Annotated in this window: 58 protein-coding genes (1 of these 58 running past the window's edge); 23 read left to right on the forward strand and 35 right to left on the reverse strand. The window is 47.7% G+C overall.

Annotated elements, in window-relative coordinates; translation table 11 throughout:
• Positions 1-299 precede the first annotated feature (299 nt).
• From FYJ39_RS11305 to FYJ39_RS11320, 4 genes are all read right to left on the reverse strand, one after another.
• Positions 300-1118 (reverse strand): hypothetical protein, encoded by an 819-nt coding sequence (locus FYJ39_RS11305; RefSeq protein ID WP_154472576.1) that lies wholly within the window; start codon positions 1116-1118, stop codon positions 300-302.
• Between the two features lie 261 nt (positions 1119-1379).
• Complete coding sequence (locus FYJ39_RS11310; protein WP_154472577.1) at positions 1380-2387, reverse strand: hypothetical protein; 1008 nt, start codon at positions 2385-2387, stop codon at positions 1380-1382.
• A gap of 291 nt (positions 2388-2678) precedes the next feature.
• Positions 2679-4013 (reverse strand): polysaccharide deacetylase family protein, encoded by a 1335-nt coding sequence (locus tag FYJ39_RS11315; protein ID WP_154472578.1) that lies wholly within the window; start codon positions 4011-4013, stop codon positions 2679-2681.
• A gap of 1 nt (position 4014) precedes the next feature.
• Positions 4015-4602, reverse strand: a complete 588-nt coding sequence (locus FYJ39_RS11320) for an HD domain-containing protein (RefSeq protein ID WP_353847232.1) — start codon at positions 4600-4602, stop codon at positions 4015-4017.
• Between the two features lie 245 nt (positions 4603-4847).
• On the opposite strand from FYJ39_RS11320, the gene FYJ39_RS11325 reads away from it, so the two are divergent.
• Positions 4848-6038, forward strand: a complete 1191-nt coding sequence (locus FYJ39_RS11325) for a hypothetical protein (protein WP_154472579.1) — start codon at positions 4848-4850, stop codon at positions 6036-6038.
• Positions 6039-6154: 116 nt separating this feature from the next.
• On the opposite strand, the gene glgB is transcribed toward FYJ39_RS11325, so the two are convergent.
• The 5 genes from glgB to FYJ39_RS11350 all read right to left on the reverse strand — a co-directional run bounded on the left by glgB (position 6155) and on the right by FYJ39_RS11350 (position 14849).
• A complete protein-coding gene (gene glgB, locus FYJ39_RS11330; RefSeq protein ID WP_353847233.1) occupies positions 6155-8518 on the reverse strand; it encodes a 1,4-alpha-glucan branching protein GlgB in 2364 nt (787 codons plus the stop codon).
• A gap of 54 nt (positions 8519-8572) precedes the next feature.
• On the reverse strand, positions 8573-9037 hold the full coding sequence (locus FYJ39_RS11335; protein WP_154472580.1) for a methylglyoxal synthase: 465 nt from the start codon (positions 9035-9037) through the stop codon (positions 8573-8575).
• A gap of 66 nt (positions 9038-9103) precedes the next feature.
• Complete coding sequence (locus FYJ39_RS11340) at positions 9104-10000, reverse strand: fumarylacetoacetate hydrolase family protein (RefSeq protein ID WP_154472581.1); 897 nt, start codon at positions 9998-10000, stop codon at positions 9104-9106.
• Positions 10001-10149: 149 nt separating this feature from the next.
• Positions 10150-12825 carry a cation-translocating P-type ATPase gene (locus tag FYJ39_RS11345; protein ID WP_154472582.1) on the reverse strand — a complete coding sequence of 892 codons (2676 nt, stop codon included), beginning with the start codon at positions 12823-12825 and terminating at the stop codon, positions 10150-10152.
• 122 nt (positions 12826-12947) lie between these two features.
• Positions 12948-14849, reverse strand: coding sequence for an alpha-amylase (locus FYJ39_RS11350; protein ID WP_154472583.1), 1902 nt, complete (start codon positions 14847-14849; stop codon positions 12948-12950).
• 262 nt (positions 14850-15111) lie between these two features.
• Here FYJ39_RS11350 and FYJ39_RS21215 point away from each other — a divergent pair, with 262 nt between their 5' ends.
• A complete protein-coding gene (locus FYJ39_RS21215) occupies positions 15112-15528 on the forward strand; it encodes an IS110 family transposase (RefSeq protein ID WP_195840420.1) in 417 nt (138 codons plus the stop codon).
• A gap of 186 nt (positions 15529-15714) precedes the next feature.
• Here the strand turns inward: FYJ39_RS21215 and FYJ39_RS11360 are convergent, their stop codons facing one another.
• From FYJ39_RS11360 to FYJ39_RS11390, 7 genes are all read right to left on the reverse strand, one after another.
• Entirely contained in the window at positions 15715-16470 is a 756-nt protein-coding gene (locus tag FYJ39_RS11360; protein WP_154472584.1) for an exodeoxyribonuclease III, read from the reverse strand.
• A 28-nt stretch (positions 16471-16498) separates the two neighbouring features.
• Positions 16499-16990: an S-ribosylhomocysteine lyase gene (locus FYJ39_RS11365; protein ID WP_154472585.1), complete on the reverse strand. Its 492-nt coding sequence runs from the start codon at positions 16988-16990 to the stop codon at positions 16499-16501.
• Positions 16991-17057: 67 nt separating this feature from the next.
• Entirely contained in the window at positions 17058-18695 is a 1638-nt protein-coding gene (locus FYJ39_RS11370) for an ABC-F family ATP-binding cassette domain-containing protein (protein WP_154472698.1), read from the reverse strand.
• Positions 18696-18920: 225 nt separating this feature from the next.
• Positions 18921-19079, reverse strand: coding sequence for a hypothetical protein (locus FYJ39_RS11375; RefSeq protein WP_154472586.1), 159 nt, complete (start codon positions 19077-19079; stop codon positions 18921-18923).
• Between the two features lie 39 nt (positions 19080-19118).
• Positions 19119-19379, reverse strand: coding sequence for a hypothetical protein (locus FYJ39_RS11380; RefSeq protein WP_154472587.1), 261 nt, complete (start codon positions 19377-19379; stop codon positions 19119-19121).
• Between the two features lie 102 nt (positions 19380-19481).
• Positions 19482-20315: a prenyltransferase/squalene oxidase repeat-containing protein gene (locus FYJ39_RS11385; protein ID WP_154472588.1), complete on the reverse strand. Its 834-nt coding sequence runs from the start codon at positions 20313-20315 to the stop codon at positions 19482-19484.
• A gap of 76 nt (positions 20316-20391) precedes the next feature.
• The gene (locus FYJ39_RS11390) at positions 20392-21027 is read right to left on the reverse strand and encodes a hypothetical protein (protein ID WP_154472589.1); all 636 of its coding nucleotides are present in this window, start codon (positions 21025-21027) and stop codon (positions 20392-20394) included.
• 442 nt (positions 21028-21469) lie between these two features.
• Between FYJ39_RS11390 and FYJ39_RS11395 the strand changes: the two genes are divergently transcribed.
• The 4 genes from FYJ39_RS11395 to FYJ39_RS11415 all read left to right on the forward strand — a co-directional run bounded on the left by FYJ39_RS11395 (position 21470) and on the right by FYJ39_RS11415 (position 24901).
• Complete coding sequence (locus tag FYJ39_RS11395; RefSeq protein WP_316330346.1) at positions 21470-22750, forward strand: IS110 family RNA-guided transposase; 1281 nt, start codon at positions 21470-21472, stop codon at positions 22748-22750.
• A 400-nt stretch (positions 22751-23150) separates the two neighbouring features.
• Positions 23151-23483, forward strand: coding sequence for a YmaF family protein (locus FYJ39_RS11400; protein WP_154472590.1), 333 nt, complete (start codon positions 23151-23153; stop codon positions 23481-23483).
• 491 nt (positions 23484-23974) lie between these two features.
• On the forward strand, positions 23975-24265 hold the full coding sequence (locus FYJ39_RS11410; RefSeq protein ID WP_154472592.1) for a hypothetical protein: 291 nt from the start codon (positions 23975-23977) through the stop codon (positions 24263-24265).
• 141 nt (positions 24266-24406) lie between these two features.
• Complete coding sequence (locus tag FYJ39_RS11415) at positions 24407-24901, forward strand: hypothetical protein (RefSeq protein ID WP_154472593.1); 495 nt, start codon at positions 24407-24409, stop codon at positions 24899-24901.
• A 225-nt stretch (positions 24902-25126) separates the two neighbouring features.
• On the opposite strand, the gene FYJ39_RS11420 is transcribed toward FYJ39_RS11415, so the two are convergent.
• The 12 genes from FYJ39_RS11420 to FYJ39_RS11475 all read right to left on the reverse strand — a co-directional run bounded on the left by FYJ39_RS11420 (position 25127) and on the right by FYJ39_RS11475 (position 37280).
• Positions 25127-25891, reverse strand: coding sequence for an amino acid ABC transporter ATP-binding protein (locus tag FYJ39_RS11420; RefSeq protein ID WP_154472594.1), 765 nt, complete (start codon positions 25889-25891; stop codon positions 25127-25129).
• A 20-nt stretch (positions 25892-25911) separates the two neighbouring features.
• Positions 25912-26562 carry an amino acid ABC transporter permease gene (locus FYJ39_RS11425; RefSeq protein WP_407923840.1) on the reverse strand — a complete coding sequence of 217 codons (651 nt, stop codon included), beginning with the start codon at positions 26560-26562 and terminating at the stop codon, positions 25912-25914.
• A 167-nt stretch (positions 26563-26729) separates the two neighbouring features.
• Positions 26730-27605, reverse strand: coding sequence for an amino acid ABC transporter substrate-binding protein (locus FYJ39_RS11430; protein ID WP_154472596.1), 876 nt, complete (start codon positions 27603-27605; stop codon positions 26730-26732).
• A gap of 153 nt (positions 27606-27758) precedes the next feature.
• The gene (locus FYJ39_RS11435; protein WP_154472699.1) at positions 27759-29063 is read right to left on the reverse strand and encodes a dihydroorotase; all 1305 of its coding nucleotides are present in this window, start codon (positions 29061-29063) and stop codon (positions 27759-27761) included.
• Positions 29064-29089: 26 nt separating this feature from the next.
• A complete protein-coding gene (locus tag FYJ39_RS11440; RefSeq protein ID WP_154472597.1) occupies positions 29090-29800 on the reverse strand; it encodes an MBL fold metallo-hydrolase in 711 nt (236 codons plus the stop codon).
• 213 nt (positions 29801-30013) lie between these two features.
• The gene (locus FYJ39_RS11445) at positions 30014-31561 is read right to left on the reverse strand and encodes an AAA family ATPase (RefSeq protein ID WP_154472598.1); all 1548 of its coding nucleotides are present in this window, start codon (positions 31559-31561) and stop codon (positions 30014-30016) included.
• Positions 31558-32973, reverse strand: a complete 1416-nt coding sequence (locus tag FYJ39_RS11450) for a vWA domain-containing protein (RefSeq protein WP_154472599.1) — start codon at positions 32971-32973, stop codon at positions 31558-31560. The genes FYJ39_RS11445 and FYJ39_RS11450 overlap by 4 nt, the downstream gene beginning before the upstream one ends.
• The gene (locus tag FYJ39_RS11455; protein WP_154472600.1) at positions 32970-33434 is read right to left on the reverse strand and encodes a DUF3783 domain-containing protein; all 465 of its coding nucleotides are present in this window, start codon (positions 33432-33434) and stop codon (positions 32970-32972) included. The genes FYJ39_RS11450 and FYJ39_RS11455 overlap by 4 nt, the downstream gene beginning before the upstream one ends.
• Positions 33435-33461: 27 nt before the next feature.
• Entirely contained in the window at positions 33462-33914 is a 453-nt protein-coding gene (gene dtd, locus FYJ39_RS11460; protein ID WP_154472601.1) for a D-aminoacyl-tRNA deacylase, read from the reverse strand.
• Between the two features lie 23 nt (positions 33915-33937).
• The gene (locus FYJ39_RS11465; protein ID WP_287848347.1) at positions 33938-35740 is read right to left on the reverse strand and encodes a glycerophosphodiester phosphodiesterase; all 1803 of its coding nucleotides are present in this window, start codon (positions 35738-35740) and stop codon (positions 33938-33940) included.
• A gap of 85 nt (positions 35741-35825) precedes the next feature.
• The gene (locus FYJ39_RS11470; RefSeq protein WP_154472602.1) at positions 35826-36488 is read right to left on the reverse strand and encodes a GTP pyrophosphokinase; all 663 of its coding nucleotides are present in this window, start codon (positions 36486-36488) and stop codon (positions 35826-35828) included.
• A 24-nt stretch (positions 36489-36512) separates the two neighbouring features.
• The gene (locus tag FYJ39_RS11475; RefSeq protein ID WP_235919813.1) at positions 36513-37280 is read right to left on the reverse strand and encodes a S1 RNA-binding domain-containing protein; all 768 of its coding nucleotides are present in this window, start codon (positions 37278-37280) and stop codon (positions 36513-36515) included.
• Between the two features lie 231 nt (positions 37281-37511).
• On the opposite strand from FYJ39_RS11475, the gene FYJ39_RS11480 reads away from it, so the two are divergent.
• The 6 genes from FYJ39_RS11480 to rbr all read left to right on the forward strand — a co-directional run bounded on the left by FYJ39_RS11480 (position 37512) and on the right by rbr (position 42095).
• Positions 37512-38306, forward strand: a complete 795-nt coding sequence (locus FYJ39_RS11480) for a phosphatase (RefSeq protein WP_154472603.1) — start codon at positions 37512-37514, stop codon at positions 38304-38306.
• Entirely contained in the window at positions 38303-39283 is a 981-nt protein-coding gene (locus FYJ39_RS11485; RefSeq protein WP_154472604.1) for a LysR family transcriptional regulator, read from the forward strand. The genes FYJ39_RS11480 and FYJ39_RS11485 overlap by 4 nt, the downstream gene beginning before the upstream one ends.
• A gap of 168 nt (positions 39284-39451) precedes the next feature.
• Positions 39452-39868 carry a Fur family transcriptional regulator gene (locus FYJ39_RS11490; protein ID WP_154472605.1) on the forward strand — a complete coding sequence of 139 codons (417 nt, stop codon included), beginning with the start codon at positions 39452-39454 and terminating at the stop codon, positions 39866-39868.
• A 105-nt stretch (positions 39869-39973) separates the two neighbouring features.
• The gene (locus FYJ39_RS11495; RefSeq protein WP_154472606.1) at positions 39974-40519 is read left to right on the forward strand and encodes an NADH peroxidase; all 546 of its coding nucleotides are present in this window, start codon (positions 39974-39976) and stop codon (positions 40517-40519) included.
• A gap of 382 nt (positions 40520-40901) precedes the next feature.
• Complete coding sequence (locus FYJ39_RS11500) at positions 40902-41447, forward strand: NADH peroxidase (protein WP_154472607.1); 546 nt, start codon at positions 40902-40904, stop codon at positions 41445-41447.
• A gap of 108 nt (positions 41448-41555) precedes the next feature.
• On the forward strand, positions 41556-42095 hold the full coding sequence (rbr, locus tag FYJ39_RS11505) for a rubrerythrin (RefSeq protein ID WP_154472608.1): 540 nt from the start codon (positions 41556-41558) through the stop codon (positions 42093-42095).
• A 187-nt stretch (positions 42096-42282) separates the two neighbouring features.
• Here the strand turns inward: rbr and rpiB are convergent, their stop codons facing one another.
• The 3 genes from rpiB to FYJ39_RS11520 all read right to left on the reverse strand — a co-directional run bounded on the left by rpiB (position 42283) and on the right by FYJ39_RS11520 (position 45125).
• The gene (rpiB, locus tag FYJ39_RS11510; RefSeq protein ID WP_154472609.1) at positions 42283-42735 is read right to left on the reverse strand and encodes a ribose 5-phosphate isomerase B; all 453 of its coding nucleotides are present in this window, start codon (positions 42733-42735) and stop codon (positions 42283-42285) included.
• 136 nt (positions 42736-42871) lie between these two features.
• Positions 42872-44002, reverse strand: coding sequence for a chorismate synthase (gene aroC, locus FYJ39_RS11515; protein WP_154472702.1), 1131 nt, complete (start codon positions 44000-44002; stop codon positions 42872-42874).
• A 64-nt stretch (positions 44003-44066) separates the two neighbouring features.
• Positions 44067-45125, reverse strand: a complete 1059-nt coding sequence (locus tag FYJ39_RS11520; RefSeq protein ID WP_154472610.1) for a lactonase family protein — start codon at positions 45123-45125, stop codon at positions 44067-44069.
• Positions 45126-45352: 227 nt separating this feature from the next.
• Here FYJ39_RS11520 and FYJ39_RS11525 point away from each other — a divergent pair, with 227 nt between their 5' ends.
• The 6 genes from FYJ39_RS11525 (at position 45353) to FYJ39_RS11550 (ending at position 51206) form a co-directional block, all read left to right on the forward strand.
• A complete protein-coding gene (locus FYJ39_RS11525; protein WP_154472611.1) occupies positions 45353-45886 on the forward strand; it encodes a helix-turn-helix domain-containing protein in 534 nt (177 codons plus the stop codon).
• A 31-nt stretch (positions 45887-45917) separates the two neighbouring features.
• Positions 45918-46994, forward strand: a complete 1077-nt coding sequence (locus tag FYJ39_RS11530) for an ABC transporter ATP-binding protein (RefSeq protein WP_154472612.1) — start codon at positions 45918-45920, stop codon at positions 46992-46994.
• A 7-nt stretch (positions 46995-47001) separates the two neighbouring features.
• Complete coding sequence (locus FYJ39_RS11535; RefSeq protein WP_154472703.1) at positions 47002-47850, forward strand: ABC transporter permease; 849 nt, start codon at positions 47002-47004, stop codon at positions 47848-47850.
• On the forward strand, positions 47850-48647 hold the full coding sequence (locus FYJ39_RS11540; RefSeq protein WP_154472613.1) for an ABC transporter permease: 798 nt from the start codon (positions 47850-47852) through the stop codon (positions 48645-48647). Before FYJ39_RS11535 ends, FYJ39_RS11540 begins: the two co-directional genes overlap by 1 nt.
• 24 nt (positions 48648-48671) lie before the next feature.
• Positions 48672-49787 carry an ABC transporter substrate-binding protein gene (locus tag FYJ39_RS11545; RefSeq protein WP_154472614.1) on the forward strand — a complete coding sequence of 372 codons (1116 nt, stop codon included), beginning with the start codon at positions 48672-48674 and terminating at the stop codon, positions 49785-49787.
• Between the two features lie 84 nt (positions 49788-49871).
• A complete protein-coding gene (locus FYJ39_RS11550; protein WP_154472615.1) occupies positions 49872-51206 on the forward strand; it encodes a methyl-accepting chemotaxis protein in 1335 nt (444 codons plus the stop codon).
• Between the two features lie 75 nt (positions 51207-51281).
• Here FYJ39_RS11550 and FYJ39_RS11555 read toward each other — a convergent pair whose 3' ends face one another.
• Positions 51282-51452: a FeoB-associated Cys-rich membrane protein gene (locus FYJ39_RS11555; protein ID WP_154472616.1), complete on the reverse strand. Its 171-nt coding sequence runs from the start codon at positions 51450-51452 to the stop codon at positions 51282-51284.
• Between the two features lie 190 nt (positions 51453-51642).
• Between FYJ39_RS11555 and FYJ39_RS11560 the strand changes: the two genes are divergently transcribed.
• A complete protein-coding gene (locus FYJ39_RS11560; protein WP_154472617.1) occupies positions 51643-52038 on the forward strand; it encodes a metal-dependent transcriptional regulator in 396 nt (131 codons plus the stop codon).
• A 171-nt stretch (positions 52039-52209) separates the two neighbouring features.
• On the opposite strand, the gene FYJ39_RS11565 is transcribed toward FYJ39_RS11560, so the two are convergent.
• The 3 genes from FYJ39_RS11565 to FYJ39_RS11575 form a co-directional block, all read right to left on the reverse strand.
• Positions 52210-54111, reverse strand: a complete 1902-nt coding sequence (locus tag FYJ39_RS11565) for a heavy metal translocating P-type ATPase (protein WP_154472618.1) — start codon at positions 54109-54111, stop codon at positions 52210-52212.
• 74 nt (positions 54112-54185) lie between these two features.
• Positions 54186-54404 (reverse strand): cation transporter, encoded by a 219-nt coding sequence (locus FYJ39_RS11570; protein WP_154472619.1) that lies wholly within the window; start codon positions 54402-54404, stop codon positions 54186-54188.
• A gap of 43 nt (positions 54405-54447) precedes the next feature.
• A complete protein-coding gene (locus FYJ39_RS11575) occupies positions 54448-54807 on the reverse strand; it encodes an ArsR/SmtB family transcription factor (RefSeq protein ID WP_154472620.1) in 360 nt (119 codons plus the stop codon).
• A gap of 602 nt (positions 54808-55409) precedes the next feature.
• Here FYJ39_RS11575 and FYJ39_RS11580 point away from each other — a divergent pair.
• The 4 genes in view from FYJ39_RS11580 to FYJ39_RS11595 are tightly spaced (each overlapping or abutting the next) and all read left to right on the forward strand, a layout consistent with a single transcriptional unit that may run on beyond the window.
• Entirely contained in the window at positions 55410-55631 is a 222-nt protein-coding gene (locus FYJ39_RS11580) for a helix-turn-helix domain-containing protein (protein WP_154472621.1), read from the forward strand.
• Complete coding sequence (locus FYJ39_RS11585) at positions 55628-56650, forward strand: DNA cytosine methyltransferase (protein WP_235919814.1); 1023 nt, start codon at positions 55628-55630, stop codon at positions 56648-56650. The genes FYJ39_RS11580 and FYJ39_RS11585 overlap by 4 nt, the downstream gene beginning before the upstream one ends.
• Positions 56598-57473: an NgoMIV family type II restriction endonuclease gene (locus FYJ39_RS11590; protein ID WP_154472622.1), complete on the forward strand. Its 876-nt coding sequence runs from the start codon at positions 56598-56600 to the stop codon at positions 57471-57473. The genes FYJ39_RS11585 and FYJ39_RS11590 overlap by 53 nt, the downstream gene beginning before the upstream one ends.
• Positions 57473-57671, forward strand: partial view of a very short patch repair endonuclease gene (locus FYJ39_RS11595; protein WP_154472623.1) — the beginning only. The gene runs 212 nt beyond the window's last position; 199 of the gene's 411 nt are visible here — the first part of the coding sequence; it begins with the start codon at positions 57473-57475; its stop codon lies off the right edge, out of view. The genes FYJ39_RS11590 and FYJ39_RS11595 overlap by 1 nt, the downstream gene beginning before the upstream one ends.

The following is a 57671-nucleotide window of genomic DNA, read 5'->3' on the forward strand; positions in this document are numbered from 1 at the left end:
GTTTTTTACTGTAAGCTGAAGCAATACTAACTCACCTGCATAGCAGGTGGTTTATTCGTTTTCCAAAGTTCCGTTTTTCGGATCAGCGAAAAACTCCACATTGGTAAACAGGGCTTTGCCCTAACAATAAAACACGGCTCCAAATCCCTTAAAAAGACATTTGGAGCCGTGTTTTCAGTTTTAAAGAGGCTACTTTCGCTTCCATCTGCTATCGCCTTTGTATTTTGCTGCACCCTCCAATTCTCATTGCCTAAATTTACGTTTACCGGACTTTGAGGGAGGGTGATCCAATTACTCAGTTATTTTACCCCAATAGCCATGATCGTTCTATCCGTAAGAGTTCCCTCATAGATAACGGTTACGGTATCTCCCACAGCCAGGCCCTCGAACATTCCGCTTCCTGAGAAGGTGAACAGGGTATTGTCAGGATCCTTAGTATCTATGACCACGAAATCAGCATTTACCTCTGCAACCTTTCCTGTCAATGTATATTCCTTAGCTTCTGCAGAATCAGCTGCGTCCTCAGTTACAATTCTGGTTGCTACCGGCTTATCCTCCTGATCCTCCAGGTCACCATAATAAGTCACCTCTGCCTTAACCCCTGCCTTGATGCCATTCTTTGTCACTCTTTGAGCAATTTTTCCATTGAACGTATATGTTCCGTCCTCTGTTTTTAAAGTGATCGTATCATCATCTGCAGCTTCAATGGTGCCGCTTATTGCCTGATCCTGTTCTTCGGCTGCTTTCTCCTCTGCTTCCGCAGCTGCTGATGTGATGATTTCCACAGACTTAGCCTCGGTCGTGTCACTCGATATATCACCTAAAAATAAGATCTCAATCTCATCACCGACTCCAATTTCCTCTGCGCCGGAAACCTCTGCCTTAGAAACATCAAACTTGGCTGTGGTTCCATTATCGGAAGTAATAGTAACCGTATCGCCTGTAACGCTGTCCACATATCCGTAAAAATACTTCTCTTCCAGCTCCTCTTCTGCAGGGGCACTCTCTGCTGTAGTGGTAGCTGTAGCAGGAGCTACAGTTTCTGCTGGTTTCGATGAACATGCGGTTATACCCAGCGCTACCGCTAATCCAGTAATTGCCAAATATTGTTTTTTCATAATTCAATCTCCTCTTTTTTGCGTCTGTTGCTCATTACCATGAATCGGAACACAGCAGCTACCCTTCTCTCTGCTGTATTCATGATACATCTTACTACGAAACCAATGTTTTTACTATGTCTTTTTCTTTAATTTTTCCTAAAATTTATAAAGAGAATATGCAAAAGCTTCTGTAGGCTCTCTGTAATTCGTCCATTCTTCATATACAGGATCTATTATTGTTTCCATCCCTTTCGTTTACCACATATTTATTTGCTTGCCTTAGCCTTTTATCCGCGGCAGGTACCTGCCGCGCTTTCTTTCTCTTCTTTGTCTTTCACATAGTATGAGTAGCAGCACAATTCCCACAAGGATTCCCATAAGGCTGGCGGCAACGGTAATGATAAAGCCGCTGCGTATCCAAAGGAGACCCTTCTCTGTCTCTCCCACAGGTGTGGGAGCCGGCTTGGAAACCGGCAGTGCCTCTTCAGACTCTACCATACCCTTGTGCTGTACCACTGGCCGGTAAACCATTTCCATCTCATAAGAGACTGGCTTCATCCAGCTTATCTCTCCCTCATAGGTAATCTCATAGTCCCTTAAAAGCTTGTCTCCTTTTGCCATAGCCTGACGGCATACCTGTCCGGAAGCGTCCATATAAGGCTCCCCAGACCATTCGATTGAATGGATTCTGTAGTCCCTGGGCGAAAGGCTCATCATAGAAAGCAGCTCCCCTGCAAGTTCATCCGTATTGGTAAGAACATTTTCACCGGATATGGTCAAACTTCCCGCTTCATATTCATCAGCCCCATAGGAATGAAAGGTAACTGGGACTGAAAAGCCCTCCTGCCATTGCTCCCTAAGCACTCTGGTATCCCGGACAGAAAGCTCTCCCTTTGCAGGAACGCCGGTTTCTTCCTCTGTAATGGTTATAGACTCCGGCAATCCTTCTGCTCCCTCTACGCCAGCATAGATAACCCGCTTTTCCATTTTCCTGTTAAGCCTGCAGCCTGGAATTTTCTTTATCTTCCAATGGCTCAGCTCATACTCTCTGCCATCCTGCCCCCAATAGGACATTGGAGGCCCCTCTAGTGTCTCCAGCTCTTCCATTTCTAGCGTTCTGGTTCTATGCAGGCTCCCTTTGACTGCCTGTGCGCTTTCCTCTGACAGCGTTTCCTCGCTCTGATGCAAGGCTGCCGTATTCCCCCGGCAGGTTCCTGCAATAGCAGCTATACACAAAAGCGTTGTCAGGACAGTATACACAGTATATTTCATTCCATAAGCATTCATCGCATTCCCTCCTTCAAACGAACAGGAATATACATGCATAGCAAACCCTGTAATATTGTCAAGGTACAAGAGGCATCTTCTATTTCACCTACTCTGGGAATCCTGCGGACTTCAGAAAGAAACCCACACCTGCGCCGCTGCACAGAAGGACATCAGAATCAGCTGTCCTATAGTCATATTATACCTCAGCTAGGGGGATTAATCAAGCTAAAACTAAAGATTCTCGAAAAAGACGCCTGCCCTTTATCTGAAAGAGCGGCGTCTTTTAATTAATTATAAAATGATTTCGGACTAACGAAACTGGCTGTATTTATGGCCTGCAGCAGCGCCGCCTCTATAGGCAGCCAGCTCGCTGACCGTTACGAGCTGGTAGCCTCTGGCTGTCAGCTCAGGTATCAGCACAACAGCTGCGTCTGCAGAAGTGCTGTAAATATCATGCATCAGAATAATATCCCCGTCTCTTACCTGGCTTAAAACCGTATCAATGGTTTTCTGTGCATTTCTATGCTGCCAATCTCTGGTATCGATAGACCACATAATGGCCGGCATGCCCAGGCTTTTCACCACTGACAGAGAATGGGCGTTAATGTATCCTCCTGGGGGACGCATGAGAACCGGTGATACACCGCAGGCAGCCTCTATCTTTTGGTTAGTTAAGGCAAGCTGGCTTACAATTTCCCCATCACTAATTTTAGTAATATACTTATGATCATGAGTGTGATTCGCCACCTCGCAACCCTGCTCTGCCATCCGCTTAACCACACCCCTATTGTTGTTTACATTAGCTCCAACTATAAAGAAGGTAGCCTTACCTCCGTTGGCCTGCAGGCTGTCCAGAATACGGCTGGTTACAGATGTCCTGGGGCCGTCATCAAAGGTAAGAGCAATCATGGGCCTTGAAGGATCAATGGCTGGCAGGACAGGCGCCGGCTCTGGGGGAGCTCCCGCTCCTTTCGGGGTGATAGAGGCACGGAACCCGTCTATCCTAAGACCTGCTCCTTCCACTCCTGCAACAGAGCCATTGGCAGCCCAATCTGTCCATGCACCGTTCTGAAGCACACGGTAATACAGATCGTACTGCACCGCGCCGCTTCCTGTCAGCTCCATCCGTATAGCCTCCAAAGGCATAATGCCCGCTGTATTGCCAGTCTCCTCTCCGTCCTCTGCCCAGTCCAACCAACCAGAACCACTTAAATTCACCTGATAACGGATTCCCACCTGAACAGCCTGGGGAATTTGAATCAAATTTGCTCGCATCGCAGTGATCCAGACTCCATCACCGCCCACACAGCTCCCATTATCCGCCGTCACTGCAGTCCAGCCCTGAGCAGCAGCAAACCCGCTGTAATTTACCTCCAGAGGTGTTTCCAGCTGTGCCGGCTGCTGCCCCTGACTCTGGTCCGCCAGCTCCTGGGGCTGCCGTACTTGGCTCTGGCCTGCCTGCTCCTTAGGCTGCTGACCTGCCTGCTCCTCTTGCCACTTCACTGCTCCCGGTCCTCCATGTGTCCCTGAAAAGCTGCCCACACCAGTCGTACCGGCATAAACGGTTATCCCATGTATACCAAAAAGGATTCCGGCAGTTAATGCGGCTGCCAAAACCCTTAGCCTTCTTTTTTTCCCTTTCATTTTATCTGCTCCTTTCAGCTTTCACTTCATCATCTTTACGAGGCTGCCACTCGCCAAATACAGACTTACAAAGCAGAACATATTCTTTATAATAAACATGGTTCTCCAGCTCCTTTAAGGCGAAAGCAATCTGCCAGTAATACCATGCCTGTTTCTCCTTATTCTTCTCGTTAAATCTCTGCCAGACAGCGTCCCCAAAAGCCAAATAATCCCGTGCGGTACAGCGCATATTGCTCAGTTTGTCTCCCAGGGCAATCATCTTAACCTCCATAGAAGCTGTACACAGATGACGGACCGTCCAGCATTTGCGCTCCTGCCAGGTTTTGGTTTTATCTTCGCTTTCCAACATAACCAATTCCATAATGCGCCGGCCAAAAGCTGTTTCAAGCTCTTCACCCGTTATTCCCGAATCCTCCACCACATCGTGAAGCAAAGCTGCCGCGATTATCTCCGGGTCATCGGTAAAGGCCGACACAATGACTGCCGTCTCCATAGGATGGGTGATATAGGGAATGTTGGTTCCCTTTCTGAACGCGCCTCTGTGTGCCTTCTCTGCAAATGCAGCTGCCCTCTCGATCATCGCTGTCATAAGGTTTACTCCTTCTTGTGATGATATATTTCTACCTATTATTTTATCTTGTGATATTGGGAATCACACTTATCATACCATAATCGGCAGATAATTTGAATAGCAATCTAAAATCTTTAGGAATTATTTAACACCATTAACATTTTCCTCTTTAATATGTAAGAAAAGATAGCTTGTAGGTAAGGGAAATTTCTGCTATGATATAAAAGTATTTTTATGTGCTTATATAACTAAGGAGGATATTCATGAATCGTCACTCATCCTACTCTGCCCCCAGAGGAGAACGTTCCTTAAGCTCCCACAACAGCCAACGCGGCCGAAGCAGCAAACGCAACGCCTACACCAAACGCTCCTGGAAGGATAATAAGCCCCTGTTTACTCTGGTCTGCTACATACTTCCTTTTATTCTTATAAACCTGTTTATCCTGTTTTTGGCTATTTCTACTCCTAAGGTGGAGTATACAGTTTCCGATACCAGGGATTACAAAACTGTAGACTTGTCTATTAAGGTTCGTTCGCTTCTCCCAGTGAAAGCTATGACCGTTACTCTGGAATCAAAGCCCATTGAACTGAAAAAAGAAAAGGGAGTCTACAGCACCACCCTTACAACCAATGGAACCCTGGAAATATATGTGGTAGGCTGGAACGGCATGTCTGATCGGGAATACGACCATATCGCCACACTGGACGATGGTTCTCCTTCTATTGATCAGGAAAACTATGTAATGGAAAATGGGCAGCTTAGCTTTACTGTAGAAGACAGCTTATCAGGAATCAACTTTGATTCCATCTATGCAATAGATGAAAATGAGCAGACTTTAAAGCCATCCAGCTATAATAAGGAAACCGGCGAAGTGACTTTTCCGATGGAAACCTCCCTTCTGAATGTCTTTGTCTCAGATTATGTTGGCAACATAAGCAGCGCTTCTTTTAGCAGAATCGTAGAAGGAATTGATACCAGCAGCAGAGGCGGGGATTTTCCTTCCGACGGCACTAACGGAACGAACGGCAGCAGTTCCTCAAAGGAAACAGAATCAAAACAAACTACAAAGGACAGAGAATCAACTAAGGCCAAGGAATCCACCAAGGCCAAGGAATCCACCAAAGCCAAGGAATCCACCAAAGCCAAGGAATCCACCAAGGCCAAGGAATCCACCAAGGCCAAGGAATCCACCAAGGCCGAGGAATCCACCAAGGCCAAGGAATCCACCAAGGCCAAGGAATCCTCTAAGGCAGAGGAAACTTCCAAAGCTTCTGAAACCACCGCCGCTCCTACCACCGCCCCATCCGCTGTACCCCCCGGCACTACGGCCGCTCCCACTGCCTCACCAGGCGCAGGAGAGCCGGGCGCTCCTGCCAACTCCCCAACCGGAGCCTCCCAGCCTTCAAGCCCCGGAGGTGCTTCCACAGGTGAGCTTATTATTCCCCTATCCTGAATCAGACCCGTTACTATTAAGAAGCAATAATTATCATAAAACACGGTCCCTACTGCCGAAGTGCTTGGAACCGTGTTTCCTTGTTTCAGAAAGGCAGGGCAGCTTTATTTCCAATCTCAGCTTTCTCCTGGACTCCCTTTTCGACCTCCCCCCTTTTTTACAGCCGGCTGCGTTGCAGCTCTCCTGGGGCCTGCCTGCTTAGAAAGCTCTGGCCTAGGCTGTGCTCCTTTTCTCTGTGCCTTTGGTATCCCAGCCTCCGGGATACACGTATAGATGCTGACGCTCATAGGAGGAATATAGATCTCGATAGAGTACTCCCTCTCATCCCACTCCATCCTTTTCGTAGTCTTAACCCTCCCATTCACACGGCCTGTACCGCCAAACGTTCTGGCATTGCTGTTTAATATTTCCTTATACCTTCCTGCAAACGGCACCCCCAGGCGAAATTTTTCATGCTCCATATTATCAAAATTACAGACAAAGAGCAGGGTTTCCTCTCTCTTTTGCGTCTTACGGATGAACATTACCATGCTTTCCTTCTGATAGCTGCAGTTGATCCATTCAAAACCCTCCGGCTCATAATCCAGCTTATACAGTGCGGGCTGCTCCAGATAAAGCTTATTGAGCGCCTTCACATAATTCTGCATTTCACTATGAAGCGGATACTCCAAAAGCTTCCATTCCAAAGAAGCGCCTTCATTCCACTCAGATACCTGGCCAAACTCCTGCCCCATAAACAGCAGTTTCTTGCCAGGATGTCCCAGCATAAAGCCGTAAGCAGTCCTCAAGTTTTGCGCCTTCTCCTCCAAGGTCCTTCCAGGCATCTTGCCTATCATAGAGCCCTTACCATGAACCACCTCGTCGTGAGAGAATACCAGCAAAAAGTTCTCACTGTAGGCATAGAGAAGGGAGAAGGTCAGTTCCCCATAATTATACTTCCTGAAATAGGGGTCACAGCGCATGAATTTAGTAAAATCATTCATCCAGCCCATATTCCACTTTAAATCAAAGCCAAGTCCGCCATCCTCAGGGGTGCCTGTAACCTTCGGCCATGCAGTGGATTCCTCCGCAATCAGAACGCTTCCGTCTCCCCGGCCTTTAAATACTGTATTCAGATGCTTTAAGAATTCCACAGCCTCCAGGTTTTCATTACCTCCGTATATATTCGGTATCCACTCGCCATCCTTTTTCCCATAGTCCAGATAGAGCATAGAAGCTACCGCATCCATACGGATACCGTCAGCATGATACTCTTTGGCCCAAAACAAAGCATTTGCAATAAGAAAGTTAGATACACCGGGCCGTCCGTAATTATAAATCAGAGTGCCCCAATGAGGGTGGGAGCCCTTTCTGGGGTCCAGATGCTCATAGACACAAGTTCCGTCAAAGGAAGCCATCCCATAGGCGTCTCTAGGAAAATGCGCCGGCACCCAGTCTAAAATTACACCGATCCCATGGCTGTGCATATGATCCATAAAATACTTAAAATCATCCGGCGTTCCGTAACGGCTGGTAGGCGCATAATATCCAGTAACTTGGTATCCCCAGGATTCGTCCAAAGGATGCTCCATGACCGGCATCAGCTCCACATGGGTGTACCCCATGGCCTTTACATATTCAGCAAGCCTTACTGCTATCTCCCTGTAATTGTAAAATTCCGATCCATTCTCACCCGGAATCCCTTCTCTGCGCATCCAGGAACCAAGATGTACCTCATAGATATTGCAGGGCGTGTCCAGAGCTGAAGCCTTAGCCCGCTGCTCCATCCATTCCTTATCCTTCCACTGGTATTTATAGATATCCCATACCACAGAGGCATTGTTGGGCCGCAGTTCAGCATAGTTGGCATAGGGGTCTCCCTTCAGCGCCGTCACCCCGGCCCTAGTCTTAATCTCGTACTTATAGATTTCCCCTTCTGCCAGGCCAGGAATAAACAGTTCAAAAACACTTCCCTCCCCCTCTCCCAGACGGCGCATCTGATGGCGTCTGCCGTCCCAGAGATTAAAGTTTCCCACAACGCTAACGCGCATAGCGCATGGCGCCCACACAGAGAAATACACGCCCTTCACACCGTCAATGGTCATTGGATGAGCGCCCATTTTCTCATAGATCCCGTAGTGGATACCTGCCTCAAACTTTTTTAACTCCTCCAGACTGTACTGGGGAGCAAATGAATAGGGGTCATAAAGCTCCTCCTCAAGGCCATTGTCATAGGTGACCATCAGGGTATAGGGCGTAACGCTCTTACGGGGAATCAGCACAGCAAAAAATCCCGCCTCATCTGCCAGCTCCATTGGATACCTTCTTCCAGTAAGCGCAAGCTTCACCTCTACCCTGGCAGCCGTTGGAATCAAGGCCTGGATTAAAAGCCCCTTATCTGTCACATGGGCTCCCAGCATATCCTGGGGAGCTGCCGACTCCGAATATACCAGTTCCTCTATCCCAGCCCAGTCCATTAAATCATATAACGTTTTTTCCATAAACCAGATGCCCCCTTATCCACTTAATTATATTCCCGAACATACACCTTTGCATTACAGCGTTCTGGCCCGTTCGGAGATATTCTGCCTAAAATTTATAATATCATGCTCATATTCCTCATCCATAAAGGGAGAAGTAATGATAAAATCTGCGCTTGCCTTATTATTTGCTATTGGGATATCGTAAACCTGGGCGATCCGCAGCAATGCCTTTACATCCGGATCATGAGGCTGAGCAGTCAGAGGATCGGAAAAAAAGATAATCAGATCAATCTTTCCCTCCACAATTTTGGCTCCAATCTGCTGATCACCTCCCAGAGGGCCGCTGTTATAGCCCTTTACAGGAAGACCTGTATAGTCTGTTATCATTCTGGCCGTAGTGCCTGTCCCACAAAGGAAATGCCTCATAAGGATATCCTTGTGGGAATCACACCACTGAATCAGCTCCTGCTTTTTTTGATCATGGGCAATGAGAGCGATATTTTTTTGTTTACCTATGGTCATAGGAATATATTCCATTTTTAATTATTCCTCCTGTCGATTTATACTCCTGTATTTGGCAATCCGTTTGGCTTATCATCAAGCTTATTCAACCACTCTGTTGGCGATTGTTCCGATTCCTTCAATGGTACATTCCACCAAATCTCCGGGCTTCAAAAACCTGGGCGGCACAAAGCCCATTCCCACGCCTGCCGGAGTTCCCATAGCTATGATCGTACCCGGCTTAAGGGTCATACCCTGGGACAGCTCGCTGACCACATGTCCCACGCCAAATATCATCAGAGCCGTATTTGCGTCCTGGCGCAGCTCTCCGTTGACTCTTGACTGTATGGAAAGCCTGGGTGGATAGGGCAGGTCGTCCACCGTCGTGATACAAGGCCCCATTGGAAGGAAGCCATCCATACTTTTTCCAAAATACCACTGCTTGTGCCGGTTCTGTATGGTTCTTGCAGTTACGTCATTAATAATCGTATATCCGAAAATATAATCCTTAACCTTATCTTCAGGCACATGGCTTGCCTCCCTGCCTATGATCACAGCCAGCTCCGCTTCATAATCCAAGTCCTCTACCATATCTCTGTGGCTGGGAATAACGCCCTGAGGCCCTGTAGCCTGACTCACCCGTTTGGAAAAGTATACGGCAAAGGGCCTTTCTCCTTTGAAGGCCTCCGCCTTAAACCGGGCGGCTTCCTCTGCATGGGCCATATAATTGATACCCAGACATATGACATCCTGCTTTGGATTAGGAATGGGAGCCTGGAGCCTGACCTCCTGTATGGGAGCGGCTCCTTTTATTTTATAGGGATCTTGGCCTACCGCTATTTCTAACAGCTGCTTCTCTGAATCGCTGACATTTTCAATCAGCTCCTGCATGGTTTTGTAATCCATATCCAGGGAGGACAAAGGAAATACCCAGCTGCCATCCTTGCTGATCACTCCCAGCCCGGATTTATGTTCGATTTCAAATGTGACAAGTCTCATCAATTACCCTCCTGCTGTTAAATGTATCTTATAAATACCATATCACATTTTTCCGAATTTTTCTACGATTTTGGTATTATTTCAGAAATCGACAAAGATAGATTCATGTCCTCCTTCCAACTCATTGTAAAGGCAGCCTGTGGTATAGGTCAGTGAATGGATTCTTTTAGTATTTTATGAATCTGTATAATCAGGGTAGGAAAAAAAGCTGCCGATATGATGGTTGTCAGCTGGCTCAGGGACAGATCAGCCGCTGCAAACATAATCTGAAGACCCGGAACAAAGAGAACCGCCGCCAGGAGTACTACGCCCAGCTGAAATGCCATCACACTATAAAGATTGCTGCCCAGTCCCAGGCGAAAAATGGATTGGCTGCTTCTGCAGTTAAAGCCATGGAACAGGCGGGCCAGAGTAAGAGTGGAAAAAGCCATGGTGCAGGCTCTCCCAGGCCCGCCCTCATGAAGGCCGATGGTGTATGCCCACATAGTGGCAGCGGCAATGAGTCCTCCCTGTACCAGAAGATCCCGTATAAAGGAGGCAGTCAGGATTCCCTCCTTGGGATTTCTGGGCGGCTGTTTTAGCAAAACCTCTTCCGGCGGCTCCATACCGATGGCAACGGCCGGAAGAGAGTCTGTCAGAAGATTAATAAACAAAAGGTGAACCGGAGCAAAGGGCAGAGGCAGGGCAAGGAGGGAGGTATAAAGAACGCAGAGGATACCTGCCATATTACCGGAAAGTAGGAACTGAATGGCATTTTTTATATTTCTGTATACGTTTCTGCCGTTAGCAACCGCCTTGATGATAGTGGCAAAATTATCATCTGCCAAAATCATGGAAGCAGCGTCCTTGGATACCTCCGTTCCTGTGATGCCCATAGCCACACCGATATCTGCTTTTTTAAGAGCAGGGGCGTCGTTCACTCCGTCTCCAGTCATAGCCACTATGTGGCCCCGGTTCTGCCAGGCCTTTACTATACGGATTTTATGTTCCGGGGATACGCGGGCATAGACGGAGATATGCTCCAGCTTTCCAGACAGCGCTTCTTCCCCCATATTATCCAGCTCCCCTCCCGTAACTGCCACATCTCCGGGTGTAAAAATGCCAATTCGCTCTGCGATAGCCATGGCAGTTACCTTGTGGTCTCCAGTAATCATTACTGGACGGATACCTGCCTGACGGGCGCTGGCAACCGCTGACCTGGACTCAGGCCTGGGTGGATCCAGCATGGCGGTAAGTCCCAGAAAAATCAGACCTCCGTCTTCTTCCTCATTTCCCGGACGGCAAGCCAATGCCAGTACACGCAGGCCTTTAGAGGACCATCGCTCATTCTGGTTTAATATTTTCTGGCGGTCTGAGGCTGAGAGAAGCCGGGCTGGCACCATAGACGTGCCGCCAGATTGCCCGCAGGGGCTATCCCCTCTTCTGTCTGACATGCCGGACGGATTGCCTCCTGCCGGATTCGCCACATGGGAGCATTCCTTCAGCAGCACGTCTACGGCTCCTTTTACAAAGACCAGCCTCTGCCTTTCTACCTGATTTACTGTAGTCATCAGCTTTCTTGCCGAATGAAAGGGAATCTCTCCAAGCCTTGGACACTGAACGCGGAGCTGCATGGGCTGGATTCCGGCCTCCATAGCCATATGCAAAAGAGCCGTCTCCATAGGATCCCCCTCGTCTCCTGTGTCCCTGGAAATTGCATTGTTATTCAAAACTGCTCCATAGAGAAACATTTTTACGTCAGTTCTGTTTCTGTGAAGCTGGAGCCAGGACACATCCTGCTCTGTATTATTTACATAAACCTTTTCCACACTCATCCGATTCTGGGTCAAGGTTCCCGTCTTATCTGAGCAAATGACAGACACACAGCCCAGGCTTTCCACTGCCTTCAAATCCTTGATAATGGCCTGTTCCTTAGCCATTTTCTGAGTTCCCATGGCCTGAACAATGGTGACAATGGAGCTCAAAGCCTCCGGTATGGCTGCCACCGCCAATGCCACAGCAAACATCAGCGCATCCAGCACCGGTTCTCTGCGGTACAGGCTTAAAAGAAACACCAGTCCGCAGATAGATATAATGGCTATGGCAAGCCTTCCCGAAAAGCGATCCAGGCTTACCTGAAGGGGAGTCCTCTTCTCCTTGGTGTCATTCATAAGAGAGGCGATCTTCCCTATCTCCGTGTTCATTCCAGTAGCCGTTACGACTGCCACTGCCCGTCCTGATGTTACAAGGGAGCCTGAGAATACCATATTGGTTCTATCAGCCAGAGCCACAGCCCCTTCCTGAATGCGAAGACCTTTTGTATGCTTTTCCACACTGAGGGATTCTCCTGTAAGAGAGCTTTCATTGACCGCAAGTCTGTTAACCTCTAAAAGCCGCCCGTCGGCAGCTACCAGATCTCCTGTCTCCAGTACCAAAATATCTCCTGGAACAACCAGGGCAGATGGCAGGGAAAGGCTTTCCCCCGCCCGTATGACCCTGGCTTCTGGGGAGGACAGCTCCTTTAAGCTGTCCAGAGACTTTTCCGCCTTAAGGTGCTGTACAGTACCCAGAGCCGCATTCAAAAGCAACACTGCGAAAATAACCATAGCGCTTTCCGGATCTCCTGTAAGCATGGATACAGCGGCAGCTGCAATCAAGATGATTACAAGTAAATCCTTAAACTGGCTCAAAAATACCTGCCACCACTGCAGCCGCCCCTGCTCTGTAAGCACATTTTCCCCATATTCAGTAAGCCTTTTTTTTGCTTCCTTATCGCTGATACCCTGCTTGCAAGATCCAAGTTTCTTTAGCACATCTGTCTCCGACAATTCAAACCAGTCTGCCATCCCTGCTCCCCTCTTTAAAGTAAATCTGTCTGATAGATACAAAAATGCCCCCGGAAATGTTCTACATCTTCGGGAGCACTCCATAAGAGTACCCATTCTAATCTATGAAGGGCTTTTTATCATTATGCTGAACCTGGCTTTATGGCCTTAATATATCGTTCTTTCCTTTCTTCCGCTTCCTTCCCTATTAACACCACAATGGATCTTCCCATAACTGCCACCTGTCTCTGATGCTCCAGACGCTTTTCACTGCCAGCTGGATAGATTCCGTTTATCGCATCCTCATCTGTGTTAAACGCCATATGCCAGCTCAGCTTTTTAGGCAGATTGGGAAGCGCAAACTCATGTGGTTCCCAGTGCATATTATAAGCTACATAAAAATAATTATCTTCGCTGCCATCCGCTTTTCTTCCATACCTTCCGCAGTAAAGAATCCCCAGCTGCCGGCTGGACTTCTCAAACTGGGGATACCAGGCCTTTTCACCATGGTAGGATACATCCGGCAGTCCCACTGACCTGTAGTCCAGCAAGGACGGCTCCCTATCCATATGAAAAACCGGATGCTCCCTTCGAAATCCAATTACATATTTCACAAACTCAAACAGATCCGAATTTGTACTCCTAAGACCCCAGTTTATCCAGGAAATCTCATTATCCTGACAATAGGAATTATTGTTTCCCTTTTTTGTCCGTCCAAACTCGTCTCCTGCCATGAGCAGGGGCGTACCCTGGCTTAAAAACAGCAGCAGCACAGCATTCCGAAGCTGCTTCCTCCGAAGCTGAAGAACTTTTTTCCCTCTGCTTGGCCCCTCTGTGCCGCAGTTCCAGGACTGATTATAATCTGTCCCATCTCTGTTTCCCTCGCCGTTGTCCTCATTGTGCTTCGAATCAAAAGAAACCATGTCCATCATCGTAAAGCCGTTGGTATTGGCCATGAAATTTACCACGCCTATATTGGCGGGATTTCTGCGGCTGTGAAATGCCACATGATCCAACTGTCCTTCGTCTCCTTTGAGGAAGCGGCGCATATCCGTAAGAAAGCCTTCATTGTATTCTGCCAAATGCCTGCATGTCCCCGGATTCACACCCTCCCAGCTTCTCGCAAAAAGCTTTAAGCGGCTAAGATAAGGGTCCTCACCCAAAAGCTTTAAGGGAGCGTAGCCTACCAGCCTTACCCCGTCTACATGGTACTCCTGTGCCCAAAAGCGCACCGCATCCAACACATAGGCGGGCGCTTCCCTTCCATCAAAATACAGCTCAATTACCAGCTCCAGCCCTTCCTTGTGGAGGCATTTTACCAGATGTTTAAATTCTCTCACCGGCTCCTTTGCCTCTCCAGAGCAATAAGATGCCTTAGGCGCAAAGGAGTATCCTCTTGTATAGCCCCAGTAATTCAGCTTTCCTGGAGACCGCTCCGGCGTGAACGAGCTTTCGTCTCTTTGGGATGGTGTCATAAGCTCCTCAAATTCCACGGGAGGCATCATTTCCAGAGTCGTTATCCCCAGTTCTTTGAGGTAAGGAATTTTATCCCCAATCCCTGCAAAGGTTCCCCTCCGCCTCCGCTCTACACCGGAGGAAGCATGTTTTGTAAAGCCTCTGGGGTGAATGTGATAAATTACACATGCCTCATAGGGGATCTGAGGCAGCTTATCGTCCTCCCAGTCGAAAGGCTCTTCCTCCTCTATAACTGGAGTGCGGATCTGCCGCTCCAGCTGTTCCAGGCTGCCCCAACGCTCCCTTCCTGTAAACTGACGCCCATAGAGATCCGGAATTTCCCGTCCGTCCACAGCATACGCATATTCCAGCCCCTGAAAGTTTCCCAGCACCGTCATACGCCACACATTACCGATTCTTCCCCTTTCAGGAAAAGGGATTTTCGCTTCTAACGCTCCATTTTTATACAACAAAAGCTCCGCCGTTTCTCCCTCGGAAGCAAACGAAAAGTGCACCCCTCCAGCAACAGAGGTTGTTCCCATCCCATAGATGCTCTCGTCAGCTTCCTCTATCTGATAGCTCCCTTTCATTATTTATATTCATTCCTCGTATTATAAAGTAGTAGTGTTTATAGACCCTCTCCAAGGTCTGTATGATATACAGTTGGAGATACTGCGGATTGTTTAATCATTCTTACCACCTGGTGGTTTGCGAAAGGCTATGCCCACAGTCTCTTTGTATATTTGTTAATCAGTTAGATACCACATGACAGTTTATTTAGAACAAGGTTGGAAGCGCAAAGAGCACCAGCGGTTCTAAACAGTATCAATATCTATTCAAAGGAGCATTTTTTTGATCTACGTCGGAATTGATGTTGCCAAAGACAAGCACGACCGCTTTATCCCAAACTCAAATGGAGAAGCATTATTCAAATCTTTTACCATTTCTAACAATCACGAGGGGGGGCGATTCCCTGTTTCAAAGAATCAAATCCGATCAGATGATTTAACTAAAGTAAAAGTAGGACTAGAAGCCACCGGACACTACAGCTACAATCTCCTGGGTTTCCTTCATAATTTCAGTCGTTTTGATTCGCCAGATAACATACTAGCCTATGCCGGAAGGTCTCCTTCCACGTATCAATCTGGACAAGTAAATAGCTGTTATTCCCATATCTGTTTTAATTCTGTGTCACCTGCCCAAAGATATACGCAGAATCTGGGGAAGGTACCGGATATAAAAGCTCCTGCTCCTCACTACCGTTTCTGAATCCGGCTTCTCCAGTCCTGACACAATCTTAAGCAGGGTGGATTTCCCTGTACGGCCAATGCCGATTCAGCCTACCCCCCCCCCCCCATTGATAGAAAATGCAGCATCGTTAAAGTTCAGCCGCTCTGTATAAGATTTTGTCAAAGGCCCGATTGTTACCAGATTCATCCCTTGCCGTCCGTTCTTTTACTTAAGCACCAGCTCCACAGGGCAGTGGTCGGAGCCCATTACCTCTGTGTGGATGGACGCGCTTACCAGCCGATCCGTAAGGCTCTCAGACACGCAGAAATAGTCGATACGCCACCCTGCATTCTTGGCTCTTGCGCTGAAGCGGTAGGACCACCAGGAGTAAATCCCCTCCTGGTCAGGATAGAAATACCGGAAGGTATCCACAAAACCGGCAGACAGCAGAGCAGTAAACTTCCCTCGCTCCTCATCTGTAAATCCAGCATTTTTCCGGTTGGACTTAGGATTCTTCAAATCGATTTCCTTGTGAGCCACATTCAAATCCCCGCAGAAAACAACGGGCTTTTTCTTTTCCAGCTCCTTCAGATACGCCAAAAACACGTCCTCCCACTCCATCCGGTAATCCAACCTTGCCAGGCCGTCCTGGGAATTGGGCGTATAGCAGGTAACCACGTAATAATCCCCAAATTCGGCCGTAATCACCCGGCCCTCTGTATCATGGGCCTCATGCCCTATGCCGCAGGTCACAGACAGTGGCTCCTCCTTCGTAAACAGCGCGGTTCCTGAGTACCCCTTCTTCTGTGCATAGTTCCAATATTGATAATAGCCAGGTAGATCCAGATCGATCTGTCCCTCCTGAAGCTTGCTCTCCTGTATACAGAATACATCTGCGTCTATCTGGCGGAAGAAATCCAGAAAGCCCTTCCCCACACAGGCCCTAAGCCCGTTCACATTCCATGAAATCAATTTTGTCATGCTGCTTCCTTTCCTGCTGCAAAGCGTATTACTCCGGATACACCATGCGGGACTCCGGGAACTGGTCAATGTGATACAGCACATCCAGATATTTTCTGGCAAAAAAGGCTGCCATGTTGGGATTCTGATCCAAATAATTTCCACATTCCTTTGGATGAGCCGCAGGCACCTCGCCCTTAAAATCCCGGATAAACTCGCACATCTCAATTATCAGGTTTAGTATATCCTTTGGCTCATAGTCTCCAATCATCAGCAGGTAACAGCCTGTCCTGCAGCCCATAGGACCAAAGTAAAGAATCCTGTCCCCAAACTCCTTGTGGCTTCTCAAAAAGGTAGCCCCCAGATGCTCAAAGGTATGAATCTCCGCAGTGCTCATAACTGGCTCCCTGTTGGGGGCAGTGATGCGCAGATCAAAGGTAGTTACAATCTCTCCGCCCACCGGATCTTTCCTGGACACATAGATGCCTGGCATCAAATCCAGGTGATTAATCGTAAAACTGGCAATCTTTTTTAACTCCATTTTCCCTTACCTCCTAAAAACAATTACATCGAATGACCGTTCCTGTGCAAGGAGCAAGCAGGCGCTCCTAATCGTCTGCTTCATCACTCTCTGCAACTGTAAAAGTAAATCTCTTGCGGGCCATCTCATCACTTGCGAGATACTCGTCATAGGTAGTAATCTTATCGATCAGCTTACCATTAATAATTTCCATAATGCGGTTGGCAGTGGTTTCCACAATCTGGTGGTCACGGGAGGAAAAAATAATCACTCCCGGAAACTTAATCAGTCCCCTGTTCAGGGCGTCAATCGACTCCATATCAAGATGATCCGTAGGCTCGTCAAACAACAGCACATTAGCGCCGGAGATCATCATTTTTGACAGCATGCAGCGTACCTTCTCGCCTCCGGAGAGAACCTTCACCTTTTTAACTCCATCCTCCCCCCCAAACAGCATGCGGCCCAGAAACCCCCGCACATAGGTTACATCCTTCTCAGGAGAATACTGGGTCAGCCAGTCCACAATGGTATCATCATTGTTGAACTCTGAGCTGTTATCCTTGGGGAAATAAGCCTGGCTGGTAGTCAATCCCCATTTGTAGGTACCCTCATCCGGCTCCATCTCCCCTGCCAGTATTTTAAAGAGCACCGTCTTAGCCCTCTCATTCGGCCCTACCAGAGCCACCTTGTCCTCCCGCCCCAGGATAAAGGAAATATCATCCAGCACCTTTTCACCGTCAATGGTCTTGCTCAGATGCTCAACGGTAAGCACCTCATTTCCGATTTCACGGAAGGGGCGGAAGTCAATGTAGGGATACTTACGGCTGGAGGGACGGATATCGTCCAGCTCGATTTTCTCCAGCGCGCGCTTACGGGAGGTGGCCTGTTTGGACTTGGAGGCATTGGCGGAGAATCTCTGGATAAACTCCTGAAGCTCCTTGATCTTCTCCTCCTTCTTCCGGTTGGCTTCCTTCATCTGCTTTATAATCAGCTGGCTGGACTCTACCCAGAAGTCATAATTCCCTGCATAGAGCTGTATCTTTCCATAGTCAATATCAGCGATCTGGGTGCAGACCTTGTTCAGAAAATAGCGGTCATGGGACACTACAATAACCGTATTCTCAAAATTAATCAAAAATTCCTCAAGCCAGGCAATGGCATCCAGATCTAAATGGTTGGTAGGCTCGTCCAAAAGCAGGATATCGGGATTGCCAAACAACGCCTGGGCCAGCAGAACCTTCACCTTCTGGGCTCCTAGCAGGGTATTCATCTGGGCATAGTGAAGTTCTGTCTCTATGCCCAGCCCGTTCAGAAGGCTCTCCGCATCGGATTCCGCCTCCCAGCCGTTCATCGATGCGAACTCACCCTCCAGCTCTGCTGCCTTGACGCCGTCCTCCTCTGTGAAGTCTTCCTTCATGTAGATGGCATCCTTTTCCTTCATTATCTCATACAGCCTTGCGTTACCCATAATCACTGTATCAAGCACCGTATACTCGTCATACTTGAAATGATCCTGCTGCAGAAAGGAAAGCCGCTGGCCGGGCGTAATAATAATATCGCCGCTGGTAGGCTCCAGCTGGCCCGACAGAATCTTTAGGAAGGTAGACTTTCCCGCTCCGTTGGCTCCTATCAGGCCGTAGCAGTTTCCTTCAGTAAATTTAATGTTTACCTCTTCAAACAAGGCCTTCTTGCCTACACGAAGTGATATATTGCTTGCACTAATCATATTTAAACCCTTTCTTCTCTTAAGCTCCTTTATTTCCTCAGGCAGCGAACCAAAGGGGCATGTCCAGCGTCCATGCCGGCTGCCCCGGAGGCCAAATTCACGTGTATTTGACCGCTGCTCCTTGAAAAGAGGGGTCATATCCGGCCCCTCTCTTTTCCATCTCATTCAATATCAAATTGTACAGTGAAATGCCCTAATTTGCAAGGGTTTTTCGCAAATATTTCTCTATGGCCACAGCGCGGCTTTTATCCCGCAGTCACGGTAAGCGCGATCCTTACAAAGTACTGACGATCCGTTTAACATCCCGTCCTCACATACAACTCCCGGCTCTTCCTTCCTCTGGCAGTCTGCGGCGGCTGACAGCCCCACCGTCAGTACCAGCATGATACACAGCCTTTGTATAGCCCCCCTTGCTCCTTTCGTTTACTCGTTATCTTCATCCTCACTATATAGCTTTCCAAACTTATGGCCTCTATCCCCCACCGCTTCCAGATACCACTCAATACATACATGTTTAACCACCCTCGCCTCTTTTATGTACATCAGCTGCCCTCTCTGCTGGTACGCCTCTATCTCTCTACCGTCATAGTATTTACTCAAGTTCTTCGCTGTCTCCTGATTCTCCCTCGTCTGCTCATTCCAGCCTATCCCAAATCCTCCTAACCCAATCGCTGCGTCTTCCATGTGTACCTACATCACTCCCGCCGCTTTTATCACCATCTTTTCTCCCTCATTTTACAAGTTCAGCATTCTTCACGCTGTATAACTCCAATCATATAATTCCATTCATTCTTCAACATTCTTTATTATCTCTTGATAGCGTTTCGTGGCAAGTTGGCTTGTATTGCCTTTCCTGCAAAAATTGAGTTTTGCAAGTTTAGGCACAACCCTCTCAACAGGGATTTCTCCGTTCACCGTTTTTTGTTCCAGTACCTTTAACGCTTCAAGGAAACGCTTGTCTTTTTTCGCTCTGTCATAAAATGACAGGACATACACATAGTAAAACAGATTATACCCTCGGAACGGATATTCAATTTGCATAAACAGTGTGCCTATCCCATAATGACAAGGACTGATAGGCTTGCGGATAATCCAATGCTCTAAGAGAAAATCAACGGCTTTATTTAATCGTGCTTCGTGACTAAAATATGGGGAATAGCGCAATAAATCCAACACTACCAAAGTAGTATAAGGCGTTGAATATTTAGTTTCTTCGCCCCGTCCAAAGCTGTATTTATTACATTTCCAACCACCGTCTTCCTGTTGTGTATCAAGGAAATATGCAAATGATTTTTTCAGCCTGGCATCATCTGAATATCCCATATGGCATAAGACATTGACAGCTAAAGCAGTATGGCATGGATAAATTCCGCCTGTGGGAGAAATTTTAACTCGTCCATCCTCTTTCCAATTACTGAAGATGAGTGCGGCAACATTTTTCATCACTTCATCATCAGACGGCACACCTAATTCCAATAAATATAATATGCACTCTAAGGTGGTGTAAGGTGCGCCTTTCAGCAATTTATAGTCGTTAGTGGTCCAATAGTCTGCGCCGTTGTCATGCCTGTGTGATAAAATTGTTTCCACATCAGAAATATATTTTTGCTCAACGCTCATAATTAACCCCTTTCGGGACTGTCCTACCGAAGCTTGCAGCCGTCCTTTTTGTCTGAAAACGCTTTATAGGAGGGGGTTATTCGCCCTTTTTTATCTCAATAGGGAAATTCGTTCCCTGTGAATTAACGTAAACCACCCTTACCTTTTCTCCGCTGTCTCCGGCCAAAGCCCCTTCCTCTATGGGACAGTTATCCTTCAAAAAGCTCAGCTCTCGTCCATCCTCAGTCTTTATAGCAAAGCTGCTCATAGCATTAGAGATAGTAGTACCCTTTTCCGTCAAAATGCTCCACTCCTCCTGTTCAGGGAGCGCTAACACCAGCGTCACATCCTTAAGGTCCCCTAGGGGTTCTCCTATGCAGGCAATAGCAATCTGCGCGTCCTCTTCCAGCTCCACCTCCACGTTACGGATATCCGACAGGCTGATATCATAATCCTTGCCGTCGTCCGCCCGGAGCGTAAATGCAGCGCCGTCTCCTGCCGGCTTTATAATCGTTCCCTGAAGCATGTGATATACTTCCCTTTGGCCTTCTGCTTCTGCGGAAGGCTCTTCTTTCTTTTCCTTCGGAGCCTCGGACATAGCGCTATCAGCTGTGACAACCTGGGTAGCTGCGTCCTGATGTGTATTAGCCTCCTGTTTCTTAACGCAGGCAGTTCCCAGTACCATAGCGGCAGACAAAATCGCTCCCGCCATTACCAATAACCCTTTTTTCATAATCGTATTCTCCTCGTATAATAAGTTTGTAAGCAAGAAAAGGGCTTACAGACTTATTCTTTTTTGTTTAGACAGAAGGATAATTCTAAACCTCCAATCAGAAGAGTTCTCTTCATCCATGATGGGCCATCCTTTTCTCTGTCTATGGGTTAATAAGTTACTTTATAGTCATGGTCCCAGATGTTACAATTAGGTTCATAAGAACTGTAGCTGTGGTCACTGCTTCTAGTCTCCAGCAAAGCTTATGCTATTGCCATGAAAGCCTGCAGCCCTAATGCTACGCCAAGACTTATTACACAAATGCTGTATCCCGGTATCTAGCCGCCAGCAGGGTATTTCTTACCGGACAATGCTAATAACGCGAGGGTTAGGGTGGCGTAGTGATCTGGGATAAGCCATGATTACATTCTTTTTATTCTGCTATGAAAGGTGGTGACTTCCCGTGAAAGAAAAAATTGATTACCTCTCAACGCTTTTTGTTGGGATTGATATTGCATCCCGTATTCATGTTATCTCTGCACTTGATTTTCATCAGGAGTTCTTCATAAAAATGAAGCCTGTACCGAATACTCAGGAAGGTGCAGTTCTTCTTGAAGGTATGATTTCTGAGGTCTTAAAAGAGAACCATCAGTTTAAATACGTTGTTATCAGCATGGAATCGACTGGTTTTTATGGAGTTCATCTGGCGAATTATCTTTCTGCCAGCGATTTATTGGCTCCATTTTCTGTCCGTGTTTATTGCCTCAATCCAAAGGAAGTGAAAAATTATAAAAAGTCCTTCAATGACATTGGTAAAAACGATGGCATTGATTCCTTTGTTATTGCTGATTTTGCCCGTGTCGGTCGTATCAGTATCAAGCCCTGGCGTGGTTCTCAGTATCTCGCCTTACAGCGGCTTACCAGACACCGGATGCACATCACTGAATGCATTGCCAGAGAGAAAACATATATGCTGAATAACATCTTTCTGAAATTCAGTGAATACGCTTTACTCCGTAATGGAGAACATCCTTTTTCAAACAAATATAGTGCTACGGCAGAAGCAATTCTGACCGAGTTCACAACAAATGAGGATATTGTAAATACCTCTGTTGAAGACCTTGTTGCATTCATTAACTCTAAAAGTAAAGGTCGTATTGCTGATCCGGAAGAAACAGCTAACATAGTACAGGCTGCAGCCCGTAATTCATACCGACTTGATAAATGCCTGTATGAACCACTTACGATATCAATTGCCTCCTCATTTAACTGCATCAGCTCCTTTGAAAAGGAATTAAAAGCAATTGATAAAGCAATCCTTCAAACAGTCCAAGGGTTAAATCCAGAGGAATATACGGTGCTTAACTCCATACCTGGAATTGGTAAGGTATACTCTGCCGGCATTCTTGCTGAAATCGGTTCGGTCAAAGCTTTTCAAAGTGCCGACTCACTCGCAAAGTATTGCGGCATCATTTGGAATGACAATGATTCCGGCGACTTTGAGGCCGAAGACAAACATATGAGCAAGGCCGGCAACCGTTACCTTCGGTATTACATCATAGAAGCAACCGGAAGTGTGATAAAACACTGTCCTGAATATGAACGCTTCTATCATAAGAAATATGCTGAAACCAAAAATCATCAGCATAAACGATCACTCGCGTTGACTTCCCGTAAATTTATACGTCTGCTCTATGGTCTGCTGGACAAGAGCCAACTCTACTCTCCGGAAAAGAGTAGGTAATCCATACTGTAAATCGAACTTATGTTTCTTTTGGAACGTAGGTCTATTAAGGTTACCCTTTTGGATAAAAATCTTTTCAAAATAACTCTTGACTATTTACCAAATTGCTTTTAGTACTGATAGTGATATATTTAAGCAAATCCAGGCTTGTATCATCAGTAAATCAACTCTGTTTTATAAAAAGGCATAAATTTCCATACACGGTTTTCACACCATTGCTTCTCTAAACAGCTTATCATTAACCAGAAGAATATTCAACGAAATTCCCCTTAAGCTTTTATTAATTCATGTATCTGCTAGATAGTGAACACGCAATCTTCCCCATGGCTTGTCACACATTCATCCATATGCTCATAGTCTATATTAAACCACAAGAAAGGAGCAAACAAACATGGATGAAATGAATCTTAACGATTTCGACATGCAGCATGTACACGAGATCGTAGGGAGCACTCTAATTGCCGAACGCTGCGAAGACCCTCATAATCACCGCTTCGCAACTGTATCCGGTGAGGCCAGACCCTTTATGGGGAGCCATGTTCATAGAATAACCTTCCGTACGGATTCCTATGACGGGCACATTCATGAATTTAGCGGGGTATCCTCTCCTGCTATACCCGTGGGTGACGGCAGACACGTTCACTTTGCTAATGCCTTCACAACCATGGATGATGACCACGTCCACGAATTTAGAGTGGCTTCTTTGATTAACAATCCCATTGATAAATGCTAAAGGAGGTAAACCTATGCCTGATAATTTCGAACCATTCTTCCAGAACCGCCGCTGCAGACCTGGCTGCCCCTTTTTCCCGCCCTGCCGCTGTGACCGTGACCGCCGGGATGACAGGCGCGACGACCGCCGGGATAGACGTGACGACCGCCGGGACAGACGTGACGACCGTTGGGACAGACGCGACGACCGTAACTGGCCCTGGAGATAATATAGATGGGAGCCGCTTTTGCGGCTCCTTTTTATAATCCTTTCCCAGATTATATTCCCCATCCCTTCAGCCTAATTTAAGCATCTACCGCTCATTGTCATCAGGCGATCCGCTGGCTTGTCACACTTTTTTATCTCGTCCATATATTATTATTACTTAGATGGTTGTGAAGCTATCCGATGAGATTTACCAACTTTGTATAGAAGCCGCTCCGGCTTCATACTAAATACAAGCTGCTTTCACAATCAACTATGTTACCGCATCATCGAAAGGAGAGACTATAATGAATCAAAAAGAAATTAGCTATTGTTCATCAACCTGTCCAAGGAGCTGCCCTTGCCCTGTTATTTTAAGTATTGCTACCTCCATAGCACATCAGGAGGATGCCCTTGCCTGCATATTAAACGCAGAATGTGCTAAAATAAATAAAGTGGTATCTGCATACAGCGATATCGAAACCCTGCTTGCCATCGACACATCTGTACAAGCCACTTTAGAACAGATTACCACACTTGAGGGAGTATTAAAGGCAAAGCTGGATTCCATCCTTCCGCTGCTCACGGATTGCATGTAAAGACCCTTTCAGCTTCCGGAGGACTTTGTCCTCCGGAAAATAAAAAAGCTCTTATATCCCTCCCTCCTGTTGCTTTTATCATTTTTACGTTTTATACTATACGCAAAGGTGAGCACAACCAATACTAAGGAGGAATTATGTATGAGGAAAACCAGACTATTACTAACTGTACTTTCACTATCGGCGGCATTCAGCAGTACAGCTTTGGCAGGAACATGGCAAAGCGATTCCACGGGATGGTGGTATCAAAACGATGACGGAACGTATCCAGAGAATACATGGCAGTGGATTGACGGGAACGGGGACGGTATTTCAGAAAACTATTACTTTGATGCGGATGGATATTGTCTGACAAATACCACTACCCCCGACGGCAGTACAGTGAATGCCAACGGCGCTCTTACAGTAAACGGCATCGTCCAGACACAAGTCACACCGGCAAAAACCGCTATCCCACAGTCAGCTCAAACAGAAGCGGCGTCCCTTCCCGTCACAGCTACCGTATGGATACCAGCAACAGGAAAAAAATATCACTCCATTCCTAATTGTGGCCGGATGAATCCAGATAAGGCGACTCAACTGTCCTTATCAGACGCACTGGCCAAGGGATACACCCGCTGCTCCAAATGCTACTAGTTTGGAGGAAAAGGCCCCTTACGCTTCGTCCATAGAATCCCAGGAAGGTGAATCAGATACATAAGAGCAATAAGTTTTTTAAATTCGGGAGATAAATCCATAGCCATACCGTTCCTTTTTCTTACCAGTATAGCCAGGATTCATTTACAATAAACCGGAAACAAGGCTGTTCCCTCCAACGCCTTCGCAATGCCAGGCTGTTTCCGGTTTCCCAGGCACCGTCTGTTACAGCAGCGCCCCGTATCGTCCCAGGAATGCCTGAGTTCTCTCATTGCCGGAGGCAAAAACCGCTTCAGGAGTTCCCTCCTCTACGATTACTCCATCAGCCATGAAGATAACGCGATTGGATATATCCTTGGCAAAGGCCATCTCATGGGTCACGATCACCATGGCTATATGAAGCTCTGCCAAAGATCGGATCACTTTTAGAACCTCCCCTGTAAGTTCCGGATCCAAAGCCGAGGTGGGTTCGTCAAAGAATAAAATGTTCGGATGGAGGGCCAGGGCTCTTGCAATGGCCACCCGCTGACACTGACCGCCGGAAAGCTGACAGGGGAACGCCTCCTCCTTATCCTCCAGCCCCATTTTCTTAAGAAGCTCCCTGGCTTCCCTGTACACCGTCTCCCTATCCCTCTTCTGAACATGGATGGGAGCGTCAGTTATATTCTTCATAACGGAAAAATGAGGGAATAGATTGAAATTCTGAAACACCAACCCATACTGGCTTTGAATATGTTTCAGCTCCTTTTTCCCTGCATAGCGCAGCCTTCCCTGCCCTTCACTCCAGACCGCCTTCTGGCCCAGATAGAGAATCTCGCCGCTGTCGATTGCTTCCAGCAGGGTGGCGCACCGCAGAAGGGTGGATTTGCCGGAGCCGGAGGGGCCAATGATAGAAACAATCTCCCCTTCCTCCACTTCAAGGGAGATATTCTTAATGACTGCCAGCTCACCAAACGACTTTTCTACATGCTTTAATTCTAACAGCTTCATAATCCCCAATCCTCCTGACTCTACTGGTAATATGCAAGTCTTTTTTCTACCCATTCCATCCCCATGGCTACCACTAAATTGAACACATAATAGAACACGCCGGCTGCCACAAGGGGAATGACACTAGTCTGGGATGCCGCCAGCGCCTTTGCGATAAAGAACATTTCTACTACGCTTAAGGTGAAGGCCAGTGAGGTATCCTTTACAAGGGTAATTACCTCATTGGTCACAGAGGGAAGAATCCGTTTGACAACCTGAGGAAGAATAATCTTGAAAAAGGTCTGCAGCTTACTGTAGCCCAGCACCCTGGCAGCCTCATACTGGCCTTCCGGCATAGACTGGATACCGCTTCTGTAAATTTCCGCAAAGTAGGCGGCATAGTTGAGCACAAATCCGATAAAGGCCGCCCACAGGCGGTAGCCGCTGCCTACACGAATCCTAAAAAGATAATAAGGCCCAAAATACACGACCATTAGCTGCAGCATCAGCGGCGTGCCTCTCATAATGGATATATAAACCTTAACAATCGTCTGAAGAAGCTTATTCCTGGACATGCGCCCAAAGGCTACCGCCAATCCCAAAGGCAAAGAAAACAAGAGCGTCACCACAAAAATCTGTATGCTTACTCCCATTCCTCCCGCCAACTGTACTACCATCTGCTGAATTGTCATTTTCTCCATAAGCCCTACCCGCCTTCTATCCTTTTGTGTACTTAATTTCTTCCAACAGGGAAAGCCGCTGCGGCAGGCGCCTTTCTCTGCCAAAATCCAGACAGAACGGGCACCTTTTGCAACGGCTTTCAATCTATGTCTCCACTTAGCCTCCCACAGCAGGACGCCTACCTTCCAATGGTGGTAACATCCTCTCCGAACCATTTCTCTGAAATAGCCTTGAGAGTGCCATCTGCAGCCATTTCCTCCAGGGCAGCCTGAACCTTGTCTCTCAGCTCTGTATTACCCTTTTTAAAGCCCACGCCGTATTCCTCAGCTGAAAGAGAATCTTCCAGAATCACCATATCCGCGTTTCTCTGCTGAATCTGATAGCCTGCCACAATTACATCCATAGCAATGGCGTCCACCGCCCCCTGCTCCAGATCCATAAACGCGCTGTTATAATCAGCGGTTGTGAGAAGCTCCTTAAAAGTCGCGGTTAATTCCGGCGCTGCCTTCAAAGCCGCCTCTGCCGAGGAATCCACCTGGCATTCCACAACCTTTCCTGCCAGATCCGCCTGACTTTTAATACCAGAATCCCTGGCCACTACAAACACCTGTGTGTTAGCCATATAGGCTTCCGTCCATTCATAGTCATCCTCCCGTCCTGTAATGGTAAACCCATTCCAGATACAGTCGATATTTCCTGTCTCAAGCTCCATATCCTTGGCGTCCCAGGAAATTGGCTGAGCCACATATTCCAAGCCCAAACGCTTGGCAGCCTCCTGTGCCAGCTCCAGGTCAAAACCTGTATACGCTCCGTCGGAGTCCATAAAGCCCATGGGCGGGAAATCCGCGTCAAAGCCTACGATCAAGGTTTCTCCCCCGCCAGCTGCCGCTGTCTCCGAAGCTGCTGCTGTATCCCTCTCCGCTGCTGAGGTATCAGCCTCCGCTGCCGCTGTACCAGTTGCCGCCTTCGTCTCAGCCGATCCACCGCCGCAGCCTGCCAGTGATGCCGCCACTACTACTGCCGCCATAGCTATACCTACGATTCGTTTCTTCATTATATACTCTTCCTCCTCTTAATTAACATCCAGCGGGTTTCCAATGACCGCTTAAGCCTGTGCCTATATTCACCTCCCATAGGTTTGACACTCTATCATATTAGCATACTAAAGTAAATGTGTAAAGAGAAACTGGATAAAATTTATCCCCCATCAATTCATCCAAACCACTTTACCCCCACAGATCGTATACATCACCTTCCCGGTCAGCATCTCTCCAAGGAAGGGGCTGTTCCTCGACTTAGAGGCAAATTCAGACACTGTCCACTCCCTGTTCTCATCAAATATTACAATATCCCCCGGAGCTCCCTCCTGAAGCCGTCCGCAATCCAGCTTATATAGTCTGGCCGGGTTTAAGCTCATCTTCTCCATAAGCTGGCAAAGAGTCAGATGACCAGGCTTTACCAGCTTTGTCAGCGAAACGGCCAGGGCTGTCTCCAAGCCCAGAATACCGCTGGGAGCTTCTGTGAGAGGCTTTGCCTTCTCCTGTGGGCTATGAGGCGCATGGTCAGTCGCTATCATATCTATGGTACCGTCCTTAAGACCCTCTATGAGCTTGTCGCGATCCCCAGCGGTTCTTAAGGGCGGATTCATCTTAGCCAGAGTCCCGTACTTTAACACAGCTTCCTCTGTAAGCGCAATATGATGAGGCGTCACCTCTGCCCATACATGGGCGCCCCGGCCTTTTGCCCGGCGCACTATATCGACGGCCCCTCCAGAGCTTATATGCTGCACATCAATTACCGCTCCTGTTTCCAGAGCAAGCTCACAGTCTCTTGCTACCAGGGACTCCTCTGCCACAGCCGGCGAGCCATAGATGCCCAGAGCCTCTGATATGGCTCCATGATTGATTCCATTTTCCTTTATATAGGACTTATCCTCTTCATGGAAGCTGAGAACCGCTCCCAACCTTGCGGCTTCTTTCATAGCGGCTCTTACAAATTCCCCGTCCATGAGAGGGCTCCCATCATCCGTAAATCCCGCTGCCCCGGCCTTCAAAAGTCCCTCCATATCAGTCAGCTCTTTTCCCTGAAAGCCCCTGGACACAGCCGCACAGCTTAATACATGGATACCAGTCTTTTTACCTTCCTCCAGCACATATCCAAGTGTCTCCGGGTTGTCTACAACAGGCTTAGTATTTGCCATGCAAACCACCGTGGTAAAGCCTCCCCTTGCAGCTGCCTTTGAGCCGGTCTGTATGTCTTCCTTGTAGGTTAGCCCCGGATCCCGGAAGTGTACATGGACGTCCACAAGCCCCGGCGCGACGGTGAGACCTTTTGCGTCAATCACCTGAAGCTCCCTTCCCGTTTCTGACGGAAGCCCCCCGGTCATCTCCCCCTCCCTCCTGCTGCCGGAGGCTATGATTTTTACTATACGCCCCTCAGCCAGCCAAACATCCGCTTTTTCATCTCTCCCTGAAGCCGGGTCTATAACGCGGCCATTGCGAATCCATATCATATCCCTGTCCTCTCTTTGTCTGTTCTTCATACTGTAAAGCATTGTCCTTCGTACCGGATTTCCTGTATTTTATCCTTATATCCCTCCGCTGCAGGCAGAGCCTTAAATCTGTCAACAGCCTGAAAATCTCCCCAAAAATGCATCGGAAACACCACATCGGCTCCTACGCGCCGCATAAAGTCATCCATTCCCAGATGAAAGGAGTTCCCCTGCCTGGGATCGATCAGCATAAACGCCACATCAATATGACGGCCCGCCAGCTTGCCCAACTCCCTGTGAAAGCGCTCGCTCATTCGTCGGTTATCCGCCTCAGGCTCACCATCCCACACCCAGTTATTCAAATCCCCGGCATGGTATATGGTCCTTCCTTCCACTGTCACTAAAAACGCGACACCCTTGTCCGTGGACTTATAAGTCTCTATTTCCAGCCTCCTGCCCGCTCCATTCTCTAGCTCTGCCTTCTGACCTGGCCCTATAAATACCGTCCGTTCCTGAAGACTCTCCGGAACTTGCCCGCGCCCTATATCATCGGAAAGAACATAGTATGCCTCCTGGCCGCTGTAGGCCAGCTTGAAAATATTCTGCGAAAAATGATCCCCATGTCTGTGACTGGCGAATATAAACACCGGCTTACCAGACCGGTGCAAGGATACCTCCCCCTGAAAATAATCAAACAGCAGAACCTCCTCCGCCATTTCTACCATAAAGCTGCTATGATGGATATACGTAATCTTCATACTAATCATCCTGCTCTTTCTCTATATACTACACACTACATCTATAAGAAACGCTTTTCCGTTCTCCCCTCCTAAACTGTAATTAAAATAAGGTTCCCTGGGCTAACCGTTCCGCAGCAGGCCCTGTCTCATCAGTTTCCCAAAGTCATCAGGACGGTTCACCTGACAAAACATCCGTCACCGGGGGCATTCCGGCATTTCTTATTGCCAGCTCTACCCCAGCCTCCTGCTAAGCCTCTGTTCCTGCTGATCAAACAGCAGCTCTTTATTATAGTGGTAATACCGCTCACATTCATATTCACTGAGAAACTGAATGGAGGCCTCCCCCGTATTCAGCTCTGTCATAAAAATCACCATCTCCTGGCTGTTTCCAAAGGCCGTCTCCATAAAGTCAAAGGCATGCTCCAACCGGCGTCCGCAGCGTCCCTTCATATCCTCGTACCGGTCGCTTTCTTCCATAAACTGGTTCCGCACCCACTGCCAGATTTCCTCTTTATCCGTAAGAGACATAGCTGTAAGCGCTTTTGCATAGTCCTCTAAGGCAGCCTCTACCTGCCTTAAAAGCTGTTCCTTCCTCTTGTCCAAAAGCCCCTGCTTTTTCCTGAAAACGCGCTGAGCTTCCAGCCGGGCTCTCAGCTCCTCCATTACAACTCCGGGCCTTCCTGACATTTTCTCAAGCCTCTGCCCAGCCTGCTCTTCCAAAGAGACTTCCTGAACCCCCTCCAGCTCCTGCCGGTACTCCTTAAGCTGTTCCATAAGCAGCTCCATCACCTGATTTTTAATCCGCAGCTCCTTAAAGCCCTCTCTCAGCTTAGCAAGCAGCAAGCCGGTAACGCTAAGACGCTCATCAAAGGGAGCTCTGGCTATCCGGTCGCAAAGCTCCTCGCGGATCACGCCCTCCAGGATTTCCTCCACCTGATACTCATTCTGATATTTATAATAAAGTTCCAGATAATTAGCAAAATCCTTTGAGATCTTCGGATGCTGAATATACTGACCCACTACCTCCCGATCCACCTTTTTGCCAAGCCTTTCGTAAACCCATATCAGTTGGGATAAGTCCTCCCAGCCTCTGGGAGTCGCGAACCGCTTTCCGTCAACTGTAGTCTCTATTTGGCAGAAATACTGCCCCTTAATATCCAGATAGGAAATGATGGACGGGTGAATGTTCTCTCTGAAAGCGTACTCCTGCCATACTCCCAAATCCGGCTCTACCTGTATCATTTTAATGCGATCCAGAGTCACTACATCAAATTCCCGAACCGACTTATTGTATTCCGGAGGATTTCCTGCCGCCGCGATAAGCCAGCCGTCAGGAATCCTGTGGCCTCCGAAGGTTTTGCACTGTAAAAACTGAAGCATGGTAGGAGCCAGCGTTTCGGACACACAATTTATTTCATCAATAAAAAGAATCCCCTCCTTAAGTCCTGTCTCCTCTATCTTGTCATAGACAGAGGCCACAATCTCACTCATTGTATATTCTGTGACGGAATATTCCCTGCCTCCAAACACTTTCTTGTCTATAAAAGGAAGGCCCACCGCGCTCTGCCGGGTATGGTGGGTGATGGTATAAGCCACCAATCCTACGCCGCATTCTCTAGCAACCTGTTCCATGATTTGTGTCTTTCCGACTCCCGGCGGACCCATCAGCAGCACCGGCCTCTGGCGGATGGCGGGTATAGCGTATTCTCCCCATTCATCCTTTAAAAGATAGGCCTGAACGGTATCCTTTATTTCTTCCTTCGCCCGTTTAATGTTCATATGCTGCTCTCCTTCTTATTTCCATACTCCATTATCTGCTCCTCCTCCAGCACTACCTTCATGGCCCAGGGCGGAACGGACTCATCCGAAAACATGTCCTCTACAAAAACAAAGGCCGTATCATAGGGGGGAGCCTTTACAGGGTAGATTCCCTTTCCATCTGTAAAATAAATCAGCCCCTTCAGATTGCCTGCTTCACCTCTGGCTCTCAGTCCGCTTACATATTCAAAGGCAGGTCTGAAATCCGTGCCGCCCTGTCCCTGGATCTCAAAGCGTTCCATATAATCCCTAAGCTCCTGAGGACTGGCGATCAACACATCCGAACGTACCCTGTCGTCACATTGTAAAATGTGTACATGAACCTTTTTAAAATAGCTTTCTGTCTCCGACAGCACATCATAGGTTTCCTCCAGAAACCGTTTCACCAGCTGGCCGGAACAGGACATGGAAGTATCAATGGCAATTACAAAATCCTCCACACGGTAAATCTCCCTGGATTCCAAAGGCTCAATCAGGGGCATATTTCCATATAAGGAAAGGCCATAGGTATAAAGAGCGTAATCAAAGGAGTCCGGGTCTGCCTCCATCTCCTCCTTAAGAACCGCAAACTTACGCAGGAAACGTCTGTAGTCATACCGCTCCCGGTTCTCCACCTGAATCGGCTCTAAAAGGCTTTCATTGTCATCCTTTGAATGGTCATGGCCCGTTTCCAGTGCTGTCTGCATTTTTTCCCTCTTATCCTTCCACTGATTCCGGCGTGTTTGGATCTGCTTAGGAGGCAGATCCTGATTCCACAAATCGTGGCTGTCCACCATAAATTCCTTTTGGAGCAGATGGACGCGGCGCTCAGGCAGCTTCATATCCAAAAGAGCCCGGTAGACGCGTTCAGCCGTCAGCACAGGAAAGTTTGAGTCTCCTCCGGCTCTCTTATCCATTCCGGCCGGATTTTGCTTCACGTCTTTCTCAGCTCCTGCTAGCTGCTTTCCGATTCTGAGGTAGGTCTCCCGGCGCAGAGGTGACTTTGGAACATGAATACATTTCTGGTACAAGCCGTCTATAATATTCTCCATGGCAATATCACATGCCAGATCCCAATAGAGCTTTTCCCGGTCTCCCCGTGTATCCATATGGCAAAAGAGACAGTGCAAAAGCATATGAAGATAGGCCCTGTTTATCCAGGCCCTACCCTGCCGGTAACGCTCTATAAGCGAATCCGGCCCATAATAAATCAGCCACCCGTCCGTAGCCAGTCCCTGTCTCCCCCAGTCAGCCTCAAATCCAAGGCTGCTCAGAGAAACATCCAGAAAACGCATATTCAGATATAGCTCATTTCTGGACTGATAGAGGATTCTGGAACACAGCTCTACCAGATCCAGCTCCTCAAGCTGCCTGTGTCTGGTTGGATCTATCATGATTGATTCCCTGCGGTCATAGCTTCATGTTCTTCCTTCAGTTCCTGATAGAGATGGTAAAACGTCCATCCGCTGTTGTACTCCGTAAGCACTGCCTTAAGCTCAATCTTAGGCACACCTGCTTTTCTTAGGTTAAAGAGCAGCTCGTCCAGCCTCCGGTTGGAAAATTGATGCAGAACCAGCATCTGCACTGGAATAACAGGAAGCGTATCAGCCTCTCTCCCCTCAGTCTTGCCATAGCCCTCCTTTTCGCAGATGCTCTGGGGCTCATCATGTTTCCCGGCCGCCTCATATCCGGGAAGCCCTGCCAGGTATCCGACCTGCTCCATCACCTGTTCCGGCCCTACATTCTTAATTCTGATTCCCATGCGCACCAGCACGCTTTTCATCACGGCTACATGCTTCATCGTTTCCGGCGTGCCCGGATTATAATACAACACACGCTCCATCATCTTTGCCATGTCTTCTTTCCTCTGTCCTTTTAAGTTCTATCCAAACAAATCCCCGCTGTCCAGAATCAGGGTAAAGGGTCCGTCATTTAACAGATCCACCTTCATATCTGCTCCGAACCTTCCATGCTCCACCACATCCACATGCGTTTCGCACTGCTTCATAAAATACCTGTAGAGGTCTTCTGCCAGCTGAGGCTCCCCCGCCTTTATAAAGCTTGGCCGGTTCCCTTTTCTGCAATCTGCGTAAAGGGTAAACTGGCTGATTACCAAAAGCTCCCCTCCTACATCCTCCAGCGACAGATTCGTCTTTCCGCTTTCATCCTCAAATATTCTCAGACGGCATATTTTATCGGCCATCCTCTCCGCCAGCTGCCTGGTATCTCCCTCTGCAACTCCAAGCAGTATTAGAAATCCTTTTCCAATTCTCCCTATCTGCTCCCCGTCTACTGTAACGCTGGCCTGTGTTACCCGCTGTACCACTGCTCTCATATTCTTTGTCTCCTGTCCTTCATCTACCGCAGCATCATCCTCAGATATTCCAAAATTCCCTCCGTCGCTTTCTCTCTGTATAGTATTTCCCGGGCGCGTGCAGGATCATCCGTGATGATATTATCTACGCCTAAAAGTTTCATTTGTTCCAATTCCGTCTTGCTGTTTACAGTCCACACATGGACGGCTTTACCATTTTCGTGAGCCGCCTCCACCAGAGGCTTGTTTACAAAGCTGGAACGGATGCTGATAAAATCAATCGCCTCATTCTCATAGTATTTTCCATAAGCGGCGGCCAGTATATAGCCGGTACGCAAATTCGGGTTCATCCTCTTTACCCGCTCCAGATACCCCAGCTTGACCGAGGTAATCACACACTGATCCTCCATACCATATTTCTTCACCAGTGCAGCCGTCTGCTCTGGCAGGCTGGATTTATTGCCTATATTCTTAAGCTCAATATTTAACTTAATCCTGCCCTTGCAGGCAGCCAGAACCTCCTCCAGAGAAGGGATTCTTTCACCGGCAAACCGGCTTCCCATGCAGCTTCCTACATCCAGCTCTTTTAACTGAGTGTAGGTCATGGTTCCCAGCCGCCGATCCACCCCTGCCACACGTTTCAGGTTCTGATCATGGCAAACCATCACAATTCCGTCTGCCGAGGTCTGGACGTCAATCTCACAGTAATCGGCCATCTCGTCAATGGCTCTCTCAACTGCAGCCATGGTATTCTCAGGAGCCAGCTTAGAGCTGCCTCTGTGAGCGGTTATCTCCGTTTGCCCCAGCGCCGACCAATCCGGTGAAGCGCCATTATAAGCCATATCGAACATGAGAAGCAGGCTGACCCCTGCCATAGCTCCAGTGAGAGCTAACAGCCACTTACGCTTAAAATGCATCTCATAAGGAGGCGTAAAATCCCAGGGAGCGCTGCGGCGGTTCTTCATCTCCGCCTGATAGTATATCACAGTCAGCGCCCCGAAGTCTGCCAATACTACCAAAATCCCTCCGATAAACAGCGTCACAAGCTCAAGTCGTGAGCAGACTGCGGCCAACACTGCCATAGAGGCATAGGGAGCCGCAAACAGGTACACCACCACAGCGGACACTACCACAATCACCAGGTAAAGCAAAAGCAGAAATGCCACCACCAGCACATTGATAAACAGCAGAAGCCCTACGGCCCGCAGCCTCTGTCTTTTTAACAGCTCTACGCTCCGCCTCAGACCGTCCTGAAAGCTCTTTTGCTCCACCATACAGGTAAAAAATACAAGCATAGTGGACATCCCTACTACTACCAAAATCACAGATACAGCAACGAGTCCCAGCCTTCCCCCACTGGAACGCAAAAGCTCATACATCACAAAATTAAGAGGCTTTATCCTGGATAAAATTCGAAACAGCAGATAGCTGTTCATCATCAGATAGGTTGCGAGGCTAAGGGGCAAAAGCCTCCAGTTGCCCTTTCTCCACTCATCCCCCGCTTTCTCCAAAGCCCCCTTTAAAATAGCCACTAAATCTACTCTGCGAAGATAAGCCGATGCCTGATAAGCGGTTAACAGCCCTCCTATTTCCACCAGCATAAGCGCCATGCCGGCTGCCAGAGCCAGGAGCACAGACACAACCGTCACCGGCCGGCAAATAAAGGCCCCCATATTGCTCATGGTAAGGTAGCTGTACCCTGCCGCGCGCAACGAGAGCCTCAGGAGCTGATTCACCAGCCGGATATAGAGTGTACCTGCCACCAGCCGGTACAGCAGTACAAATACAGCCAGCTGGCGCAGATTCAGCTTCATGACCTCATTTGTTTCTTTTATAAACCGATTCACCGAAATACTTCCTTTTAACAATTCAGCCCTCTTTTGTACCTTTTCTCTGACACACTCTAAGCCGCAGCCGGGAAGCGTCTCTGCCTTATGCCTCCTTTGAGGCCGGCTCCTGCTGCTTTTTGGCAAATTCGGTGATGGCCTCATTCAGAGAAAACATCTTAGCGTCCAGCATATCCACTATGTCAGCGCAGGCCTTCAGCTCCTTTAAAAGATTCTCAGGCGCATTTCCCTCAAACTTATAGGCAATCTTATGCTCTAAACTGGCCCAGAAGTCCATGGCTACAGAACGGATTTGTATTTCCACCTTTGTCTCCACAGGTCCGTCTGTCAGATACACAGGAACAGTAACAACCATGTGATAGCTTTTATATCCATTGGGCTTGGGACTCTTAATATAATCCTTTACATGGAGAACTGTCACATCATTCTGCCTGGAAATCATATCTGCAATCTGGTAGATGTCTGATGTAAAAGAGCAGATAATTCGGATACCGGCAATATCAGACAGACGTTCCATCATATTTTCTATGGAGACCTCATATCCAGCTTTTTTTAACTTTTTAACAATGCTGTCCGCAGTCTTAAGTCTGGACTTAATATGCTCAATTGGGTTATAGTCATAACGGCTTACAAACTCATTGTTTAGTATCTCAATCTTTGTGTTAACCTTCTTTAACGCTGAATCATATAAAAACATTACCGAACGCCATTGATCAACCTGGTCATCCGATTTGGGGATATTGGTCATTCGTATCCCTCCTATCTTTTAATCTTACAGCTTAAGCCCTTTAAGCAGGTCTCCCAGCCCTGTGGACACCTTTGCATTCTCCCTATAATCATAGGTTTCGTGCGCCTGGGCTTCTGCCTGCTGCTCTGCCAGAGCCTTCATACTCAGACTCAGCTTACCGTCTGCTGTCGAGAGAATCTTAACCTTAACCGTCTGTCCCTCTGTAAGCACAACGCCCGGATGCTTGATTCTCTGAGTGCTGATCTGGGAAACATGAACCAGGCCGTCCACTCCCTCAGCCAATCTGATAAATGCGCCATATGGCTTAATACTGTCCACCGTGCCTTCCACTATATCTCCGGCCTTAAATTCAGCAAGCCGGGCCTGTTTTTGCGCTTCCTTTCTTTCTTTTTCAACCTCCCGGCCGGAAAGCACCAGTCTGTGCTTCTCCGGATCTGCAGTAATCACAACAGCCTCAAGGTACTTGCCCTTCCAGTCCTCCAGCTTTTCCACATACTCTGTTGAAATCTGGGATGCAGGGATAAAAGCACGCACCTCATCTACATAGGCAACAACCCCTCCCTTAACAGCTTCAGCAATCTTTACCTTAATAACGGTTTTATCCTCAAGCATCTGTTCAAACTGAGCCCATTTTGCCTTTTCTCCGCTCTCGTCCTCAGCAATATCAATCTGCCTCTGGTTCATAGAAGCGTAAGAAGCCTCCAGCTCGGCCGCAAAATCCTCCATTGTCTGGACAGGCTCCTTCTCTTGTGTGTTTACCTCCAGCTCTTTGTTCATTTCATCACTCATCATATTTTCTCCTCACCTTCCGTATGTTTTACGAAAAAACGTTCCTTACCATTATAACAACAACCCACCTAATATTTCTATAGTTTTATTATAAAAAATATGCCAATTTTTTATAATATACTGCTTTATATGCCTTTTCACTAAATGAAAAGTGTGATATGATCGTTCCGTATATAGAAGCTGATATGCTTGACATGCGTTTACTATCGCTTCGGAAAGAAGGAATCTGCCTTTATGATTGACCTAATAGATATGCACACTCATACAACAGCCAGCGGACATGCCTACAATACCCTCTATGAACTGGCCTACAGCGCTGCCCAAAGAGGGCTTGCCCTCCTGGGCTGCTCTGATCATGCGCCTGCTATGCCAGGAAGCTGCCACTATTATCATTTCTTAAACTTTAAGGTGATTCCCAGAACCATCTGCGGAGTCAAAATAATGATGGGCGTGGAACTAAATATTATAGACTATGAAGGAGCCATCGATATGGAGCAGAACCTTCTGGAATCCCTGGACTACTCCATCGCCAGCCTTCACACTCCCTGTATCCAATGCGGCTCCATGCTCCAAAACACCAACGCCTACCTGAATGCCATAAAGAATCCGGCTATCCACATCATCGGCCATCCGGACGACGGCCGTTTCCCTATTGATTACGACACTCTTGTAGCGGCCGCAAAGGAGCATCATACCCTGCTGGAGGTGAACAGCAGCTCTCTTTCCCCCTTAAGCTTTCGTCAGGGAGCCAGAGAGAACTATAAGATAATGCTTAAGCTGTGCAGGCAATATGGCGCCTCCATCATCATAAACAGCGACGCTCACTCAGAAGCTGACGTAGGCAATCACAGGCGGGTACATGAGCTGCTGGAGGAAGTTCAGTTTCCTGAGAGGCTGGTTGTAAACACCTCCCTGGATCGTCTGGCAGAGTATATTCCCTTTGTAAAAGCAATTATAGCCCAGGCAGAGGACGAGCGCTGCGGCCAGGCTGACGCTTCCCTTAAAGGATATGGAGGCGCCATGCCATGATCAACTTTCTGAATCTGGAGTATTTTTTGGTGGCGGCCGAGGAGCTTAACTTTACCAGAGCTGCCAAAAAGCTGTATATCTCACAGCAGTCCTTAAGCAGCCATATCTCCAATCTGGAAAAGGAGTTCGACGTGGTGCTTTTTAACCGTACCTCTCCTTTGACTTTAACCTATGCAGGACGGGCTTTAAAGGCCAGAGGAAGGGAGCTTTTGGATCTGAGAGATGAGACCTACAAGGAAATCGCCGATATCAAGGACTTTTCAACAGGACAGCTCTCCATCGGCGTATCCCACACACGAGGCCGGGTTATCCTTCCTGAAATCCTGCCTGCCTATCAGTCCCAGTTTCCAGGCATTGAGCTTCGCCTTGTGGAGGGAAATTCCAGCCAGCTGGCTTCCGACCTGCTTCATGGCAACATTGACCTGATGATTGATCTGCTTCCCTTTACGGTGGAGCATGTGGAAACTGTACCGATCTGCGGGGAGGAGATCCTGATGATCGTCCCGGACGAGGTTCTGGACAAAGCCCATCCCGGCCAGCTTAAGGAGCTAAAAAAGTCCCTGTCCTCATCCCTGGATATGCGTCTTCTGGAAGCATGCCCCTTTATACTGTTAAAAAAGGGCAACCGGGTACGCACCATAGCGGACGAAATCTTTGAGGAAGCCCAGATGACTCCCAGAATCGTTCTGGAGACGGAAAATATCGAGACAGTCCTGGCCCTCTGCGCAAAGGGCATGGGCATTACATTTTATCCGAAAATGTTTATCTCTCCAGATCCCTCCTCCCCATCCTGCCGCAGCGCCATTATGGAGCACAATCATCTGAACCGCTATTCCCTAAACTACTCCAGAGCCCACGGCGTTCTGGGCATCGGCTACCACAGAGGCCACTATATGTCCAGAGCGACTCAGGAATTTATTCGGATTGCCAAGGAACGGATCTCCTATGTCCCCACAGCAGCAGAGCCAGAGCATTAGAACTGGGACAGCTGACATATGAATCCTCCATGATTCAACACCCGAAAGCCGTCACAGCTAGGCTTTCGGGTGTTTTTCCTTACCTGTTCTTGACAGAGGATATATCTTTTGCTATTATATAAACAGTAACTATTATCATTATTAATACAAGTTAGAAAAGGAGATGCGATGAAAGCCTTAAAGTATAGCCGTCAGAGGGAATCCATCAAAGCCAGTCTGATGAACCGGCATGACCATCCTACGGCAGACGCCCTATACGCCAGCATCCGTGAAGAATTTCCCAATATCAGCCTTGGAACCGTATACCGTAACTTGAACCTGCTGGTAGAGACAGGGGAGATTCGAAAGCTGACCTGCGGAGACGGAGCTGACCATTTTGATGGAAATACCACGCCACATTCTCATTTTATATGTAAGGAATGCAATCAGGTTTATGACATGGACTCAACGGCCCTGGAGGAGCTGAACAAGAATGCACAAGCTTCTGCACCAGGTATTATTGACAGCCATTTTGTTTTGTTCTACGGAAGATGTAAAAACTGTTTAGAAAAAAAGGTTGAAAAAAGTGTTGACAAAACAGCGTAAATAATTTATATTAATATCAGTAATAATTACTATTATCATAAACAAACCGCTTCGGCTCTACAGCCGGAGCGGCCACACAAAACTATATAAAGGAGAATATTAATTATGAAGAAATGGGTCTGTACAGTATGCGGTTATGTTTATGAGGGCGAGAACGCACCTGAGAAATGTCCACAGTGCGGCGTTCCTGCTTCCAAATTCAAGGAGCAGGCGGCCGATTCTATGGCATGGGCCTGCGAGCATGAGGTTGGCGTTGCCCAGGGTTCCCCAGAGGATATTATGATGGATTTAAGAGCTAACTTTGAGGGCGAGTGCTCTGAGGTTGGTATGTATCTGGCTATGTCCAGAGTGGCCCACAGGGAAGGCTATCCTGAGATTGGACTCTACTGGGAGAAGGCCGCTTTTGAGGAAGCTGAGCACGCCGCTAAGTTTGCTGAGCTGTTAGGCGAGGTTGTAACCCCATCCACCAAGAAGAATCTGGAGATGAGGGTTGCTGCTGAGAACGGCGCTACTGCCGGTAAATTTGACCTGGCTAAAAGAGCTAAGGCTGCCAATCTAGACGCAATCCACGATACGGTTCATGAGATGGCTAAGGATGAGGCCCGCCATGGCAAAGCGTTTGAGGGACTTTTAAAGAGATACTTTGGTTAATTTAGCCTCTGGAATTTTGGCTGAATACTCATAATAAAATGTTGCAAATAGGAGCTGTTTCACTGGGAATGCAATAGCAAATTATATAAGTATCAGCTCCCCTAATACAAGAAAGCGCAGTTTCAAGTGGCTATTAACAGCGATTGGAACTGTGCTTTTTTGTACAGCATCTTCCTAATAAACCAAACAATCTCAAAACGAAACATATTACAGCTCCAAGCAGAGGCCCAATTAGATTTCTAAAATAATTGAGAAATAAACTTGACAATTTAAATGAGTTATAGTATATTAAAACAGTAATGATTACTATTATTAATAGCTTTTCCCTTCGGCTCTACAGCCGGAGCGGCCACACAAAACTATATAAAGGAGAATATTAATTATGAAGAAATGGGTCTGTACAGTATGCGGTTATGTTTATGAGGGCGAGAACGCACCTGAGAAATGTCCACAGTGCGGCGTTCCTGCTTCCAAATTCAAGGAGCAGGCGGCCGATTCTATGGCATGGGCCTGCGAGCATGAAGTTGGCGTTGCCCAGGGTTCCCCAGAGGATATTATGATGGATTTAAGAGCTAACTTTGAGGGCGAGTGCTCTGAGGTTGGTATGTATCTGGCTATGTCCAGAGTGGCCCACAGGGAAGGCTATCCTGAGATTGGACTCTACTGGGAGAAGGCCGCTTTTGAGGAAGCTGAGCACGCCGCTAAGTTTGCTGAGCTGTTAGGCGAGGTTGTAACCCCATCCACCAAGAAGAATCTGGAGATGAGGGTTGCTGCTGAGAACGGCGCTACTGCCGGTAAATTTGACCTGGCTAAAAGAGCTAAGGCTGCCAATCTAGACGCAATCCACGATACGGTTCATGAGATGGCTAAGGATGAGGCCCGCCATGGCAAAGCGTTTGAGGGACTTTTAAAGAGATATTTTTGTTAAAGTTTAGTTAAAGCTTTAGAATTTCGATTGAATATTCCGAAAAAATAGAATACAATTTATCAGTAGCAATTAATGATACAAATGAGATGAGAAAGGTGAGGTAAAACTATGGCATCAAAATACGCAGGAACAAAAACAGAACAGAACTTAAAGGATGCATTCGCAGGAGAATCCCAGGCACGCAACAAGTATACCTACTATGCATCTGTGGCTAAGAAGGCCGGTTACGAGCAGATGGCTGCCTTATATCTGGAAACTGCCGACCAGGAGAAAGAGCACGCAAAAATGTGGTTCAAAGAGTTTCACGGGCTGGGAACACCGGAAGAGAACCTGATAGACGCAGCAGAAGGGGAAAACTACGAATGGACTGATATGTACGCTCGTATGGCGCGGGAAGCACGGGAAGAAGGCTTTGAAGAGCTGGCTGTCAAGTTCGAGCTGGTTGCCAGGGTTGAGGCCGCCCACGAGAAACGCTATAAGAAGCTGTTAGAAAGCCTTAAGAATGGCAAAACCTTCAAGGATATGGCTCCTTTAGGATGGAAGTGCAGAAACTGCGGCTATATCCACGAGGGCAATGAGGCTCCTGAGGTATGTCCATGCTGCGCCCATCCGAAAGCTTATTTTGAACGCAAGGCTGAGAATTATTAATTGATATAGCAAAAGAAGGAGTATGCTGTAACATACAATAGCAGCTTGAAAAAACCCCCTTTTTGAAACAGAAAAACACGGTTCCAAATGATTTTTATGGAGACATGGAACCGTGTTTTATTGCAGTGTTTTATTGCGGAGTATCTTATGAAGGCCGTTTTACGACAAGTCCCTTCGCCCTTTCGTTTTACAGGTTCTGTTCTCTCTTTTCAATATCCATAATCATCTGTACCCTGCGGGCATGCCTTTCTCCTTCAAACCCGGCCTCCAGCCAGGTCTCTACTATCATTTTAGCCAGCTCGCTGCCTACCACCCTGGAGCCAAAGGCCAGTACATTGGCATTGTTATGGAGCCTGGACAGTCTGGCCGTGTAGGGCTCACTGCAGACGCAGGCGCGAATCCCCTTTACCTTGTTGGCCGCTAGGGAGATTCCAAGCCCGGTTCCGCAAATAGCAATCCCCAGGTCTGCCTCTCCGGAGGCCACTGCACGCCCCACCTTCTCTCCGTAGATGGGGTAATCACAGCTCTCTGTAGAATTGGTACCCAAATCAATCACCTCATGGCCCATACTCTCTACAAATTCCTTAATGATATTCTTCAGTTCCAGTGCCGAATGGTCGTTTCCCATTGCGATTTTCATAATATATTATCTCCCTCTCTCTGTTCTTCGTACCGGATGCTTTTGACACAGCGCCGGATACCCTACCGCCTAATTATAAATCACATTCCGGCTGGTCACAAGCCCCTCGCTAAAAAAGCTCATTAGGCCGTCACTATCATTTGTTAAAAAATGCCTGTATCCGATCCAGCCTGGAGCTCATGGACAAAAGCAGCAGATCCGCCACAGTTAGGGCTGCCATAGCCTCTACAACCACTACGGCTCTGGGTACGATAATAGGATCGTGGCGTCCCTTTATACAAATGTCCGTCTCCTCTCCCTGACGGTTGACCGTAGCCTGGGGAGACGCAATCGAAGGCGTAGGCTTAAAGGCAGCACGCAGCACAATATCACTTCCATCGCTGATACCTCCCAGAGTACCGCCTGAATGGTTCGTTCTCTTTACAATCTGTTCCTTCATGAGAGGATTGCCATCCAGATCCTCACTCGTAAGGCCGAAGCTGTCATTATTCCCAGAGCCATTGGCCCTGGCTGCCGCGAATCCATCCCCGATTTCAAAGCCCTTTACCGCTCCAATGGACACCATGGCCTTTGCCAGGCAACCATCCAGCTTATCAAACACAGGCTCACCTATACCTGCCGGCAGCCCCCGGATCACGCACTCCACTACGCCTCCGCAGGAATCCTTCCTAGCCATCATTTCCTCCAGATAAGCCTCGGCCCTGGCGGCTGCCTGGGCGTCCGGCATATAAAGGCGGTTGTTCCACCTTTCCTCCATACTAAAGGAATCATAGCTAATCTCAATCGCTCCTACTGACCGGGTGTAAGCGCTGACGGCTATGCCAAGGCTCTCCAGCAGCTTGCAGGCAACCGCTCCCGCCGCCACCCGGCCGATGGTTTCCCTGCCCGACGAACGTCCCCCTCCCCTGTAATCCCGGAAGCCGTATTTCTCATCAAAGGTATAATCTGCATGGCCTGGCCGGTATACATCCTTAATTGCTCCATAATCCTGTGAACGCTGATCTAGGTTGCGCACCTCCATGGCGATCGGCGCACCTGTGGTTCTGCCCTCAAATACGCCAGATAGAATTTCCACCCCATCTCCCTCCCTTCGGGACGTGGTAAATTTGCTCTGACCTGGCCTTCTCCTGTCCAAATACGTCTGGATGTCCGCCTCTGCAATAGAAAGCCCTGCGGGGCATCCGTCCACAACTACTCCGATCCCCTTTCCATGGGACTCTCCCCAGGTCGTTATTTTCAATAAGGTGCCATATACGGAACCTGCCATATCCATCCTACCGCCTTTCTCCTGTCATTTCCTTCTGCTCTCGCATCAGCCCACAGCTCCTTTATCAGCCGCCAATCCTCACAATCGCGCAGCAATTTGGCTCTGTCACCGATACCTCCCGGCCACTCATTACCAGAAGGCCCTTTTCATAATCCACCTCAAAAAAGGTCAGGCTCCCGCTGTCATGGTTGACAGACACAATATGTCTGCTGTCCGGGAATACTCCAATATCCTTTGGATACTCTCCACTGACAGGCAGACAGCAAAGCATAGTCAGAAGTCCGCTCTCCTTATCTCTGCGGTATATACTGACGGTGTTCTCGCCTGCATTGGAGCAATAGAGATATCGTTCATCTGGCGACAGACGCATCGCGCAGGCTGCCGTCATATTGCCGGGCTGCTTGGTTGAAGTGGTGGAAACCGTCTGAATCTTCTCAATCACAGGAGACTTTTCCCCTGTCTCATATGTGAATACATCGATTTGATTTCTCAGCTCATACATCAGATACAGGAAACGTCCGTCTGAGCTGTAGCGAAAATGCCTTGGAGCAGACTCCAGCTCACAGCGAATAGCGTCTACCTGAATCAGCTTCTTTTCCTTATCGTTAAAACGGAATATCTTTACCTGATCAATTCCGTTGTCAACCGACAGCACATACCTGTTATCCGGCATCCTTCTGGTGCAGGTCACATGAGGGCGGAAATTACGCTCTGCCACACTGCCATAGCCCTTATTAAATACACCGTCCACAATAGAACCCACGGAACCATCAGGATTTAAGCTCAGCACCGTAGTTTTACCGTCGTGATAGCCGGACACAAAAACATATTTATCATCCTTGTCCGTACACAAATGGCATCCTCTCATGCCTCTTATAGGTGCACAATTCAGCCTCGCAAGACTTCCATTCTCCAGTATCCGAAAAGCTACCACACCCTCGTCTGCTATGGAATACAGGGTTTTACCGCTGCTGGAGGCTATCACATAGGAGGAATTATCTACCTCTATCTCACACCGTTTCTTAAAGGCTCCCTTTTCCACATCCACGTCAAATACGGTAATTCCCTTCGCTTTTTCGGTGTAGGAATAAGACCCCACATACGCCATATATTTGCCTTTCATTCCTGTACTACCTCCCTATTTTTACTTCCTGCTTTGGACTAAAACCATCATACCATAACTTCATTTATTTGTTAACCAGAAGTTTCTAAAAAACTATTGACATAGAAGGAATTTATTGTATAATAAAACTCGCGCTTGTTTATTATTACTAAACTTTTTGCTTATTTTTACAGTCAGTTAGTATTTATAAACTTTTTGTATAGCTGCTTAGAACCGGGAGGAATCGCATGGAAATCGGAAGCAAGTTGAAGGAGCTGCGGGTGCTAAAGGGATTGACCCAGGAGGAGCTGGCCGGCCGGGCCGAGCTTTCCAAGGGCTTTATCTCCCAGCTGGAACGGGATCTAACCTCTCCGTCCATTGCCACCCTTATGGATATCCTGCAGTGTCTGGGTACAACCATTGGGGATTTCTTTAACGAATCCCCTGACGAACAGGTTGTATTTGGTAAACAGGATTATTTTGAAAAAATTGACACAGACTTAAATAATGAAATTAAATGGATCATCCCCAATGCCCAAAAGCATGTAATGGAGCCCATTCTTCTTACCCTGAAGGCCGAAGGCTCCACCTGTCCCCATCACCCCCATGAGGGAGAGGAATTTGGCTACGTGCTCCAGGGCTCTGTCTCCATCCATATCGGCAGCAAGACCTTCAAAGCAAAAAAAGGCGAATCCTTTTATTTTATACCAGATAAGAAACACTATCTAACCAGCAAAAGCGGAGCTTCCATATTGTGGGTAAGCTCGCCTCCCAGCTTCTAACATTTATATATGACAAAGGAGAACACATTTTATGAGCCAGCCTTTAATTGATCTGCAGCATATATCCAAAAGCTTTGACGGTGAAATGGTACTGGATGATCTAAATCTTTCCATTAAGGAGAACAGCTTTGTGACCCTGCTAGGCCCCAGCGGCTGCGGCAAGACCACTACCCTGCGCATCATCGGCGGTTTTACTATGCCGGATACCGGTAAGGTTATTTTTGAGGGCCAGGACGCCACCAAAATCCCGCCTAACAAACGGCAGCTGAATACGGTATTTCAAAAATACGCACTATTTCCCCATATGAATATTGCAGAGAACATTGCCTTCGGATTAAAAATTAAGAATAAGCCCAAGTCCTATATTAATGATAAGATTCAATACGCTCTAAAGCTTGTAAATCTTTCCGGCTACGAAAAACGCACCGTAGACTCTCTCTCCGGCGGACAGCAGCAACGAATCGCCATCGCCAGAGCCATTGTAAATGAACCCAGGGTACTGCTTTTGGACGAGCCTCTGGGCGCTCTGGATTTAAAGCTCCGCCAGGATATGCAGTATGAGCTGATCCGTCTGAAGAATGAGCTTGGCATCACCTTCATCTATGTAACCCATGACCAGGAGGAAGCCCTCACCATGTCCGACACCATCGTTGTGATGAACCAGGGATACATACAGCAGATGGGCTCTCCTGAGCAGATTTACAACGAGCCTGAAAATGCCTTTGTCGCCGATTTTATCGGCGAAAGCAACATTGTCCCCGGTATTATGATAAGAGATGAACTGGTGGAAATTTTTGGAGCAAAATTTCCCTGTGTTGACAGGGGATTTGGCAATAATAAGCCTGTGGACGTTGTAATACGGCCTGAGGATATTGACCTGGTAAAGCCGGAGGACGGAACCCTGGTAGGAATCGTAACTCATCTGATTTTTAAAGGTGTTCACTATGAGATGGAGGTAACCACGCCCGACGGCTTTGAGTGGCTGGTTCACTCCACAGACATGTTCCCTGTTGGCCAGCAGGTAGGCATCCATGTGGAGCCCTTTGAGATTCAGATTATGAATAAGCCTGCTTCTGAGGATGAGGAGGCATTGGGAGTCAATGAATAGCACAGCAATGAACAATACCAGGAAACAGCACCCTTTACTGCTCCTTCGCCGTTTTGGACTTGCTGGCCCCTATGCGGTGTGGATAACCGGCTTTATCCTGATTCCTCTGCTTTTGATTATGTGGTACGGGCTTACTGACAGGACCGGAGCATTTACACTGGAAAATATCCTTTCCATCGCAGCCCCCGATCACTTTAAGGCCCTCTGGCTCTCTCTGGGGCTGTCCCTGATCAGCACCCTTACCTGCCTTATCCTGGCCTTTCCTCTTGCTATGATACTCAGAGGACGGAAAATGGCCGCCAGCAGCTTTATCGTATTTATTTTCATCCTGCCTATGTGGATGAATTTTCTGCTGCGCACCATGGCCTGGCAGACTCTCCTTGAGAAAAACGGAGTTATTAACGGAATTCTTACCTGGCTTCGCCTGCCCTCCCAAACTCTGATTAATACGCCGGGGGCCATTGTGCTGGGTATGGTATACAACTTCCTGCCCTTTATGGTTCTTCCAATCTATAATGTGCTGTCTAAAATTGATGACAACATCATCCATGCAGCCAAGGATCTGGGAGCCAACGGATTTCAGCGCCTGGTGAAGGTGTGGCTTCCCTTAAGCCTGCCTGGAATCATCAGCGGCATCACCATGGTGTTCGTTCCGTCTCTGACTACCTTCGTTATCTCCGATTTGCTGGGAGGCAGTAAGATACTCCTGATCGGAAATGTAATTGAACAGGAATTTACCAGGGGCAGCAACTGGAATTTAGGCAGCGGCCTGTCTCTGGTTCTCATGGTATTCATCTTAATCAGCATGGCGGTTATTGCCAAATACGATAAAAACGGGGAGGGGACAGCGTTCTGATGACAAAAGGAATTCAAACCATACGCAGAATTATATCCGACTTTTATATGGCGCTGATACTGATTTTTTTATATGCGCCTATTATTACAATGATGGTACTGTCCTTTAATCAGTCCAAATCCAGAACCCAGTGGGGAGGCTTTACGCTCCAGTGGTATGTGCAGATGTTCGACAGCCGTTCCATTATGGGTGCGCTGACAACCACCCTGCTCATAGCGTTTGCCTCTGGGCTTATAGCCACTGTAATCGGCACCATGGCAGCCATTGCCATAAGCAGCATGAAGCCGGCTTCCAAAACCCTGTTTATGGGCATCACTAACATTCCCATGTTGAATGCGGACATTGTAACAGGCATCTCCCTGATGCTGGCGTTTATCGCCTTCGGAATTTCACTGGGGTTTCAGACAGTCCTCATTGCGCATATTACCTTTAATATACCTTATGTGATATTGAGCGTCATGCCCAAGCTAAAGCAGACCGATCGCAGCGCCTATGAGGCAGCCTTAGATCTGGGAGCCACCCACATGCAGGCCTTTTACAAGGTCGTGTTCCCTGACATCCTGCCTGGCGTTCTCTCCGGCTTTCTGCTGGCATTTACCATGTCCCTAGACGACTTTATCATTACCCATTTTACCAAAGGCGCAGGCATCAATACGCTGTCAACCCTTATCTACAGCGAGGTAAGACGAGGCATTCGTCCGTCCATGTACGCACTGTCCTCCATCATATTCCTAACTGTGCTTATCCTGCTGCTTTTTGTTAACTTCCGGCCAATTAAAAAACCGGTTCAAAAATAAACTGTATTTATGAAGGAGACGATTATGAAGAAGAAATTGGCAATGACTCTGGCAGCGGCTTCTGTCATGGCGCTGTCTGCCGCCCTCTTAACCGGCTGCCAAAAATCCGGCAGCACATCTGAAGGCGCGAATAAGGAAGACAACAAGCTTAATGTCTATAACTGGGGCGAATACATTGACGAGGACGTAATCGCCATGTTTGAGCAGGAAACGGGCATTCAGGTGGTTTACGACGTATTTGAGACCAACGAAGAAATGTATCCTGTCATCCAGGCAGGAGCGCTGAAATATGATGTGGTCTGCCCCTCTGATTACATGATACAGCGCATGATTGAAAATAATCTGCTGGCTGAGCTGAACTTTGACAACATTCCCAACGCAAAGGAAATCGGCCAGGAATACATGGATATTTCCAAAGGCTTTGACGCAGATAATAAATATTCCGTTCCCTACTGCTGGGGTACTATGGGCATCCTCTACAACACCAAGCGTTTAGCGGAGCTGGGCGTTCCCGCTCCTACCAAGTGGTCGGATCTGTGGGACGAGCGCCTGAAGGGTGAAATCCTTATGCAAAACAGCGTAAGAGACGCATTCACCATTGCTCTGAAAATGAAGGGCTATTCCTTAAATACCACCAATGCCGATCAGCTGGCCCAGGCCCGGGATCTGCTGATTGAGCAAAAGCCTTTGGTGCAAGCCTATGTCATCGACCAGGTGCGGGATAAGATGATCGGAGGGGAGGCAGCCCTAGGAGTTATCTATTCTGGAGAAATGCTCTACATCCAGGGCGAGGTAGCTGCCCAGAATCTGGACTATGACCTTGAATATGTGATTCCAGAGGAAGGAACCAACTACTGGATCGACTCCTGGGTCATCCCGGCAGGTGCAGAGCATAAGGAAAATGCAGAAAAGTGGATTAATTTTCTCTGCCGTCCCGACATTGCCAAGATGAACTTTGAATATATCACCTACGCTACCCCTAATAAGGGCGCGTTCCAGCTGCTGGATGATGAGATGAAAAACAACAAGGCGCTGTTCCCGGATATAAACAGCCTTAATAACTGTGAGATTATCCAGTACCTCGGAGAGGATGTGGATCAGATGTATAATGATATGTGGAAGGAAATTAAAGCCGAGTAGTCATACTTTTTTGATACTTATGTTTGGGAAAAACCAGACGATATATGGATATATATTAAAAGTCCATATAAAGGAGATTCCTACATGGTTGATCAGGTTAAGACGCTAAGAAGCTGCTCCTACATTGTGAGCTGTACGGTGGGTTTATTTTCCATTCTTTATCTTTTTAAGCAAGAGTTTTTTTACATGATACTGCTGCTGTCCATAGGGTTAGTGATTGTGCTTCCCTGCCATTTCCTGGGGAACTCCTGCACGATTCGGTTCCTCAGATGCTATCTTATTGTCTGTGTTAATTTTACAATCTTTATTACGCAAACCATAACCGGGCGTTTTACCCCAAGCCCGGCTCTGTATATCTGCGCGGGCGCGCTTTCTATGCTCTTTTTTTCTATCATGCTGGTTCGGCTTAGCTTTATTTGCAGCATCGCATTGTTTCTTTTAGAAGCTGCCATATTAAGCGCAAGGGCAGATAAATGGATCGAAGATCCCCTGGTTCTGGCTCAATGCCTTCTCGCCATTTTAGTGGGATTTGTACTGACACATTTAAGCGTAAAAAATGAGATCCATTACCTGACCGAGTCTGCCTCCAAACAGGAGGAGGTGCAGAAAATAGCGGAAAATTTGTCTGAAAAAACGGCTCATAATGAGGAAATGGTACAAGAACAGCAGGATTTACTTCTACACGTCGCTGCAATCGCAGGCAATATCTCTACTGAGGCAAAGAGCCTGTCCGGCGAATCAGAAAGCTTAGCCTGCGGCGCCACACAGCAGGCTGCTTCTGTACAGCAGGTCTATGCGGCAGTGGAAACCTTCTCCTCCCAGATGAAGAACACCGTTGATTTGGCACAAAGGATACAAACAGACTCCAGGGAAATGAACCTGTACGTAGAAGAAGGCGGAACCCACATGGGAGGGATGCTCTCTGCGGTAAAGAAAATAGAGGACAGCATGCTTTCCATTGAGCACATCATTAAAACGATCAACGACATTGCCTTTCAAACAAACATCCTTGCACTAAACGCCGCTGTAGAAGCCGCCAGAGCGGGAGAAGCTGGTAAAGGGTTTGCTGTAGTAGCCGACGAGGTACGAGCTTTGGCCAGCAACAGCGCAAAGGCTGCCAAGGAAACCATGGAGGTATTGTCCAGCTGCCAGCATGCAGTCGACCATGGAGCTGCCGTAGCGCGGCAAACCTCAGATGCCTTAGGTAAAATTAAAGACAGCGTAGAAAACGTAGCTCATCGGGCAGTGGATATTTCCGGGGTTGCCACAGACCAGCTCACTACCATGGACAAGATTAAGGAAGAAATGAATCAGGTTTCTGGCGTCATCCAAACAACCGCAGCCTCTGCCGGGCAGGTAGCCGCCATGGTAAAAGAAATTTCCCGCCAGTCTGATCAGCTAGACACATTGGGGAGGTAGCAAGCCGCCTTTACCAGGCTCAGCTTCCATAAGGAATGAAGTGCTTATGCCAAAAAAGCAGCCTTCAAACAGGAGCTAATGTCTGGAGCTGGTAGAATGGCAGGAGGTTGCTCCGTGGCAGCCTCCACAGCCGCCTCCGCAGCTGGAACAGCCCTTCCCAGCCTTTTTATCCCGTATCATTTTTCGAATAATCGCTCCTACAACAGCCATGAGTATAAGCAAAATAATCAGTGTTGGAAGATTCATATTCCTCTCTCCTTTTCTAACTGTTTCTGGAATGTTACCAAAAGCCTTTGATTGGCCTCTTTTTAGTTAGATCTCTCTAACTTTTTCTTTATATTTAAGTTATCACTGTCTACGTCTCTTGTCAACTCTTTTTTAATATGCTAAACTTATATCTGACACAACAACTATTAGAATCGGGGGTGTAAATCGATTGAAAATACAGGAATCAGCAGAGAACTATCTGGAAACCATCCATATGCTTAGTCAGAAGCAGACCTATGTACGCTCCATCGACATAGCCGTAGAGCTGGGTTTTTCAAAACCAAGCGTCAGTGTTGCGATGAAAAATCTCAGGAAAAACGGTTATATCTTAGTGGATGGCCAGGGACATATCACTCTGACCTCTGCCGGTCAGGCCATTGCAGACACAATATATGAGCGCCATACCCTGCTATCCAACTGGCTTGTCTATCTGGGGGTGGACGCCAAAACCGCTGTAGAAGATGCCTGCCGTATGGAGCATACCCTCAGCGCAAAGAGCTTTGACGCCATCAAAAAGCATATTAACCAGGGAAACGAACTCCCGGAAGCCGAAAAACGCCTTTAGTCTGTCTGAGCTTGCTCCATCAAAGGAGTCTGAGCTCTGCCTTGTCTCCAAAGCGTTCATAATTACAGCAGAGCAGCAAAGAAAGCCTGACAAAACCACAGCCTTTTTCATTGGTTTTGTCAGGCTTTCTTCTAGCTTACGGAACAAGACTAGCCTTTAAAAGAGCTTTTATCAAAGGGACAATACACGCATTGCATTCAGAATTGCAATCACCGATACGCCTACATCCGCAAATACAGCCTCCCACATGGTAGCAATTCCGAAGGCTCCCATTAGAAGCACGATCGCTTTCACACCTAAGGCAAACAGTATGTTCTGCTTTACAATAGACATTGTCTTTCTGGAAATGCGTACCACATCTGCAATCTTGGCAGGATCATCATCCATAAGAACAATATCCGCCGCCTCAATCGCCGCATCAGAGCCCATGCTTCCCATGGCAATGCCAATATCTGCTCTGGAGAGAACGGGAGCATCATTAATGCCGTCTCCCACGAAAGCCAGCTTATCCCTGCCTTTCATGCCAGCCAGAAGCTCCTCCACCTTTGCCACCTTGTCTCCTGGAAGCAGCTCTGCATGAACCTCATCCAGCCCCAGCTTCGCTGCCACGGCCTCTCCCACCTCCTGTTTATCTCCTGTCAGCATGACAGTGCGTGTTATACCTGCCTTTTTGAGCTTCTCAATGGCTGTAAACGCCTCCTCCTTAATGGTATCTGATATAACAATGGCACCCTTAAACTTACCATCCACTGCCACATAGACAACCGTACCGATTCCAGAGCACGCCTCATAATCTACCTTCATTTCCTTCATCAGCTTGCTGTTCCCTGCAAGAACCATGCGGCCGTCAACTTCAGCCCTGACGCCATGGCCAGATATTTCCTCTGTGTCCGTTACCCGGTTCATGTCCGTCTCCTGTCCCCAGGCCTCTCTGATAGACCGGGATATCGGATGGTCGGAGTAGCCCTCTGCCAGGGCCGCCAGTTCCAAAAGAGCATCCTTTTCCTTTTTTTGCATACTCCCGTCTTCCTCCTGGCCGTGTTGACAGGCAGGCAGGATTTCCGTTACCTTAAATTCACCCTTTGTCAACGTTCCCGTCTTATCAAAGACAATGGTTCTCATCTCAGACAAAGCTTCCAGATAATTGCTTCCCTTAACCAGAACGCCCCGCTTGGAGGCTGCCCCGATTCCTGAAAAAAAGCTCATAGGCACAGAAATGACAAGCGCGCACGGACAGGAAATTACCAGAAACGTACAGGCCCTCCTCACTCCCTCCTCCCATGTCTGTCCAAACAGCATAGGCTGCATAATTGCCAACAATACAGCTCCTAAAACTACCAGGGGGGTATAATATCTGGCAAACCGCGTAATAAAGTTTTCCACCTGTGCCTTTTTGCTGCTGGCATTTTCCACCAGCTCCAGTATCTTAGCCACCGTGGAATCATCAAACTCCCTAGTGACGCGGACTTTCAATAGACCGCTTCCGTTGACACAGCCGCTTATTATCTCGCTGCCCGGCCCCACCCTTCTGGGAACTGACTCCCCTGTAAGAGCTGAAGTATCCACCAATGATTCCCCGAATAGCACCTGGCCATCCAAAGGGATTCTCTCTCCTGCTTTTACTACAATGGTATCGCCAATCTGAATATTATTGGGATCTACCTGAGTAAGCGTTCCATTTTCCTCTATGTTCGCATATTCAGGGCAGATGTCCATCAGCTCTGTAATTGACTGCCTGGAACGGTTCACTGCATAATTCTGAAACAGCTCTCCCACCTGATAAAACAGCATAACCGCTACCGCCTCGGAATACTGCCCTATGCCATAAGCTCCAAAGGTGGCTACCGTCATAAGAAAGTTTTCGTCAAAAACCTGACCGTTTCGGATATTTCGGAAAGCTCTGAATATAATATCCCAGCCTATCGCTATATAGGGAATCAGATACAGTCCGGCTCTTCCCCATACTCCCAGTTCCCTAGGCAGAGCTTCCATATGCTCTGCTACAGCCAGAGGAATATATAGAATCAATACAGCAATGATACGTCCAAGCATTACCTTCTGTTTCTTCGTCATTTTCATTCCCTTTCTATTCAGAACAGGCGGCTTCCCGATTTATGCTTTCTTAGCCGGGCGCCGCCAGTCTTTTATTACATCAAAATTGTGCAGTCTGGTTCCACCTTTTTACACACATCCACCACCTGGCCCATAATCTCATCAAACCGGCTGTCTTCCGCCTCTATGGTCAGTTTCTGAGTCATAAAGCTCACGTTGGCGTCTGCCACCCCTTCGATCCTTCTGATAGCCTCCTCCATCTTTGCCGCGCAGTTTGCACAGTCTAAATCCTGTAATTTAAACTTCTTCTTCATGCCTTCTGTCCTCCATCCTCTATTATTCTGATATTTTTGTTTCTTATTCCTCAATGTGCTCCATGCCTTGGTTAATAATCGTTCTCACATGCCCGTCCGCCAGGGAATAAAATACTGCCTTTCCTTCCCTGCGGCTCTTAACCAGGCAGTTCTGCTTCAGTATTCTCAGCTGATGGGAAATAGCCGACTGGTTCATACCTAAGATCTGTGCAATATCGCATACACACATCTCCGCTTCAAACAGCACATACAATATCTTTATCCTGGTAGAATCTCCAAAGACCTTAAACAGCTCCGCTAAATCGTAAAGCTTATCCTCATCCGGCATCTTTTCATTAACCGCCTTTACAACATCCTCGTGAACCTGATAATAGTCACAGCACTCCACATCGTTAACCGCCATCGTCTCCACCCTTCTACATACATTATATGTTCATATGAATTGTTGTTCATTTGTTTATATCTTAATTATATATAAAAAAACCATACTGTCAAGTCTTTTTTATTATTTCATGCATTAACTTATTGAGAGGAGAGGCTCTTGCAACAAACATTCATTTCTTATAGTACTTCCGGAGGTGAATGCGAGGTTGATAAGAAAACTACCAAAGAATGTACTTTGAAAATAGTAGCTACCGAAGGACCTATTAAACAACCTCGAATAAAGAATGACGGTAAAAAATCTTCCCATACCGGCAAGACAGAGGTTTCAGAAAAACTCTGTTCTTCATGCGGCATTAGGAAGACAACACTTCGTCAGCGGCTCCACAACACAGATAAAATATTTTGTTGTTTCAGAAGCAGACAACATCTGCACCTGTTAAGATTGCTATATCAGAAACAAAGGTTCGGGTCAAGGCATAAGAGAGAAAACATGTTCGTTCCGGTGTAAAAAGCAGTGCTGGAACGGATTTTTTGAGAGCAGCAAGCACAGTGAGATTATCTTGCGAGTTAAGTCTGCGTGTGCTATAATACTATCAACTTGATACTGAACGGAGAATTACGATGCCCATTTCCTATGATAAGCTCTGGAAACAACTGATTGACAAGAAAATGAACCGGACGAAGTTAAAGTATGCCGCCGGTATCAGCTTCAACGTGCTTGCAAAGATGGGAAGAAATGAATTTGTCTCTATGGAAAGCCTGCATAAGATTTTCTTAACACTCAAATGTGATGTAGGAGAGATCATGGAGTTCATTGATGAAGGAGTTACAGAACAATCATGATTTCGATTGAACTACACAGGAGTGAAAAGAAAATGCAGCAGCCTTTGACTTGTGTTGAGATATGTGCTGGCGCTGGTGGACAGGCTTTGGGGCTTGCAATGGCCGGTTTTGTTCATGTTGCACTTGTCGAGTATGAAGAAGATTATTGCAAAATTTTGAAGCAAAACCGTCCTGAGTGGAATGTGATTTGCGCCGATGTCCACAACTTTGATGGCCGCACATACCGAGGCGTGGATCTTCTGGCTGGCGGAGTTCCTTGTCCGCCTTTCTCAGTTGCAGGTAAGCAACTCGGGCAGGAGGATGAACGCGACCTTTTTCCCGAAGCGATTCGTCTTATCAGGGAAATTCAGCCGCGTGCTGTCATGCTTGAAAACGTCCGAGGATTTCTTGATTCAGGCTTTGACGAATACCGCAGCCATATTTTAACGTCGATTCAAAAACTTGGTTATGTGACGCATATCAAGCTCTTGAATGCTTCTGATTACGGCGTTCCACAGCTCCGCCCCAGAGTAGTTATCATTGGTATTCGGAAAGATCAGACCGGCGCATTTGCCTATCCTGACGAGAAACCGGATAGCGCACCGGCTGTCGGGGATACGCTCTGTGATTTGATGGAACAAAATGGCTGGGAAGGTGCAAAACGGTGGGCTTCAAATGCAAACCGTATCGCGCCAACACTGGTAGGCGGCTCCAAGAAACACGGTGGCCCCGATCTTGGCCCCACGCGTGCGCGTAACGCATGGGCAGAGCTTGGCGTGGATGGCCGCGGAATCGCAAATGAAGCACCAGCTCCCGGATTTGAGGGAATGCCTCGGCTGACAAGCCGGATGATGGCGCGGATTCAAGGATTTCCCGATACATGGACGTTTGGAAAACGAAAAACGGTTGCATGCCGGATGATTGGGAACGCCTTTCCTCCCCCGGTTGCACAGGCAGTTGGAGAAAAAATAAAGGAGTGTCTGGAACATGGATGCATTGATAGCGAATGCGAGATTTCACTTTCACAAGCAGTTGTTTGAAACGAATACTCTGACATTAACCACGGTAGGAGTAGCATCCAATGCGGACACCAGCAGTCGTGGCTCAAAAGCGATTGCACGGAAAATCGTTGATATTCTTGTGGAAGAACAGCATCATGCTGTTTCCACAGTTGACAAAATTTCCGGGCAAACGCTTGGCAAACAATTCGAGACATTGACGATGGAGTTTCTGCGTGAAACCTTTCCCTACTTGCAGGACCTTCGTCCCGGAAACTGGACAATTCTTCAGCTTGGCAACAACAATAAGCTGAAAACAAGCGATTTCGCACAGTATGAGCATCTTGCGTACTTAAATGCACTTACATCGCAGAACGCGCAGTTGGCCGCCGCGCTTGGCAATGACTACCTCGTTGCACCTGACGTTGTGGTCTATCGTGATCTCTATGAAGACAGCGAGATCAATGCCGTCCAGTGCATTGTAGATGATGAAATCAGCAAAATGGCTGATATTCGGAAGTCCAACGGAGGTAAGCCCATTCTCCATGCAAGCGTTTCTGCAAAATACACGATGCGCAGCGACCGCGCACAGAACAGCCGGACAGAGGCGTTGAATCTGATTCGCAACCGCAAAGGACATCTGCCGCACATCGTTGTAGTAACGGCAGAGCCAATGCCGAATCGTCTGGCTTCACTTGCACTTGGCACGGGCGATATTGACTGCGTATATCATTTTGCGCTCTATGAGCTAATACGTGCAGTCAAAGAGGCCGGCTCCGAGGACGCAGTTGAAACTCTGGAGACACTTGTGAAGGGCAAGCGGCTAAAGGATATTTCCGATTTGCCGCTGGATTTGTCTGTGTAATGGCTGATTCTGTTTCTTCTGCCCGCCGAAGCGAGATCATGTCGCATATCAAAAGCAAAGATACCAGCATTGAGCTTTTAGTGCGGCGAAAGCTGTTTTCTATGGGGTATCGCTATCGTGTGAACTACAAAGTGCTACCCGGCAAGCCGGATGTTGTGTTCACAAAGAAAAAAGTTGCAATTTTCATCCACGGCTGTT

It is taken from the genome of Clostridium porci, assembly GCF_009696375.1.
Lineage (GTDB): Bacteria > Bacillota > Clostridia > Lachnospirales > Lachnospiraceae > Enterocloster > Enterocloster porci.

Coding starts and splice junctions, on each gene's coding strand:
- rbr (WP_154472608.1), top strand. CDS start 41,556: ATGGCATCAAAATACGCAGGAACAAAAACAGAACAGAACTTAAAGGAT.
- FYJ39_RS11445 (WP_154472598.1), bottom strand. CDS start 31,561: ATGAACATTAAACGGGCGAAGGAAGAAATAAAGGATACCGTTCAGGCC.
- FYJ39_RS11540 (WP_154472613.1), top strand. CDS start 47,850: ATGACAAAAGGAATTCAAACCATACGCAGAATTATATCCGACTTTTAT.
- aroC (WP_154472702.1), bottom strand. CDS start 44,002: ATGGCAGGTTCCGTATATGGCACCTTATTGAAAATAACGACCTGGGGA.
- FYJ39_RS11590 (WP_154472622.1), top strand. CDS start 56,598: ATGGATGCATTGATAGCGAATGCGAGATTTCACTTTCACAAGCAGTTG.
- FYJ39_RS11350 (WP_154472583.1), bottom strand. CDS start 14,849: ATGAAAGGGAGCTATCAGATAGAGGAAGCTGACGAGAGCATCTATGGG.
- FYJ39_RS11455 (WP_154472600.1), bottom strand. CDS start 33,434: ATGGCAAAGATGATGGAGCGTGTGTTGTATTATAATCCGGGCACGCCG.
- FYJ39_RS11410 (WP_154472592.1), top strand. CDS start 23,975: ATGAATCAAAAAGAAATTAGCTATTGTTCATCAACCTGTCCAAGGAGC.
- FYJ39_RS11555 (WP_154472616.1), bottom strand. CDS start 51,452: ATGAATCTTCCAACACTGATTATTTTGCTTATACTCATGGCTGTTGTA.
- FYJ39_RS11420 (WP_154472594.1), bottom strand. CDS start 25,891: ATGAAGCTGTTAGAATTAAAGCATGTAGAAAAGTCGTTTGGTGAGCTG.
- FYJ39_RS11530 (WP_154472612.1), top strand. CDS start 45,918: ATGAGCCAGCCTTTAATTGATCTGCAGCATATATCCAAAAGCTTTGAC.
- FYJ39_RS11535 (WP_154472703.1), top strand. CDS start 47,002: ATGAACAATACCAGGAAACAGCACCCTTTACTGCTCCTTCGCCGTTTT.
- dtd (WP_154472601.1), bottom strand. CDS start 33,914: ATGAGAGCAGTGGTACAGCGGGTAACACAGGCCAGCGTTACAGTAGAC.
- FYJ39_RS11365 (WP_154472585.1), bottom strand. CDS start 16,990: ATGGAGTTAAAAAAGATTGCCAGTTTTACGATTAATCACCTGGATTTG.
- FYJ39_RS11310 (WP_154472577.1), bottom strand. CDS start 2,387: ATGAATGCTTATGGAATGAAATATACTGTGTATACTGTCCTGACAACG.
- FYJ39_RS11485 (WP_154472604.1), top strand. CDS start 38,303: ATGATCAACTTTCTGAATCTGGAGTATTTTTTGGTGGCGGCCGAGGAG.
- FYJ39_RS11360 (WP_154472584.1), bottom strand. CDS start 16,470: ATGACAAAATTGATTTCATGGAATGTGAACGGGCTTAGGGCCTGTGTG.
- FYJ39_RS11570 (WP_154472619.1), bottom strand. CDS start 54,404: ATGAAGAAGAAGTTTAAATTACAGGATTTAGACTGTGCAAACTGCGCG.
- FYJ39_RS11495 (WP_154472606.1), top strand. CDS start 39,974: ATGAAGAAATGGGTCTGTACAGTATGCGGTTATGTTTATGAGGGCGAG.
- FYJ39_RS11425 (WP_407923840.1), bottom strand. CDS start 26,562: ATGACAATTCAGCAGATGGTAGTACAGTTGGCGGGAGGAATGGGAGTA.
- FYJ39_RS11500 (WP_154472607.1), top strand. CDS start 40,902: ATGAAGAAATGGGTCTGTACAGTATGCGGTTATGTTTATGAGGGCGAG.
- FYJ39_RS11375 (WP_154472586.1), bottom strand. CDS start 19,079: ATGCTGGTACTGACGGTGGGGCTGTCAGCCGCCGCAGACTGCCAGAGG.
- glgB (WP_353847233.1), bottom strand. CDS start 8,518: ATGGAAAAAACGTTATATGATTTAATGGACTGGGCTGGGATAGAGGAA.
- FYJ39_RS11345 (WP_154472582.1), bottom strand. CDS start 12,825: ATGGCAGACTGGTTTGAATTGTCGGAGACAGATGTGCTAAAGAAACTT.
- FYJ39_RS11385 (WP_154472588.1), bottom strand. CDS start 20,315: ATGAGCGTTGAGCAAAAATATATTTCTGATGTGGAAACAATTTTATCA.
- FYJ39_RS11550 (WP_154472615.1), top strand. CDS start 49,872: ATGGTTGATCAGGTTAAGACGCTAAGAAGCTGCTCCTACATTGTGAGC.
- FYJ39_RS11415 (WP_154472593.1), top strand. CDS start 24,407: ATGAGGAAAACCAGACTATTACTAACTGTACTTTCACTATCGGCGGCA.
- FYJ39_RS11440 (WP_154472597.1), bottom strand. CDS start 29,800: ATGAAGATTACGTATATCCATCATAGCAGCTTTATGGTAGAAATGGCG.
- FYJ39_RS11325 (WP_154472579.1), top strand. CDS start 4,848: ATGAATCGTCACTCATCCTACTCTGCCCCCAGAGGAGAACGTTCCTTA.
- FYJ39_RS11475 (WP_235919813.1), bottom strand. CDS start 37,280: ATGATGAGTGATGAAATGAACAAAGAGCTGGAGGTAAACACACAAGAG.
- FYJ39_RS11335 (WP_154472580.1), bottom strand. CDS start 9,037: ATGGAATATATTCCTATGACCATAGGTAAACAAAAAAATATCGCTCTC.
- FYJ39_RS11315 (WP_154472578.1), bottom strand. CDS start 4,013: ATGAAAGGGAAAAAAAGAAGGCTAAGGGTTTTGGCAGCCGCATTAACT.
- FYJ39_RS11575 (WP_154472620.1), bottom strand. CDS start 54,807: ATGGCGGTTAACGATGTGGAGTGCTGTGACTATTATCAGGTTCACGAG.
- FYJ39_RS11565 (WP_154472618.1), bottom strand. CDS start 54,111: ATGACGAAGAAACAGAAGGTAATGCTTGGACGTATCATTGCTGTATTG.
- FYJ39_RS11430 (WP_154472596.1), bottom strand. CDS start 27,605: ATGAAGAAACGAATCGTAGGTATAGCTATGGCGGCAGTAGTAGTGGCG.
- FYJ39_RS11525 (WP_154472611.1), top strand. CDS start 45,353: ATGGAAATCGGAAGCAAGTTGAAGGAGCTGCGGGTGCTAAAGGGATTG.
- FYJ39_RS11390 (WP_154472589.1), bottom strand. CDS start 21,027: ATGAAAAAAGGGTTATTGGTAATGGCGGGAGCGATTTTGTCTGCCGCT.
- FYJ39_RS11320 (WP_353847232.1), bottom strand. CDS start 4,602: ATGACAGCGATGATCGAGAGGGCAGCTGCATTTGCAGAGAAGGCACAC.
- FYJ39_RS11490 (WP_154472605.1), top strand. CDS start 39,452: ATGAAAGCCTTAAAGTATAGCCGTCAGAGGGAATCCATCAAAGCCAGT.
- FYJ39_RS11480 (WP_154472603.1), top strand. CDS start 37,512: ATGATTGACCTAATAGATATGCACACTCATACAACAGCCAGCGGACAT.
- rpiB (WP_154472609.1), bottom strand. CDS start 42,735: ATGAAAATCGCAATGGGAAACGACCATTCGGCACTGGAACTGAAGAAT.
- FYJ39_RS11470 (WP_154472602.1), bottom strand. CDS start 36,488: ATGACCAATATCCCCAAATCGGATGACCAGGTTGATCAATGGCGTTCG.
- FYJ39_RS11370 (WP_154472698.1), bottom strand. CDS start 18,695: ATGATTAGTGCAAGCAATATATCACTTCGTGTAGGCAAGAAGGCCTTG.
- FYJ39_RS11305 (WP_154472576.1), bottom strand. CDS start 1,118: ATGAAAAAACAATATTTGGCAATTACTGGATTAGCGGTAGCGCTGGGT.
- FYJ39_RS11435 (WP_154472699.1), bottom strand. CDS start 29,063: ATGATATGGATTCGCAATGGCCGCGTTATAGACCCGGCTTCAGGGAGA.
- FYJ39_RS11380 (WP_154472587.1), bottom strand. CDS start 19,379: ATGGAAGACGCAGCGATTGGGTTAGGAGGATTTGGGATAGGCTGGAAT.
- FYJ39_RS11545 (WP_154472614.1), top strand. CDS start 48,672: ATGAAGAAGAAATTGGCAATGACTCTGGCAGCGGCTTCTGTCATGGCG.
- FYJ39_RS11585 (WP_235919814.1), top strand. CDS start 55,628: ATGATTTCGATTGAACTACACAGGAGTGAAAAGAAAATGCAGCAGCCT.
- FYJ39_RS11400 (WP_154472590.1), top strand. CDS start 23,151: ATGAATCTTAACGATTTCGACATGCAGCATGTACACGAGATCGTAGGG.
- FYJ39_RS11520 (WP_154472610.1), bottom strand. CDS start 45,125: ATGAAAGGCAAATATATGGCGTATGTGGGGTCTTATTCCTACACCGAA.
- FYJ39_RS11450 (WP_154472599.1), bottom strand. CDS start 32,973: ATGATAGATCCAACCAGACACAGGCAGCTTGAGGAGCTGGATCTGGTA.
- FYJ39_RS11340 (WP_154472581.1), bottom strand. CDS start 10,000: ATGAGACTTGTCACATTTGAAATCGAACATAAATCCGGGCTGGGAGTG.
- FYJ39_RS11580 (WP_154472621.1), top strand. CDS start 55,410: ATGCCCATTTCCTATGATAAGCTCTGGAAACAACTGATTGACAAGAAA.